The organism is Staphylococcus sp. HMSC036D05, assembly GCF_001836225.1.
Lineage (GTDB): Bacteria > Bacillota > Bacilli > Staphylococcales > Staphylococcaceae > Staphylococcus > Staphylococcus caprae.
This window is the reverse complement of record NZ_KV827781.1, coordinates 851,122-905,090: the sequence shown is the minus strand read 5'-3', so window position 1 is coordinate 905,090 and position 53,969 is coordinate 851,122. Positions and strand designations below refer to the sequence as shown.

Annotated in this window: 46 protein-coding genes; 30 read left to right on the top strand and 16 right to left on the bottom strand. The window is 33.6% G+C overall.

Annotated features, from left to right (window positions below):
* Positions 1–45 precede the first annotated feature (45 nt).
* From mnhG1 to HMPREF2580_RS08800, 8 genes are all read right to left on the bottom strand, one after another.
* The gene (gene mnhG1, locus HMPREF2580_RS08835) at positions 46–402 is read right to left on the bottom strand and encodes a Na+/H+ antiporter Mnh1 subunit G (RefSeq protein ID WP_002441776.1); all 357 of its coding nucleotides are present in this window, start codon (positions 400–402) and stop codon (positions 46–48) included.
* Entirely contained in the window at positions 380–673 is a 294-nt protein-coding gene (mnhF1, locus tag HMPREF2580_RS08830) for a Na+/H+ antiporter Mnh1 subunit F (RefSeq protein WP_070832114.1), read from the bottom strand. The genes mnhG1 and mnhF1 overlap by 23 nt, the downstream gene beginning before the upstream one ends.
* The gene (gene mnhE1, locus HMPREF2580_RS08825) at positions 673–1,152 is read right to left on the bottom strand and encodes a Na+/H+ antiporter Mnh1 subunit E (RefSeq protein ID WP_002441780.1); all 480 of its coding nucleotides are present in this window, start codon (positions 1,150–1,152) and stop codon (positions 673–675) included. Before mnhE1 ends, mnhF1 begins: the two co-directional genes overlap by 1 nt.
* A gap of 1 nt (position 1,153) precedes the next feature.
* Complete coding sequence (gene mnhD1 / locus HMPREF2580_RS08820) at positions 1,154–2,650, bottom strand: Na+/H+ antiporter Mnh1 subunit D (RefSeq protein WP_070832111.1); 1,497 nt, start codon at positions 2,648–2,650, stop codon at positions 1,154–1,156.
* Positions 2,637–2,984: a Na+/H+ antiporter Mnh1 subunit C gene (gene mnhC1 / locus HMPREF2580_RS08815; protein WP_044466322.1), complete on the bottom strand. Its 348-nt coding sequence runs from the start codon at positions 2,982–2,984 to the stop codon at positions 2,637–2,639. The genes mnhD1 and mnhC1 overlap by 14 nt, the downstream gene beginning before the upstream one ends.
* Positions 2,984–3,412, bottom strand: a complete 429-nt coding sequence (gene mnhB1 / locus HMPREF2580_RS08810) for a Na+/H+ antiporter Mnh1 subunit B (protein WP_070832107.1) — start codon at positions 3,410–3,412, stop codon at positions 2,984–2,986. Before mnhB1 ends, mnhC1 begins: the two co-directional genes overlap by 1 nt.
* Positions 3,405–5,810 (bottom strand): Na+/H+ antiporter subunit A, encoded by a 2,406-nt coding sequence (locus tag HMPREF2580_RS08805; protein WP_070832104.1) that lies wholly within the window; start codon positions 5,808–5,810, stop codon positions 3,405–3,407. Before HMPREF2580_RS08805 ends, mnhB1 begins: the two co-directional genes overlap by 8 nt.
* Positions 5,811–5,994: 184 nt before the next feature.
* Positions 5,995–6,375 carry a kinase-associated lipoprotein B gene (locus HMPREF2580_RS08800; RefSeq protein ID WP_070832101.1) on the bottom strand — a complete coding sequence of 127 codons (381 nt, stop codon included), beginning with the start codon at positions 6,373–6,375 and terminating at the stop codon, positions 5,995–5,997.
* A 65-nt stretch (positions 6,376–6,440) separates the two neighbouring features.
* On the opposite strand from HMPREF2580_RS08800, the gene HMPREF2580_RS08795 reads away from it, so the two are divergent.
* The 5 genes from HMPREF2580_RS08795 (at position 6,441) to HMPREF2580_RS08775 (ending at position 11,976) form a co-directional block, all read left to right on the top strand.
* On the top strand, positions 6,441–7,034 hold the full coding sequence (locus HMPREF2580_RS08795; RefSeq protein WP_070832098.1) for a peptidylprolyl isomerase: 594 nt from the start codon (positions 6,441–6,443) through the stop codon (positions 7,032–7,034).
* Positions 7,035–7,260: 226 nt separating this feature from the next.
* The gene (gene ygs, locus HMPREF2580_RS08790) at positions 7,261–7,641 is read left to right on the top strand and encodes a S1 domain-containing post-transcriptional regulator Ygs (protein WP_002441796.1); all 381 of its coding nucleotides are present in this window, start codon (positions 7,261–7,263) and stop codon (positions 7,639–7,641) included.
* Between the two features lie 336 nt (positions 7,642–7,977).
* On the top strand, positions 7,978–9,105 hold the full coding sequence (locus tag HMPREF2580_RS08785) for an NADH-dependent flavin oxidoreductase (protein WP_070832095.1): 1,128 nt from the start codon (positions 7,978–7,980) through the stop codon (positions 9,103–9,105).
* A 326-nt stretch (positions 9,106–9,431) separates the two neighbouring features.
* Complete coding sequence (locus HMPREF2580_RS08780) at positions 9,432–10,622, top strand: ornithine--oxo-acid transaminase (RefSeq protein WP_070832092.1); 1,191 nt, start codon at positions 9,432–9,434, stop codon at positions 10,620–10,622.
* Positions 10,623–10,731: 109 nt separating this feature from the next.
* On the top strand, positions 10,732–11,976 hold the full coding sequence (locus HMPREF2580_RS08775) for a Glu/Leu/Phe/Val family dehydrogenase (RefSeq protein ID WP_002441801.1): 1,245 nt from the start codon (positions 10,732–10,734) through the stop codon (positions 11,974–11,976).
* Between the two features lie 68 nt (positions 11,977–12,044).
* On the opposite strand, the gene HMPREF2580_RS08770 is transcribed toward HMPREF2580_RS08775, so the two are convergent.
* From HMPREF2580_RS08770 to HMPREF2580_RS08760, 3 genes are all read right to left on the bottom strand, one after another.
* On the bottom strand, positions 12,045–13,136 hold the full coding sequence (locus HMPREF2580_RS08770; RefSeq protein WP_070832088.1) for a glycerophosphodiester phosphodiesterase: 1,092 nt from the start codon (positions 13,134–13,136) through the stop codon (positions 12,045–12,047).
* A gap of 178 nt (positions 13,137–13,314) precedes the next feature.
* Entirely contained in the window at positions 13,315–14,697 is a 1,383-nt protein-coding gene (gene argH / locus HMPREF2580_RS08765) for an argininosuccinate lyase (protein ID WP_070832085.1), read from the bottom strand.
* A complete protein-coding gene (locus HMPREF2580_RS08760) occupies positions 14,687–15,892 on the bottom strand; it encodes an argininosuccinate synthase (protein WP_070832082.1) in 1,206 nt (401 codons plus the stop codon). Before HMPREF2580_RS08760 ends, argH begins: the two co-directional genes overlap by 11 nt.
* 347 nt (positions 15,893–16,239) lie before the next feature.
* Here HMPREF2580_RS08760 and HMPREF2580_RS08755 point away from each other — a divergent pair, with 347 nt between their 5' ends.
* The 8 genes from HMPREF2580_RS08755 (at position 16,240) to HMPREF2580_RS08720 (ending at position 28,552) form a co-directional block, all read left to right on the top strand.
* Complete coding sequence (locus HMPREF2580_RS08755) at positions 16,240–17,571, top strand: glucose-6-phosphate isomerase (RefSeq protein ID WP_070832079.1); 1,332 nt, start codon at positions 16,240–16,242, stop codon at positions 17,569–17,571.
* Positions 17,572–17,826: 255 nt separating this feature from the next.
* Complete coding sequence (locus HMPREF2580_RS08750; RefSeq protein WP_037541249.1) at positions 17,827–18,402, top strand: TVP38/TMEM64 family protein; 576 nt, start codon at positions 17,827–17,829, stop codon at positions 18,400–18,402.
* A gap of 4 nt (positions 18,403–18,406) precedes the next feature.
* Positions 18,407–18,925 (top strand): signal peptidase I, encoded by a 519-nt coding sequence (gene lepB, locus HMPREF2580_RS08745; protein WP_002441809.1) that lies wholly within the window; start codon positions 18,407–18,409, stop codon positions 18,923–18,925.
* A 21-nt stretch (positions 18,926–18,946) separates the two neighbouring features.
* The gene (lepB, locus tag HMPREF2580_RS08740) at positions 18,947–19,522 is read left to right on the top strand and encodes a signal peptidase I (RefSeq protein ID WP_070832077.1); all 576 of its coding nucleotides are present in this window, start codon (positions 18,947–18,949) and stop codon (positions 19,520–19,522) included.
* Positions 19,523–19,655: 133 nt separating this feature from the next.
* Positions 19,656–23,123 (top strand): helicase-exonuclease AddAB subunit AddB, encoded by a 3,468-nt coding sequence (addB, locus tag HMPREF2580_RS08735; protein ID WP_070832074.1) that lies wholly within the window; start codon positions 19,656–19,658, stop codon positions 23,121–23,123.
* Entirely contained in the window at positions 23,123–26,779 is a 3,657-nt protein-coding gene (addA, locus tag HMPREF2580_RS08730) for a helicase-exonuclease AddAB subunit AddA (protein WP_070832629.1), read from the top strand. The genes addB and addA overlap by 1 nt, the downstream gene beginning before the upstream one ends.
* Before the next feature lie 200 nt (positions 26,780–26,979).
* Complete coding sequence (locus HMPREF2580_RS08725; protein ID WP_002441813.1) at positions 26,980–27,888, top strand: fumarylacetoacetate hydrolase family protein; 909 nt, start codon at positions 26,980–26,982, stop codon at positions 27,886–27,888.
* 262 nt (positions 27,889–28,150) lie between these two features.
* The gene (locus HMPREF2580_RS08720) at positions 28,151–28,552 is read left to right on the top strand and encodes a YisL family protein (RefSeq protein WP_070832071.1); all 402 of its coding nucleotides are present in this window, start codon (positions 28,151–28,153) and stop codon (positions 28,550–28,552) included.
* Between the two features lie 62 nt (positions 28,553–28,614).
* Here the strand turns inward: HMPREF2580_RS08720 and HMPREF2580_RS08715 are convergent, their stop codons facing one another.
* Entirely contained in the window at positions 28,615–29,931 is a 1,317-nt protein-coding gene (locus tag HMPREF2580_RS08715) for a CoA-disulfide reductase (RefSeq protein WP_070832067.1), read from the bottom strand.
* Between the two features lie 72 nt (positions 29,932–30,003).
* Positions 30,004–30,825, bottom strand: coding sequence for a Cof-type HAD-IIB family hydrolase (locus HMPREF2580_RS08710; RefSeq protein ID WP_044466319.1), 822 nt, complete (start codon positions 30,823–30,825; stop codon positions 30,004–30,006).
* A gap of 111 nt (positions 30,826–30,936) precedes the next feature.
* Here HMPREF2580_RS08710 and HMPREF2580_RS08705 point away from each other — a divergent pair, with 111 nt between their 5' ends.
* The 4 genes from HMPREF2580_RS08705 (at position 30,937) to HMPREF2580_RS08690 (ending at position 37,113) form a co-directional block, all read left to right on the top strand.
* Positions 30,937–31,245, top strand: a complete 309-nt coding sequence (locus tag HMPREF2580_RS08705) for a metal-sulfur cluster assembly factor (protein WP_002433201.1) — start codon at positions 30,937–30,939, stop codon at positions 31,243–31,245.
* A gap of 471 nt (positions 31,246–31,716) precedes the next feature.
* Positions 31,717–33,540 carry an acyltransferase family protein gene (locus HMPREF2580_RS08700; protein ID WP_002441817.1) on the top strand — a complete coding sequence of 608 codons (1,824 nt, stop codon included), beginning with the start codon at positions 31,717–31,719 and terminating at the stop codon, positions 33,538–33,540.
* A 255-nt stretch (positions 33,541–33,795) separates the two neighbouring features.
* A complete protein-coding gene (gene clpB / locus HMPREF2580_RS08695; RefSeq protein WP_070832064.1) occupies positions 33,796–36,408 on the top strand; it encodes an ATP-dependent chaperone ClpB in 2,613 nt (870 codons plus the stop codon).
* 189 nt (positions 36,409–36,597) lie between these two features.
* The gene (locus tag HMPREF2580_RS08690) at positions 36,598–37,113 is read left to right on the top strand and encodes a YbhB/YbcL family Raf kinase inhibitor-like protein (protein ID WP_070832061.1); all 516 of its coding nucleotides are present in this window, start codon (positions 36,598–36,600) and stop codon (positions 37,111–37,113) included.
* A gap of 128 nt (positions 37,114–37,241) precedes the next feature.
* On the opposite strand, the gene HMPREF2580_RS08685 is transcribed toward HMPREF2580_RS08690, so the two are convergent.
* Complete coding sequence (locus HMPREF2580_RS08685; protein ID WP_002441823.1) at positions 37,242–37,436, bottom strand: YjzD family protein; 195 nt, start codon at positions 37,434–37,436, stop codon at positions 37,242–37,244.
* Between the two features lie 309 nt (positions 37,437–37,745).
* Between HMPREF2580_RS08685 and HMPREF2580_RS08680 the strand changes: the two genes are divergently transcribed.
* On the top strand, positions 37,746–38,687 hold the full coding sequence (locus HMPREF2580_RS08680) for a beta-ketoacyl-ACP synthase III (RefSeq protein WP_070832058.1): 942 nt from the start codon (positions 37,746–37,748) through the stop codon (positions 38,685–38,687).
* Between the two features lie 11 nt (positions 38,688–38,698).
* The gene (gene fabF, locus HMPREF2580_RS08675; protein ID WP_070832055.1) at positions 38,699–39,943 is read left to right on the top strand and encodes a beta-ketoacyl-ACP synthase II; all 1,245 of its coding nucleotides are present in this window, start codon (positions 38,699–38,701) and stop codon (positions 39,941–39,943) included.
* A 56-nt stretch (positions 39,944–39,999) separates the two neighbouring features.
* Here fabF and HMPREF2580_RS08670 read toward each other — a convergent pair whose 3' ends face one another.
* The gene (locus tag HMPREF2580_RS08670; protein ID WP_070832052.1) at positions 40,000–40,371 is read right to left on the bottom strand and encodes a DUF3899 domain-containing protein; all 372 of its coding nucleotides are present in this window, start codon (positions 40,369–40,371) and stop codon (positions 40,000–40,002) included.
* Positions 40,372–40,615: 244 nt separating this feature from the next.
* On the opposite strand from HMPREF2580_RS08670, the gene opp3b (HMPREF2580_RS08665) reads away from it, so the two are divergent.
* The 10 genes from opp3b (HMPREF2580_RS08665) (at position 40,616) to HMPREF2580_RS08620 (ending at position 52,152) form a co-directional block, all read left to right on the top strand.
* The gene (opp3b, locus tag HMPREF2580_RS08665) at positions 40,616–41,542 is read left to right on the top strand and encodes an oligopeptide ABC transporter permease (protein ID WP_070832049.1); all 927 of its coding nucleotides are present in this window, start codon (positions 40,616–40,618) and stop codon (positions 41,540–41,542) included.
* On the top strand, positions 41,542–42,612 hold the full coding sequence (gene opp3C / locus HMPREF2580_RS08660; protein ID WP_070832047.1) for an oligopeptide ABC transporter permease: 1,071 nt from the start codon (positions 41,542–41,544) through the stop codon (positions 42,610–42,612). Before opp3b (HMPREF2580_RS08665) ends, opp3C (HMPREF2580_RS08660) begins: the two co-directional genes overlap by 1 nt.
* Positions 42,613–42,626: 14 nt before the next feature.
* Positions 42,627–43,709 (top strand): ABC transporter ATP-binding protein, encoded by a 1,083-nt coding sequence (locus HMPREF2580_RS08655; protein WP_070832044.1) that lies wholly within the window; start codon positions 42,627–42,629, stop codon positions 43,707–43,709.
* Positions 43,699–44,643 carry an ABC transporter ATP-binding protein gene (locus HMPREF2580_RS08650; RefSeq protein ID WP_070832041.1) on the top strand — a complete coding sequence of 315 codons (945 nt, stop codon included), beginning with the start codon at positions 43,699–43,701 and terminating at the stop codon, positions 44,641–44,643. The genes HMPREF2580_RS08655 and HMPREF2580_RS08650 overlap by 11 nt, the downstream gene beginning before the upstream one ends.
* A 25-nt stretch (positions 44,644–44,668) precedes the next feature.
* Positions 44,669–46,318, top strand: coding sequence for a peptide ABC transporter substrate-binding protein (locus HMPREF2580_RS08645; protein ID WP_070832035.1), 1,650 nt, complete (start codon positions 44,669–44,671; stop codon positions 46,316–46,318).
* A 190-nt stretch (positions 46,319–46,508) separates the two neighbouring features.
* Entirely contained in the window at positions 46,509–47,432 is a 924-nt protein-coding gene (gene opp3b / locus HMPREF2580_RS08640) for an oligopeptide ABC transporter permease (RefSeq protein WP_141756872.1), read from the top strand.
* A complete protein-coding gene (gene opp3C, locus HMPREF2580_RS08635) occupies positions 47,433–48,455 on the top strand; it encodes an oligopeptide ABC transporter permease (RefSeq protein ID WP_070832033.1) in 1,023 nt (340 codons plus the stop codon).
* Positions 48,456–48,468: 13 nt separating this feature from the next.
* Positions 48,469–49,551, top strand: a complete 1,083-nt coding sequence (locus HMPREF2580_RS08630; protein WP_070832030.1) for an ABC transporter ATP-binding protein — start codon at positions 48,469–48,471, stop codon at positions 49,549–49,551.
* Positions 49,541–50,479 carry an ABC transporter ATP-binding protein gene (locus tag HMPREF2580_RS08625; RefSeq protein WP_070832027.1) on the top strand — a complete coding sequence of 313 codons (939 nt, stop codon included), beginning with the start codon at positions 49,541–49,543 and terminating at the stop codon, positions 50,477–50,479. The genes HMPREF2580_RS08630 and HMPREF2580_RS08625 overlap by 11 nt, the downstream gene beginning before the upstream one ends.
* A gap of 47 nt (positions 50,480–50,526) precedes the next feature.
* Complete coding sequence (locus HMPREF2580_RS08620) at positions 50,527–52,152, top strand: peptide ABC transporter substrate-binding protein (protein WP_256323985.1); 1,626 nt, start codon at positions 50,527–50,529, stop codon at positions 52,150–52,152.
* A gap of 64 nt (positions 52,153–52,216) precedes the next feature.
* Here HMPREF2580_RS08620 and trpS read toward each other — a convergent pair whose 3' ends face one another.
* On the bottom strand, positions 52,217–53,206 hold the full coding sequence (trpS, locus tag HMPREF2580_RS08615) for a tryptophan--tRNA ligase (protein WP_070832021.1): 990 nt from the start codon (positions 53,204–53,206) through the stop codon (positions 52,217–52,219).
* Positions 53,207–53,497: 291 nt separating this feature from the next.
* On the opposite strand from trpS, the gene spxA reads away from it, so the two are divergent.
* On the top strand, positions 53,498–53,893 hold the full coding sequence (spxA, locus tag HMPREF2580_RS08610; RefSeq protein WP_070832018.1) for a transcriptional regulator SpxA: 396 nt from the start codon (positions 53,498–53,500) through the stop codon (positions 53,891–53,893).
* Positions 53,894–53,969: the final 76 nt, after the last annotated feature.

Here is a 53,969-nt window from a genome sequence, read left to right as displayed (position 1 = left end):
TTTGCTAAATTATATTTCTGTCCCTCTCCCCATATCGCATGAATTCTACAATTTCGTATCCTTCATATCGTCTTTTATTTCATCTACTTTTGTTTCTTTACTATAAGGTGTTTGAATATTATAAGCTGCTTTCATAATCATATGACTTGAAAGGGGACCGGTGATAAAGACAAAGATAATTCCAATAATTAATTGCATATTGACATAACCTTCAGTACCAATGAAATATAAGAAAGAACCGAAGAGTAAGAACATGGCACCAAGTGTGGCCGCTTTACCAGCAGCATGTGCTCTAGAATATACATCTTTTAATCGTAATAAACCTATGGCTGCAAAGGCACTTATTAAAGCACCTAGTACGACAAAGATTATTGCAATACTAGTGACGATCGTTGCTATCATGCTTTATCACCTTACCTTCATCCATAAATTTAGAAAAGACTGCCGTCCCTAAAAAGGCGAGTATACCTACCATTAAAATAACTACAATCATATATTTAATATTTAGTAAAATACTAAATAAGGCAATGACTGCCATCAATTGTAGTCCAATCGCATCTAGTGCAACTACACGATCGGCTAAAGAAGGGCCTATAATGACACGTACGAGCATTGCTAACATTGATAATACGACAATAATGAGTGCAATTATGATAAATATATTATGTGTCATTATTTTTCACCCACCTTTCTTACTACCTTTTCTAGAGATGATTTGATACTTTCTACTTCTTCTTCCTTAGTACTAAAATCAATCGCATGGATATAGATTTTCTTGCGATCATCACTGATACCTAATACTACCGTCCCTGGAGTTAATGTAATGAGATTTGAAAGTAATACGATTTGCCAATCTGTCTTGAGGTCTGTTTCATACACGAAGAATCCTGGCTTATTCGTAATACTTGGTTTTAAAATAATTTTCAGGACATCAAAATTAGCCTTAATCAATTCACTTAAAAATGTGAGCACTAACATAATGATGCGATACACTCTTACCAAGTAGAATCGACCTGGCATGACACGATGTAGGAGGTAGACAAGAACAAGGCCAAAGATGAAGCCCAATACAAAGTTATTTAACGTGTAACTGTCTGTAACGAATAACCAAATCATTGCGACTAATAAGTTTACGATAAATTGTGCGGCCATATTATTTACCTCCTAAAACGCTATGAATATAAATATTTGGATCAGTAAATGTTTCAGCGCCATCTTTAATGATAGGGAACAGTACATCTGCCGATAATCCGAATAGGACTGTAATTACTGTCGATACTACTGCAATTGTAGTCAGGTATTTGACTTTCACTTTCTGCGTTGTATCATAGCCTCTTGCCTCGCCGAAGAAGCCTTTAAGGAAGATTCGAATCACTGAATATAGAACAATTAAGCTAGATAGGAGGACTATGATGCCGCTTAGGTAGAATCCCTTTTCAAATGTTGCCTGAACAATATAAAATTTCCCGTAAAAACCACTTAACGGTGGTATACCAGCAAGACTCAATACAGCGATAAAGAATGTCCATCCTAAAATAGGATATCCTTGAATTAAACCACCAAACTTGCGTAAATCGGTCGATTTCGTAATCTTATACATCACTCCGATGAGTAAGAACAGTGAAGCTTTAACTAACATATCGTGAATCGTATAGTATATTGCGCCCATCATTCCTGCCTCGTTCATCATGGCAACGCCAACTAAGATAACGCCAACCGCTATCATAATATTGTAAAGAATAATCTTCTTCGTATCGTAATAGGCTATTGCGCCTACACATCCGAAAATGATTGTCATTAACGCTAAGAAAAGAATCACATAGTGTGAAAAGCTAACCGTACTATTGAAGAATAAACTCAATGTTCTTGCAATGGCGTATACACCCACTTTGGTAAGTAGTGCACCAAAGAATGTAATAATAGCAACAGGTGGGGCATAATACGCACCTGGTAACCATACATACATAGGGAATACACCAGCTTTAGTGGCAAAGACGAAAATAAATAAGATAAAGACGATATTGACGAGACCACTATCGTGAACAGATAGATTAGATAATCTTTCACTAATATGTGCTAAGTTTAAAGTACCAACTACTGAATAAAGTACCGCGACACCCATAACAAAGAATGATGACGATACGACATTCACTAATATATATTTGATTGTTTCTTGGAGTTGGATTTTCGTGGTACCGATAACTAATAAACAATATGAAGACATTAAAAAGACTTCAAAGAATACAAACATGTTAAAGATATCACCAGTCGTAAATGCACCGATAATACCGATTAACATAAACATGATAGAAAAGTAATAGTAATAGCGTTCTCGATCTATACCAATGGAACGATATGAATATAAAATAATTAAAATCGTAATAATAATACTTGTGATGATAAGTAAAGCACTAAACACATCTAATACAAACACAATGCTGTAAGGTGCTTTCCATGAACCTAATTCTACTTTCAAAGGACCATCGTGTAATACATTTCTTAAATTAATGATCGCCACAATGAGTGTGAGTGCTGAACCAATCAGTGCAACATAACGCTTGATTATCGGGCGCTTTCCAATAAAGATGAGTAAAATTGCAGTTAGAATAGGTATCACAAGGGTTAAAACGAGCAAGTTACTCTCTGTCATCTTCCGGCGCTCCTTTCATACGTTCAACGTTATCTGTACCTAGTTCTTTATAAGTTCTAAAGGCAAGAACTAAGAAAAATGCTGTTGTAGCAAATGCGATAACGATAGCAGTTAAAATTAGTGCTTGTGGGATAGGATCGACATAGCTCGGAGTTCCTTTTTCATAGATAGGAACCGTACCATGTTTCAAACCGCCCATAGTAATTAAAAATAAATTTGCAGCGTGTGTTAGTAGCGTAGTCCCCATAATAATTCGTATCAAACTTTTAGACAAAACGAGATAGACACTAATTGCTGTGAGAATACCACTAACAAATATCATGATAATTTCCACTATTCGTTCTCTCCAATCGAAATAATAATTGTCATTACAGTTCCTACTACTGCACAAAGTACCCCAAAGTCGAAGAACATCGCAGTCGTCATATGCATAGGTTCAAGAAGGGGTAACGGAATGTCAAAAGTGACATGTGTGAAAAAGTTTTTTGACATGAACCAACTGGCAATCGGTGTGCCTACGCAGAATAACAAACCTACACCTATTAGAATTTTAAAATCTAACGGGAAGACTTTACGCATTGTTTTAACATCGAAAGCGATTGTAATGACTAAAAGTGCACTCGCAAATAATAAACCTCCGACGAATCCTCCTCCGGGTGTATAGTGCCCAGCTAGAAATAGTGAGAATCCAAAGATGATGACCATGAAGAAAATGACGATAGCTGCGTATTGAAACATTAAGTTATTCTTTTGTCTATTCATGGTCAGTCACCTCGCTTGATTGATTTTTCTGTTTAAGGCGTAACTTAATCATTGTATATACACCTAAACCGGCGATACCTAAGACAGATGATTCGAATAATGTATCCATGCCACGGAAGTCAACAAGAATAACGTTCACCATATTTTTGCCGTGTGCTAAATCGTAAACATGATCTTGATAATACTTCGTGATAGAACCAAAATGTCTATTTCCATAACCGATTAAACCTAAAATAATGACTACTAAACCTACGCCAATAGAAATCAAAGCATTCGTAACTTTAAATGCAGGCTTTTCATTGTAGCGGTTAAGGTTAGGTAAATGATAAAAGCATAATAAGAATAAAGCTGTTGAGATAGACTCAACTACAAACTGAGTTAAGGCTAAATCCGGTGCTTTAAAGAATATAAATAATACAGATATTGCATAACCGACTGCACTCAACATAATAATGCTAAATAAGCGTGATTTCGCAAATATAATCAAGAATGAGGCAATAAGTAAGAATATCACGATGCCACCTTCAAATATACGAAGCTGACTTACATCTTTAAAGGTAATGTGAAATGGCACACTTAATAAGGTTACGAATGTAAGTAGTATTAAGATGCCAAAAATAATGACTAAATTATTTCTAGAAAAACCTGTAACATAGCTATTTGTCATATTTTCAGAATAGCCTGGAACTACACGACCTGTCGTGTCATACCAATAGTTAAACTTAAGTTGATTAGGTTGTGCTTCGAGTAACCGAACCCAATAACTAAACGTAAGAATAAGTAAAATACCGACCACATAGATGACTAAAGTAGAGATAAATGCCGGCGTAATTCCATGGAAAAGATGGAATTCAGCAGTGATTCCAGTTGTTTGACTTACTGCTTGTGTTGCAGGTTCAATAATTGATTGAGTTAATATGCTTGGGAAAAGTCCAAATACCACCACTAATATAGTTAAAATAATTGGAGATAAAAGCATTAACATCGATGATTCATGTGCAGATTTCGGTAAACTGTCAGGTTTATATTTCCCAAAGAATATATGCATAATAAATTTAATAGAATAAACAAAGGTAAATATACTTCCTACTATCGCAATAATTGGGAAAATAATACCTAATGTGTTTAAGCTCATTAAATCTGCATGAGTAACGTCAATCATAGCCTCTAAAAACTTCTCTTTAGATAAGAAACCATTAAATGGTGGCACACCAGCCATACTTAATGCGGTGATGATAGTCATCGTGAATGAAATTGGCATGATTGTAAGTAATCCACCTAATTTCTTAACGTTACGAGTACCTGTAGCGTGATCTACACCACCAGTAATCATAAACAATGCACCTTTAAATGTAGCATGATTAATTAAATGGAAAATTGCAGCGACAAAACCTGCAACATACAGCTGACTATCAGCACCTTGATAATGGTAACTCACAGCACCAATACCTAACATTGACATAATCATACCGAGTTGAGACACAGTTGAAAACGCTAGGATTCCTTTTAAATCCTGTTGTTTCGTTGCATTCAGCGATGCCCAAAATAGTGTGATTAGTCCTACTAAAGTGATGGTCCACACCCAACCTTCAGAGATTGCAAAGATAGGTGTTATTCTTGCTACTAAATAAAGACCTGCTTTAACCATTGTCGCAGAGTGTAAGTAGGCACTTACTGGGGTAGGTGCTTCCATTGCATCAGGTAACCATATGTAAAATGGGACTTGAGCCGATTTTGTAAATGCGCCAATCATAACAAGTACCATTGCTAAGATAAAGTATGGACTGTTTTGAATCTCGCTCGCTTTTTCAATCATTGTTTGAATGCTGAATGTATCTGCAGCTAAAGATAAGAGGATGATACCTCCTAATAAACTAAGTCCACCTAACACTGTTAAGATAAGTGACTTTTGCGCACCATATATAGAAGCTTTCTTCTCTCTCCAAAATGAAATAAGTAAAAAGCTAGAAAATGAAGTTAACTCCCAAAATAGATATAAAATAATTAAGTTATCAGAGAGTACAACTCCTAACATTGCGCCCATAAATAGTAATAAATAACAATAAAAATTCCCGAGTTGCTCAGATTTACTTAAATAGCCAATAGAATATAAAACAACTAAGCTACCTATACCTGTGATGAGTAAACTAAACAACAGTCCGAGACCGTCCACATACAAATTGAAGTTCATTCCAAAATGTGGCATCCAATTTAAGGTTTTCATTACGGTATTACCTGACATTGTTATTGAAATTAAAGAAATAAAATAAATAAATAAGACAATTGGGACAGGTAATACAAACCATCCTAAGTGTATACGTTTAACGAATCGATATAGGATAGGAATAATGAGTGCAAATATTAACGGTAGGAGTACCGCAATATGTAACCAACTCACTATGTTGTCCTCCTTTAAAATATATTTATGAATAACATTATACATGAATGAACTTCTTCTGAAAAACCTCGTCAACGCTTATAGGCATTGATTTTAAAGGACTGTTAAATAAGAAGAAACACGTCAAAATTTGGGTAAAAATTTTTATAAATTCATGTCTATTGATGTTATTTTAATATGATTTTTAAGTGAATTTTCTTTTATATTGAATTGAATAATCTTCTTTAAGCGCGTTTAAATTTTTAAGTGATAGACGTGCATGTTCAGAATCGTCTTCTTCTAATTGGTGTTCTAAATTTGTAATGGCTTGTTGAAGTGAATCTTCATAGTTCATTTCTTCAACGTTGAATTCTCTCAGTTGTGAACGTTTGGCGTAACGTTTTTCGAAGTGACTTAGTGCTTTGCGTTCATGGAAGAAGACACCTTCAGTTTCATTTGGATTGTGCAAATCACCTTGTTTAGGATGTTTAATCACTTGTTCCACTTGGACTAAGACTTGATCCCCATCATCTTCTTTAATACTCACACCGTAGCTTCCTGTCTTGTAAGCAAATCGATATAACATGCTATATTCCTACCTTTCAAATGTGTTAATATATGCATATATCATAACACGAATGGAGAATTTAAATGACGAACTATCCTCAGTTAAATAAAGAGATTCAAGATAATGAAATTAAAGTTGTCATGCATACGAACAAAGGTGACATGACATTTAAGTTATTCCCAGACATTGCACCTAAAACAGTTGAAAATTTTGTTACACATTCTAAAAATGGATACTATGATGGTGTGACATTCCACAGAGTAATCAATGATTTCATGGTTCAAGGTGGTGACCCAACAGCTACAGGTATGGGCGGTGAAAGTATCTATGGTGGTGCTTTCGAAGACGAATTTTCATTAGAAGCATTCAATTTATATGGGGCACTTTCTATGGCAAACGCTGGACCTAATACAAATGGTTCTCAATTCTTTGTCGTTCAAATGAAAGAAGTTCCTGAAAATATGTTAAATCAATTACTTGACGGTGGCTGGCCACAACCAATTGTGGAAGCTTATGGTGAAAAGGGCGGTACACCTTGGTTAGATCAAAAACATACTGTATTTGGTCAATTAATTGATGGTGAATCTACTTTAGAAGATATTGCGAATACAAAAGTTGGTGCACAAGATAAACCAGTTTATGACGTGGTTATCGAATCAATTGATGTTGAAGAATAAATTTAAAAGATAAACGTTTGAGCTTTAAGTTGTAATGTGTCGATACAAACCATGCGACTTAAAGCTTTTTTATTTTGGTTAATCTTAGAAGTCGAGTAGGGTAGCATTACGTTTCGCACAATAATTTTTAGAATAATTGAAATTTATTATCGTTTTAGTTAGTCCAAAAAAATGATTTATGCTATGATATGTGTGTTAAGAAAAATCGAAATAAGGGGTTATCACGTTGAATAATCACTACAAAGTAGGTCAACATATCAAGGTACGTGTGACTGGTATTCAACCGTATGGCGCATTTGTTGAGACCCCTGACCATACTGAAGGACTTATCCATATCTCTGAAATCATGGATGATTATGTCCATAACTTGAAGAAATTTCTATCTGAAGGGCAAGTTGTTAAAGCTAAAATTTTATCAATCGATGAAGAAGGTAAACTGAACTTGTCTTTAAAGGATAATGATTACTTTAAAAATTATGAACGTAAAAAAGAAAAGCAGTCAGTCTTAGATGAAATAAGAGAGACGGAAAAGTATGGGTTTCAAACACTTGAAGAACGCTTACCGGTCTGGATCAAACAGTCAAAACGTGCGATTCGTAATGACTGAATGACTGTACATTCGTGCCATATGTGATGAAGCTTGCGAAGGGCAAGTAATCACATAATAACGATAATCTTTACGACATTATCTCGTGAAGGTTATCGTTTTTTCTTATATTTAGGGAGATGGGGAGATAACGAAAATCATTTTACGAAATGATATTTCCGTATTTCTCTCATGTCATGCCCGCGACAAAGGGGCTTAACAATAGGAAGTATGCTATTGTAACTCATCTTTTTGTATTGGCTAGTTTTATATGCACGTGCAAGCAAATAATTAGGGTTGTATGAAACTTACATGATATATTCATGACAGCATTAAAATAAGGAGAGTATCAATAACATGAATAGTAAATATGAACCTTTATTCGAACCAGTCGTTTTACCAAATGGCGTAGAGTTACGAAATCGATTTGTTTTAGCTCCGTTAACCCATATTTCATCAAATGATGATGGTACGATTTCTGATGTGGAAGTACCTTATATTGAGAAGCGCTCTAAAGATGTCGGTTTAGCTATCAATGCAGCAAGTAATATTAACGATGTAGGAAAAGCTTTTCCAGGACAGCCATCAGTTGCGCATGATTCAGATATAGAAGGATTAAAAACACTTGCACAAGCAATGAAGAAAAATGGTGCTAAAGCGCTCGTTCAAATTCATCATGGTGGCGCACAATCACTACCTAACTTAACACCTCAAGGTGATGTTGTAGCTCCAAGTCCTATGACACTTAAAAGTTTTGGACAAGAAGAAGCTCATGATGCACGTGAAATGACATCAGATGAAATCGAACAAACTATTAAAGATTTTGGTGAAGCTACACGTAGAGTAATTGAAGCAGGGTTTGATGGTGTGGAAATTCATGGTGCTAACCACTATCTTATTCATCAGTTTGTTTCTCCTTATTATAATAGAAGAAACGATGTATGGGCTGATAACCTCAAATTCCCAATGGCTGTAATTAATGAAGTTGTTAAAGCTAAGAAAGAATACGCTTCTGATGATTTTATTATCGGCTATAGATTATCACCAGAAGAAGTTGAATCACCAGGCATTTCAATGGAAATCACTGAACAATTAATTAACCAAATCGCTAATGAACCACTAGATTATATTCATGTATCCATCATGGATATTGATTCTGAAACACGTGAAGGTAAATATAAAGGAGAAAATCGTCTTAAACTTATCCATCATTGGATTAATGGTCGTATGCCGCTTGTGGGTATAGGTTCAGTATTTACACCTGATGATGCGTTACATGCTGTCAATGACGTGGGTGTAGAATTAGTTGCATTAGGACGAGAAATCTTACTTGACTATGACTTCGTTGGTAAAATTAAAGACGGTCGTGAAGATGAAATTATTAACGAATTCGATCCTAATAGAGAAGATAAGCATCATCTACCACCAAATTTATGGCAACAATTCAATGAAGGATTTTATCCATTACCACGTAAAGACAAATAGGAAATAAGTTTAATCCAAGTTCTACTTTTAACATGTAGGGCTTGGATTATTTTTTATACCAAAATATTGCAAACTGTATTTTAAAAATTGTGAAATTATAGAAAGTTTTGCTTGTAAATTGTAACAGAGTTGTGTCATTATACTTGTAAGGGCTTTCATAAATAAAATATACTTTTTCTAACTCTAAAATATTGTTGTGAAGAATGCCTTTGACACAGTGTTTGTTGGATTTTCATTTTCAATCAAAAATAAGTATGAGAGCCGTAAGAAATAAGTTATGATATTGGTAATACGTTTTCATTATTTTAAAACAAAGGGGAGATATTATGACTAAATCTGAAGAAATTATTGAATTAACAAACCACTATGGGGCACAGAACTACGTACCACTTCCAATTGTTATTTCAGAAGCAGAGGGTGTATGGGTTAAAGACCCAGAAGGCAATCAATATATGGACATGCTTTCAGCTTATTCGGCGGTGAATCAAGGGCATCGTCATCCGAAAATTATACAAGCATTGAAAGATCAAGCAGATAAAGTCACATTAGTATCGCGTGCATTTCACAGTGATAACTTGGGTTTATGGTATGAAAAAATTTGTAAATTAGCAGGCAAAGATAAAGCACTTCCGATGAATACAGGGGCTGAAGCAGTTGAAACTGCACTTAAAGCTGCACGACGTTGGGCATACGATGTTAAGGGCATTGAACCTAACAAAGCAGAGATTATTGCGTTTAATGGTAATTTCCATGGACGTACAATGGCGCCTGTATCATTGTCATCTGAAGCGGAATACCAACGTGGCTATGGCCCATTATTGGATGGCTTCCGTAAAGTTGATTTTGGTGATGTAGATAAACTTAAAGCAGCGATTAATGAGAACACTGCTGCTGTCTTGGTAGAGCCTATTCAAGGTGAAGCAGGCATTAATGTACCACCAGAAGGCTATCTTAAGGCAATTAGAGAATTATGTGATGCGCATAATATTTTATTTATTGCAGATGAGATTCAAGCAGGGTTAGGCCGTTCAGGTAAATTATTCGCTACAGATTGGGACAATGTTAAACCAGACGTTTATATACTAGGTAAAGCATTGGGCGGTGGCGTACTTCCTATTTCAGTTGTCTTAGCTGATAATGAGGTACTAGATGTGTTTACACCTGGGTCTCATGGCTCAACATTTGGTGGAAATCCACTCGCATGTGCCGTTTCAATTGCAGCATTAGATGTCATTGTTGATGAAGATTTACCAGGTCGTTCATTAGAATTAGGGGAGTATTTCAAATCTGAATTACAAAAAATTGAACATCCTTCTATTAAAGAAGTTCGTGGTCGAGGTTTATTCATTGGTATTGAACTTCATGAAAATGCTAGACCATACTGTGAAGCTTTGAAAGAAAAAGGTTTATTGTGTAAAGAAACACATGATACGGTGATTAGATTTGCACCACCATTAGTAATTACTAAAGAGGAATTAGACTTAGCGATAGAGAAGATTAAAAGTGTGTTTGAATAAGTTCAAAAAGTTGTAACATTCGCTTTGTAAACTCTTTAAAAAGCGTATACTTGTGTTACAATAACATTTGAAAGCGAAATCATTAGTTAAAAAAGAGGCGAATAGGATCATGACTGAGAATAATAATTTAGTGACTTCCACACAAGGAATTATTAAAGAGGCATTACACAAATTGGGATTTGACGACGGAATGTACGATCTTATTAAAGAACCATTAAGATTTTTACAAGTTCGCATTCCAGTGCGTATGGATGATGGTACCGTTAAAACATTTACTGGTTACCGTGCGCAACACAATGACGCTGTCGGTCCTACTAAAGGTGGGGTACGTTTCCATCCGGAAGTTGATGAAGAAGATGTTAAAGCATTATCTATGTGGATGACTTTAAAATGCGGTATTGTTGACTTACCATATGGTGGCGGTAAGGGTGGTATCGTTTGTGACCCACGTCAAATGAGTATTCATGAGGTTGAACGTTTATCTCGTGGTTATGTAAGAGCTATTTCTCAATTCGTTGGACCAAATAAAGATATTCCAGCACCTGATGTATTTACTAATTCACAAATTATGGCATGGATGATGGATGAGTACAGTGCACTTGATAAATTCAACTCACCAGGATTCATCACAGGTAAACCTATCGTATTAGGTGGTTCTCAAGGACGCGACCGTTCAACAGCATTAGGTGTTGTTATCGCAATTGAGCAAGCGGCTAAACGTAGAGGTATGAATGTTAAAGATGCTAAAGTAGTGATTCAAGGTTTTGGTAATGCTGGTAGTTTCTTAGCTAAATTTTTATATGACTTAGGTGCCAAAGTTGTTGGCATTAGTGACGCTTATGGTGCATTACATGACCCTAATGGTTTAGATATAGATTACTTATTAGATCGTCGCGATAGCTTCGGTACAGTAACAAACTTATTTGAAGATACAATTTCTAACCAAGAATTATTTGAATTAGATTGTGATATTTTAGTGCCAGCTGCGATCTCTAACCAAATTACAGAAGATAATGCGCATGATATTAAAGCTGACATTGTCGTTGAAGCGGCAAATGGACCAACGACGCCTGAAGCAACACGTATTTTAACTGAGCGTGGCATTTTACTTGTACCTGACGTACTTGCAAGTGCTGGCGGTGTAACAGTTTCTTACTTTGAATGGGTTCAAAATAACCAAGGTTATTATTGGACAGAAGAAGAAGTAAATGAAAAATTACGTGATAAATTAGTTACTGCATTCGATACAATTTATGAATTATCTCAAAATAGAAAAATTGATATGAGACTTGCTGCTTATATTGTTGGTATTAAGCGTACGGCAGAAGCTGCACGTTACCGCGGTTGGGCATAATAAGAATCAATTATAAAAAGACTTTGTGAAGCAATTCAAGCTAATCACAAAGTCTTTTTTTATATTCATTATTGTTGTGTTTTTGAAACTGCTTTATATTGATCCGCATAATTTGTGAAGACACCATCGACGCCATACTGATTTAATCGTCTCATATCATTTACGTCGTTAACTGTATAAGGGTGCACTAAGAATCCTAAATCTTTAAGGTGTCGAGAGTTTTTAATATTTAAATCTGTATATTCTGGACCTACGCCAATCGCATAAGACTTAATTGCTTTTAAATCTTGTTCTGAGGCATTTAATAATTCAAATTTATTCATCAATCTGATGAGTGGGACATGTGAGTTCATTTGATGTAACTTTTGTAAGCTATCTCCAGAAAATGACTGCAACATCACGTGACCATTTTTTAATGAATGATTAGAAAGCATACCATGTTGATTTAAAGTATTAAGTAATTGTTTCTCCATACCTGGATAAACATTAGGTGATTTTGTTTCAATATAGTAGTTCGCATTTTTACCATATCTATTTAAAATTTCATCTAATGTAGGTACTTTTGCATTTTTATATTTTTTATTCGCATATTCAGGATGTGCTTTGTTAAACCAACTTCCGGCATCTAACTTTTTCAATTGTTTCAAAGTATAATGATCTACTCGACCATGACCATTAGTGGTACGGTCTACAGTCTCATCGTGCATGGCGACCAAATGACCGTCCTTTGTTCGCTGTAAATCAATTTCTATGTATGACGCGCCTAATTCGTTATGGCTTTTATCATAGGATTGAAATGTATGTTCAGGGGCATATCCACTTGCACCTCTATGCGCGATGGTAGTGAATTTTTCTCCAGTTAAATTTTTAGCCCATTTTTTGTGCTTATCATTTGTTTTACCACTTACAGAATCAGCTTCTGGTTGTCGTTTAAACTGAGGGTGTTGAGAATTTTGATTTTTGCTGGATTGTGTTGTAGTGTTCGATGTTTGATGTGTTGCTGACTGTTGAGTTTGAGTAGATGTGCTTTTTGAATGGATAGAAGTGTTTTGGTTTCCTTTTAACCCAGTTTCATTGGCAAAAGTTGGTGCACTTACACTAGCTAGACCAATCGATAAAGCAGTCAAACTTGTGAAAATAACTTTTTTAGATTTGAACATAAAAACATCCTTTCAAATTAAAGTGATATCTTAAAATTACAATAATTTGAAAGGATGAAAGGCGATTTTACAATATATTAATTTAAAATTTAGTAACTTCAAAATTTATTAAAGTAATCTCAATAAACTGTATCATTTAGGTGTTTAATATTTACATTTGTGTTCTTATACTTACTAATTATGATTTAGCTAGTAAAGATTTAGCTACCTCTAATTGATGTTTTACAGATTCTTGTCCTGTTGATCCATAACTTTTACGACGTTTTAAGCAATTTTCCGGAGTTAAGTAGTCGTAAATATCTTCTTCTATACTCGAATGATGAGATTTATATTCAGATAAAGGTACATCTAGAAGGTAAATCCCTTGATGAATACAATCTAGAACAATCTTTCCAACGATTTCATGAGCTGTTCTGAAAGGCACATGCTTGCTTACTAAGTAATCTGCAAGTTCTGTTGCATTAGAAAAGTCTTTCTTCACAGTTTCACTAAGTCGATCTGTGTTAACTGTCATTGAAGCAACCATACCTTCAAATATACGTAAAGAACCTTTAATTGTGTGAATTGCATCAAATAGACCTTCTTTATCTTCTTGCATATCTTTGTTATATGCGAGAGGTAGCCCTTTGAGTGTAACCAACATGCTCATTAAGTGACCAGTCGTTCGACCAACTTTACCTCTGATGAGTTCAGCCATGTCTGGGTTTTTCTTTTGAGGCATAATTGATGATCCAGTTGAAAATGAATCTGATAGGGTAATGAATTTTGCTTCATCGGTTGACCAGAAAATGATTTCTTCGGCAAAACGAGAAAGGTGAACCATGGTAAGCGAAATATTATGCAATGTTTCTACGATGTAATCACGGTCGCTTACTGCGTCTAGACTATTTTCATATATATGCGCAAAGCCTAATAAATCTTGAGTTTCATGTCTATCAATCGGATGTGTTGTCCCACTTAAAGCTGCAGCGCCTAATGGGGAAATATCGATACGTTTCAGACTATCTTCAAAACGGCCTTTATCACGCTCTAACATCCAGAAGTAAGTCAATACGTGATGTGCAAATGAAATAGGTTGTGCGCGTTGAAGATGTGTATATCCAGGCATAATCGTCTCAACATGTTGGTCAGCCAGATTGACAATCGTATGCTGGAAGGATTCAATGAGCTCAATAATATGTTGGACTTGTGCTTTCGTGTATAAATGCATATCTGTTGCCACTTGATCATTTCTACTACGTCCGGTGTGCAATTTACCTCCAGCTTCACCGATACGTTGGATTAATTCATGTTCAATATTTAGATGTATATCTTCTAAAGAAGCTTTGAATTCAATATGACCTTCATTGAAATCTTTTTGAATTTCTTTTAACCCTTTAATAATTGCCTCTGCTTCATCTTGTGAAATAATATTTTGATTCGCGAGCATCGTTGCATGTGCAATACTGCCTTGTACATCTTGATTGATTAGATTTTTATCAAAATCTATTGAAGCATTAAAGTCATCAACCCAATCTTCAGGTTGCGCTTCAAATCTACCTCCCCAAGCTTTATTGCTCATTACTATAACCTCCATGTAACATCGCATTGACCTGTGTTGGTAATCCATAGATGTCGATAAAGCCAACAGCTGCTTCTTGATTAAATGCATCTTCTTTAGTGTATGTCGCAAGTTTTTCATCATATAAAGTATATGGAGACTGTCTACCATTAACGATAGCATTGCCTTTAAATAATTTAACTCTCACATCACCTTCAACATACTGCTGTGTGCTATCTATAAAGAGTTTTAGACTATCTGTAAGAGGTGAGAACCATAGCCCGTTATATATTTGCTCTGAAAATTGTTTTTCAATAACAGGTTTAAAATGTGCTACATCTTTCGTTAACGTAATGGTTTCCAATGCTTTATGCGCTTTAAGTAATACTTCCGCGCCTGGTGTTTCATAAATTTCTCTAGATTTAATACCTACCATTCTATTCTCAACATGGTCAATTCTTCCTATACCATGTTTTCCGGCAAGATCATTTAAGTACAAGATAAGGTCATCGAGTTGATAAGCTTTTCCATCGATTTGAACTGGAATACCTTGTTTAAATGAAATGATAATTTCGTCAGCCTCATCTGGTGTCTCTTCAAGAGGTGTTGTTAAGTCAAATGCGTCTTCAGGCGGGGCAGCATAAGGATCTTCTAAAATACCACATTCATTTGCTCTTCCCCATAAATTTTGGTCGATAGAGTAAGGTGAATCGTGATTAATTGATACAGGGATATTGTGTTGAATCGCATAATCAATTTCTTCTTCTCTACTCCAAGCCCATTCACGAACTGGGGCAAAAGCTTTTAAGTTAGGATTTAATGCTTTGATTGCCACTTCAAAGCGTACTTGGTCATTTCCTTTACCTGTACAACCATGTGCAATACCTACAGAATTTGTTTTTTCAGCTATTTCTACTAACTTTTTGGCGATTAATGGACGAGAAAGTGCAGAAACTAATGGATATGCATTTTCATACATTAAATTCCCTTTAATTGCATAGCTCACATAATCATCGCTAAATTCTTGAGTTGCATCGATAATGTGACATTCAATTGCACCCATATCTAACGCTTTTTGGTATACCACGTCTAAGTCTTTTCCTTCTCCCACGTCTAGGCAACATGCAACAACATCGTAACCCTTATCAATAAGCCATTGTACCGCAACGCTTGTATCTAAACCGCCTGAATAGGCTAAAACGATTTTTTCTTTCATAAGTTTACACCTCAAATGATTTTCAGAATTTTAATATGGCTACATCATAGCAGATTGTTAATGAAAATAAAACCATTTTATTACATAAATATTCAAAATTAAAAATCTGGTTGCTTTTCTCTATAATGATTAAAGTTCGATATAATAGTGTTTTTGATATATTTAAAAATTCTGTAAAATGAATAATATATTAATAGAAAGCTAGCGAAAGAACAGATTGTTTAATTATATTTTGTGATAAAAGTCACAGAAAACTCACTTTTCAATAGAAGAGTTAAACTTGTGAATTGAATAGCACATACAAACTTAGTAAAATTAATTTAGTACATAACATAGGAGGCAATAAGATGACTCATATTCAATTAGATTATGGTAAAACTTTAGAATTTTTCGACAAACATGAATTAGAACAACAAAAAGATATCGTTAAAACGATTCATCATACTATCCATAAAGGCACTGGTGCAGGTAACGACTTCTTAGGTTGGTTAGATTTACCAGTTGATTATGATAAAGAAGAATTTTCAAGAATTGTGGAAGCATCTAAACGTATTAAATCAAATTCTGATGTGCTTGTAGTGATTGGAATTGGGGGTTCATATTTAGGGGCACGTGCAGCAATCGAAATGTTAACTTCTTCATTTAGAACAAGTACTGAATATCCTGAAATTGTTTTTGTAGGAAATCATTTATCTTCAAGCTATACACAAGAATTAGTTCACTATTTAGCAGATAAAGATTTCTCAGTAAATGTAATTTCTAAATCTGGTACAACTACAGAACCTGCAGTTGCTTTCAGATTGTTTAAACAATTAGTTGAAGATAAATATGGTAAAGATGAAGCTAAGAAACGTATTTTTGCGACTACTGACAAATCAAAAGGCGCATTGAAACAATTAGCAGATAATGAAGGCTATGAAACATTTATTGTGCCTGATGATGTAGGTGGAAGATATTCTGTATTAACTGCAGTAGGTCTATTACCAATTGCAACAGCAGGTATCAATATTGAGTCCATTATGATTGGTGCAGCTAAAGCTCGTGAAGAATTATCATCAGAAGATTTAGACCAAAACATTGCGTACCAGTATGCAACTATTCGTAATATCTTATATAGCAAAGGCTATACAACTGAAATGTTAATTAACTATGAGCCTTCTATGCAATATTTCAATGAATGGTGGAAACAATTATACGGTGAATCTGAAGGTAAAGATTTCAAAGGTATCTATCCTTCAAGTGCCAATTACACAACAGATTTACATTCATTAGGACAATATGTTCAAGAGGGACGTCGTTTCTTATTCGAAACAGTTGTGAAAGTCAATCATCCGAAACATGATATTACAATTGAAAAGGATAGCGATGATCTAGATGGATTAAATTACTTAGCAGGTAAAACAATTGATGAAGTGAATACGAAAGCCTTCGAAGGTACATTATTAGCACACACTGACGGTGGCGTTCCTAATATTGTAGTTAACATCCCTCAATTAGATGAAGAAACTTTCGGTTATGTTGTTTACTTCTTTGAACTTGCTTGTGCGATGAGCGGCTATCAATTAGGTGTTAACCCATTCAACCAACCTGGTGTTGAAGCGTATAAACAAAACATGTTTGCATTATTAGGTAAACCAGGATATGAAGATAAGAAAAAAGAATTAGAAGACCGTTTATAATATGTAATATGATTAGGTCTCGTTTTACCATATATCATTAAAAATAAATGCCAATGTCTTGAGTTATATACTCGAGGTGTTGGCATTTTTACGTGAATCAATTAAAATATTGAATCACCATATTGCTCAATTTCATTCATAGAGCCTTACAACTAAGGACTGATTTATATTGTTAACAAAATTTTGTTGTTTCAAAAAGCGTAAATTACCACTATAATAATAAAGTAATATTAACCCTAGAAAGGATTTGATGTTTTGTCGTTTCATCAATTAGAAGAATGGTTTGACGTATTTCGGCAATTCGGATATATTCCTGGGTTCATCATGCTCTACCTTAGAGCAATTGTGCCTGTGTTACCTTTGACGCTATATGTTGTACTATTAATGCACGCATATGGTTCAATTCCGGGAATTATCATCAGTTGGTTAGGCATCGTAACTGGTACATTTACAGTATTTCTAGTGTGTAAGAAACTTGTGAATACTGAGAGAATGAAAAGTGTTAAAAGAAGAAAGTCCGTTCAGAGACTTATAAGTTTTGTAGATAGACAAGGTTTAATACCTTTATTTATATTATTATGCTTTCCATTTACACCAAATACGTTGATTAATCTAGTAGCGAGTTTATCTCATATCAAAGTTAAGTATTACTTTATTGTATTAACTATTTCAAAACTAATTTCAATCACTATTTTAGGAGTAATGGGAAGGGAAGTAACTACCATTTTTACTAATCCGATACGCGCGCTTATTATGCTATTATTACTCGTTGCACTTTGGTTTATTAGTAAAAAAGTAGAAAAACATTTCATGGGTTCTACTAAGGAGTGAAAATGTGCGACGTGCGATTAAATATTTGATTTCCTTAATTTTTGCAATTATTATTGTACTATTCATTCAAAGCTTTATTATTATAGGCGCAGTCATACCAGATCAAAGTATGTCCCCAACTTTAAATAAAGATGATAGAGTGATTGTAAATAAAATTAAAGTTACCTTCGATTTACTTGACCATGGTGATATTATTATGTATCGACAAGATGGGCGAGTTCATTTTAGCAGAATCATTGGTAAGCCTGGAGAATCAATTGAAATTAGAAATCATCATTTATACAGAGATGATAGACGTGTAAATGATAAGTATGCCAAACATAGACAAATCAATAACATTGCATTACGTGATATTAAAAATTCGGATGGAGATACAATTCCGCCTGGTTCATATGTCGTATTAAATGATAAAGATAGTGACAAATCAGACTCAAGACGCTATGGTTTGATTGACAAAAAGGATATCATTGGCGATGTAAGTTTAAAATATTACCCATTTAAAGAATTTGCCTATCAATTTTAGAAATTAGAAGAGGTGTAAAAGTTGAAAAAAGAAATTATGGAGTGGATTGTCGCCATTGCCGTAGCGCTTGCACTTATATTTATAATAGGAAAATTTGTAGCTAAGCCATACACAATTAAAGGTGATTCCATGGATCCTACGTTAAAAGATGGTGAACGTGTCATGGTTAACATCATTGGTTATAAAATCGGTGGTGTTGAAAAAGGAAATGTCATTGTCTTCCATGCTAATAAAAATGATGACTATGTCAAACGTGTGATTGGGACGCCAGGCGATAGTGTTCAATATAAAAACGATACATTATATATCAATGGTAAAAAGCAAGAAGAACCATATTTAAACTATAATGAAAAGCGTAAACAAATTGAGTATATTACTGGTACGTTTAAAGTTAAAGACTTACCAAATGCGAATCCTAAATCAAATGTGATACCTAAAGGTAAATATTTAGTATTAGGTGATAACCGTGAAGTAAGTAAAGATAGTCGTTCATTTGGTTTGATAGATAAAGATCAAATCGTAGGTAAAGTTTCATTTAGATTCTGGCCATTTAGCGAATTTAAATCTAATTTCAATCCAGATCACACTAAAAATTAAGCAAAAAACTTAACAGAAGAACATCAATGATGGGGATTTCTATAAATAAATTTTATAGAGATCTCCATTTCTATTTATATTAGAACAAGACTTTGATGTGATAATATTAAAGGTAAAGGAGTGAGGGAATGTCATGGAATTAAATACATATATCGGTAGAGCTGGTACGGGCAAATCAGCATCTATGCTTGATTATATAAAGAACGAAATGAAAAAAGATCCATTAGGTGACCCTATCATTTTAATTGCTCCAACACAAAGTACATTTCAACTTGAACAAGCCTTTGTCAATGATCCTGAACTGAATGGTAGTTTAAGAACAGAAGTCCTTCACTTTGAAAGATTAAGTCATCGTGTTTTTCAAGAAGTGGGCGGGTTTACAGAGCAAAGGTTATCTAAATCCGCAATGGAAATGATGATTTATCACATTGTCCAGCAACATGAGTCAGAACTTAAATTGTACCGTTCGCAATCCAGATATTATGGATTCAGTGAAAAGCTTGCTGAACAAATTCAAGACTTTAAAAAATATAGCGTCACACCTGACCATTTAGAACAATTTATTTCTGAACATCAATTACAAACACGAACGCAACATAAATTAGAAGACATTTCTCTCATATACAGACATTTAGAAGCACGTATGAGTGGAGAATTTATAACGACAGAGGATAGTTTAGAGCAATTTATAGATCAAATGTCGCAATCAGAATGGTTAAAACGTGCCGAAATATTTATTGATGGTTTCCATAACTTTTCAACACTTGAATATAGAATGATTGAAGCCCTTGTTCAACACGCGAAGAAAGTGACAGTACTATTAACCACGGATGGTAATCAAGACCAGTTTAGTTTATTTAGAAAGCCCTCTGAGGTTTTGACTCACTTAGAGGACATTGCCAGTCACTTAAATATTGAGCTGAATAAAACACAATTTAATCATCGTTACCGTTTTGAAAATAAGGACCTCAAACATTTAGAAAGTGACTTTGATGCGTTACAAATGACGCCACAAGGGCATTCAAATGCTATAGAAATACTTGAATCTTCCAGTATGCGAGAAGAAGTGAATGAATTAGCACGAAGAATCTTAAGAGACGTGCGCGATCATCAATTAAGGTTTCAAGATATTGCAATTTTGTATCGTGATGAGTCATATGCCTATTTATTCGACTCTATTTTTCCTTTGTATGATATTCCTTTTAATATAGATACGAAAAAATCAATGTCACATCATCCAATCATGGAAATGATTCGCTCTTTAATAGAAGTGATTCAATCCAATTGGAATATTAATGCCATGCTACGTTTATTCAAGACTGACATACTGACGTCGCAACTTAAGAATAGTAGTTATTTGATAGATTTACTTGAAAATTTTGCCCTAGAACGTGGTGTTTATGGTAAACGCTGGTTAGATGAAGACATTTTTAATGTTGAGCAGTTTAACAAGATGGGGCGTAAATCACATGCTTTAACGCCTGAAGAACGTGAAACATATGAAGAAGTCATTCGTCTGAAGAATCATGTGATCGATAAAGTGCTTTATTTTGAAAAAGCGATGAGCGAAGCAACTACTGTAAGAGATTTTGCGACTGCTTTTTACGAAAGTATGGAATATTTTGAATTACCAAATCAACTGATGACAGAAAGAGATGAATTAGATGTAGCAGGCGCGCATCAACAAGCTGAAGAAATTGACCAAATATGGAATGGTTTCATACAAATATTAGATGACTTAGTTACTGTATTTGATGCACAAGATATGACTTTGAAACAATTTCTTGAGGTGTTCGATATAGGTTTAGAACAACTTGAGTTCGTTATGATACCTCAAACATTGGATCAAGTTAGTATCGGTACAATGGATTTGGCTAAAGTGGATAATAAGCAACACGTTTATATGGTAGGTATGAATGATGGTTCCTTGCCACAGCCAGTATCTTCTTCTAGTTTGATTACTGATGAAGAGAAGAAATATTTCGAACAAAATGCTGATATAGAATTAAGTCCTACTTCAGATATTTTACAAATGGATGAAGCATTTGTTTGTTATATTGCTATGACACGTGCACGCCAGAAGGTGACATTTTCATATAGTTTAATGGGCAATTCTGGTGATGAAAAGGAAATCAGCCCGTTTCTATCACAAATTAAAGACATGTATCATCATTTAGAGATCACTAACATTCATCAAGAACATGAAGAACAACCAATCAGTCTAATGCAACATGTTCATCAAACTAAAATTGAATTATTTGATGCCTTACGTGCGTGGTTGGATCAAGAGGATGTAGATATAAGATGGCTCGATGCGTATCAAGTCATACGAGATGATGAGCGACTCAATCAAGGTCTAGACTATTTAATCACATCACTTACGTACGACAACGAAACAATACAACTTAACGAATCGTTAACGCAAGAATTATATGGAAAAACAATCAATGCAAGTGTGTCTCGTTTTGAAGGTTATCAACAATGTCCGTTTAAACATTATGCTTCACATGGTTTACGTTTAAATGAACGTACTAAGTATGAATTACAAAACTTTGATTTAGGAGATATTTTCCATTCAGTGCTGAAACATATCTCTGATCGCGTTGAAGGAGACTTTAAAAACTTAGATCGCAAGAAAATCAGAGCATTAACAGAAGAAGCGCTGGAAATGATTTTACCTAAAGTTCAATTTAATTTATTAAATTCTTCGGCGTATTATAAGTATTTATCTAGAAGAATAGGTTCAATTGTAGAGACAACATTAAGTGCATTGAAGTATCAAACTGGATTTTCAAAATTTGTACCTCAAAGATTCGAAACAGGTTTCCGCAAATCTCCTAAAAATAAAGAGGAATTGGTAGCACAACCTTTACACACTAAACAAGGTATTCCTATTAATATTCGGGGGCAGATTGACCGTATTGATACGTATACTAAAGGTGATCATAGTTATGTTAATATCATTGACTATAAATCATCAACAAGCAGCGCTACATTAGATTTAACGAAAGTATATTACGGTTTACAAATGCAGATGATGACCTACATGGATATCGTTTTGCAAAATCAAGAAAGATTAGCTCTCACAGATATTGTTAAACCTGGAGGTCTACTTTATTTCCATGTTCATGAACCACGTATTAAATTTGAAAATTGGTCCAAAATTGATGAAGAAAAATTAGATAAAGAATTAATTAAAAGCTTTAAGATGAGTGGTCTTCTAAATAGTGATGAAGAAGTCATTGATGCGATAGATAGTCGTATGGAACCAAGTTTCACTTCAGATATTGTCCCTCTTGGTCTAACAACTAAAGGTGCAATCAGTAAGAATACCAGTCGTGTAGCTGATGAAGACGTTATTCGCCAATTTATTCAACATAACAAGAATAACTTCATCGACACTGCGACACATATTATGGATGGTCACACTGAAGTGGCACCTTTAAAATACAAAAATACATTGCCATGTCAATTTTGTAGTTATCAATCTGTATGTCATGTCGATGGCATGATAGATAGTAAACGTTATCGCACAGTAGATGAAACCATTAAACCTCTGGAATTAATTCAAAAAATGATAGACGAAGGTGGTGACAAATGATGATTCCTACTAAACCGAATGATGTGATTTGGACTGACGCGCAATGGCGCAGTATTTATGCGAAAGGTCAAGACGTGCTTGTTGCTGCTGCAGCAGGATCAGGTAAAACAGCTGTCTTAGTAGAACGTATTATTCAGCGTATCTTAAGAGATAAAATTGATGTTGACCGCTTATTAGTCGTAACATTTACAAATTTAAGTGCACGTGAGATGAAACATCGTGTTGACCAGCGTATTCAAGAAGCTTCAATAGAAGAGCCGAATAATGAACATTTAAAAAATCAACGCATTAAAATCCATCAAGCTCAAATCTCAACGTTACATAGTTTTTGTTTGAAATTAATTCAACAACATTATGACGTATTAGATATTGATCCGAATTTCAGAACAAGTAATGAAGCTGAAAATGTGTTGTTACTCGATCAAACGATTGATGATGTTTTAGAACGCCATTATGATATTTTAGATCCAGATTTTATAGATTTAACCGAACAATTATCATCTGATAGAAATGATGATCAATTTAGAGACATTATTAAACGTATGTACTTCTTTAGTATTGCGAATCCTAATCCTTTCGAATGGTTGAATCAATTATCTCATCCTTATAGAGATGAAGAACAACAAGCTCAATTATTAAAATTATTAAATGATTTGGCTATGATTTTCTTAAAAGCAGCTCATGAAGAAATACAAAAGAGTTTCGATTTATTCTCTATGTTAGAGGATGTGGAGAAACATTTAGAAGTCGTTGAAGATGAGCGTCGATTTGTTTCTAAAGTGATAGAAGGAGAAGTCATTCACACTGACACGCTTGTGTCTCATCAATTTGTAAGTCGTTTTCCTTCTATATCCAAGAAAATTAAAGAAACAAATGAAGGTATGGAAGAGGCATTAAACGACGCTAAGAAACACTATGATCATTATAAAGAACTAGTCACTGAAGTGAAAAATAACTACTTTTCAAGAAGCGCAGAAGATTTGAAGTTAGATATGCAAAAATTGGCACCGAGAGTAGCATATTTAGCTCAAATCGTTAAAGATGTGATTGAGGCGTTTAGCAAGCAAAAACGTAGCCGCAATTTACTGGATTTCGCAGATTATGAACACTTTGCCTTACAAATTCTCACTAATGAGGATGGGACACCTTCTCACATTGCCGAAACGTATCGAGAACACTTTAAAGAAATACTTGTCGATGAGTATCAAGATACAAACCGTGTACAAGAAAAGATTTTGTCATGTATTAAAACGGGTGACGAACATAACGGGAATCTGTTCATGGTAGGTGATGTAAAACAGTCGATTTATAAATTTAGACAGGCTGATCCCAGTCTCTTTATTGAAAAATACAATCGCTTTACAAGTGATGGTCAAGATTCAGGCATGGTTATTGACTTGTCACAAAACTTCCGCTCTAGACAAGAGGTACTCTCTACAACAAATTATTTATTTAAACATATGATGGATGAAAATGTAGGAGAAATCACCTATGATGATGCGGCTCAACTTTATTACGGTGCGCCATATGATCAAGCTGAGAATCCCGTACAACTTCGTGCATTAATTGAAGCGGATAAGGAATCTAGTGATTTAACAGGAAGCGAACAAGAGGCGGACTACATTGTTGAACAAGTAAAAGATATCATCGAAAATAGACAAGTTTACGATATGAAAAATGGGACGTATAGAAATGCGACCTACAAAGATATAGTCATATTAGAGAGAAATACTGATAATGCTCGTAATCTTCAACAAGCGTTTAAAAATAGTGACATTCCTTTTCATGTTAAGAGTAAAAAGGGATACTTTGAACAAACTGAAGTTCGACTCGTATTATCTTTTTTACGAACTGTAGATAATCCTTTGCAAGATATTTATCTTGTTGGTTTAATGCGTTCAGTGATTTATCAATTTACAGAAGATGAATTAGCTGAAATTCGAGTGATAAGTCCTAACGATATCTATTTCTATCAATCAATAGAACATTATATTAATGATGACAACGCAAATGCTCAACTTGTTGATAAGTTAAAACGATTTATCAAAGATATAAAAAAATATCAGATTTATAGTCAAAGTGAACCTGTTTACCAGTTAATTGATAAATTTTATAACGACCACTTTGTTATTCAATATTTTAGTGGTCTTCTCGGTGGCAAGGGTAGAAGAGCTAATCTTTATGGACTCATTAATAAGGCTATAGAATTCGAAAATTCTAGCTTTAGAGGATTGTTCCAATTTATTCGATTTATTGATGAATTAATTGACCGTGGAAGAGACTTCGGTGAGGAAAATATTGTTGGGCCGAACGATAATGTCGTTAGAATGATGACTATTCATAGTAGTAAAGGTTTGGAATTCCCATTCGTCATCTATTCTGGTCTTTCTAAGAAATATAATGAAAGCGATCTTACTAAGCCAGTCATTTTAAATCAACAATATGGTTTAGGTATGGATTATTTCGATACTGAAAAGGAAATGATCTATCCATCTCTATCTTCAGTAGCTTACAGAGCAATTAATAGTAAAGAACATATTTCTGAGGAAATGCGATTAATTTACGTCGCATTAACGCGTGCGAAAGAACAACTCATCTTGATAGGTAGGGTTAAAAAAGAAAAAGAATTAACCGATCTTGAACAATTGGCAATTTCTGGGAATCATATTGCTGTAAATGAGCGTTTAACTGCTAAGAATTCATTTAAATTAATCTATAGTATACTTGCAAAGCATCAAAGTGCGTCATTACCTCATGATCAGAAGTTTGAAAAGGATATTGAAACACTCAATTCTGAAATGAAGCCAAGAGTGTCCATCGTTGTAGATCATTATGAAGATGTATCTGCTGAAGAAGTTACCCCTGAAAATGAACGCCGAACAGTGAGTGATATGGATGACATCAATAGTGGCGATGATGACGTTAAAGCTAAAATTCATCAACAACTGACATATCAATATCCATATCAAGAGGATACTTTGAAACCTTCAAAACAGTCTGTGTCTGAATTGAAGCGTCAGCTTGAAACAGAAGAAAGTGACACGAACTATGACAGAGTCAGACAATATCGTATTGGGGTCGCTACATATGAACGTCCTCAATTTTTAAGTCAAAATAAAAAGCGTAAAGCCAATGAAATCGGTACTTTAATGCATACAGTCATGCAGCATTTACCTTTTAAAGAAGGGCGTATGACTAGAGAAGAGCTAGACCAGTACGTGGATGAATTAATCGAACGTAATATTATTGAAGAAGATGCTAAAGCAGATATCAAATTTGATGAGATGATGAGTTTTATTGAAAGTGATCTGTATATGCAAATCGCACAAGCGGATAAAGTGTATACTGAATTACCATTTGTTGTGAATCAAGCGAAAGTAGATCAATTGCCTGAGTCGGAAGAAGACGTTTCAATTATTCAAGGTATGATTGATTTAATCTTCCAAAAGGATGGCGCATACTATTTCGTTGATTATAAAACAGATGCATTCAATAGAAGAAAAGGTATGACCGATGATGAAATTGGTCAACAACTTAAAGAAAAATATCAAATTCAAATGAAGTATTATCGTAATACGTTAGAGACAATACTTAAACAACCAGTTAAAGGATATCTCTATTTCTTCAAATTTGGTATGTTAGAAATTGATAAATAATCGAACAAATAAAAGATTAAAAAGTTAAAAATTTGCCATGTTTCTCGTAAGCGTATCGCATTCGAGAACATGGCTTTTTTAACAACTAAGAGAAATATGTTCTGTAAGAAATTTCTTAATTTTCTTACTTATATATTTGTTATTTGAACTCAGATATAGTTATAATATGTAATAAGATATAGATGAGGAGTTGATTATGAATGAAATTTCTATCATTCAAACACAATGACAGAACTTCATACGGTGTCAAAGTAAAACGTGAAGATGCTGTTTGGGATTTACCAATGGTCTTTGCAGAATTTGGTGAAGAAGATTTCCATCCTAAAACATTATTACAAGGCTTACAACAAAACCAAACACTAGATTTCCAAGAACAAGTGCGTAAAGCAGTAGTGGCTGCTGAAGATAGTGGAAGAGAAGAAGAATTTAAAATTTCATTTAACGATGTAGAGTTTTTACCACCTGTCACTCCACCTAATAACGTCATCGCGTTTGGACGTAATTACCAAGATCATGCAAGCGAGTTAAATCATGAAGTTGAACGTTTATATGTATTCACTAAAGCTGCATCATCTTTAACAGGTGATGAATCAACAATTCCTAATCACAAAGACATTACTGACCAATTAGATTATGAAGGCGAATTAGGTATCGTCATCGGTAAATCAGGAGAGAAGATTCCTAAAGCTTTAGCCTTAGATTATATTTACGGTTATACAATTATTAATGATATTACTGACCGTACAGCACAAAATGCTCACGACCAAGCTTTCTTATCTAAAAGTTTAACTGGTGCTTGTCCAATGGGGCCATATATCGTAACAAAAGATGAACTTCCTACTCCTGAGAATGTAAACATCGTTACTAAAGTCAACAACGAAATTCGTCAAGATGGTAGTACGGGAGAAATGATTCTTAAAATTGATGAATTAATCGAAGAAATTTCTAAATATGTTGCATTACATCCAGGCGATATTATCGCTACTGGTACACCTGCAGGCGTGGGTGCAGGTATGGAACCACCACAATTCTTACAACCTGGCGATGAAGTTAAAGTTACGATTGATAATATTGGTACGTTAACAACTTATATTTCTGAAGATAAATAATAAATGCTTTTCATTTATGTCTCTGTACTCTAATGAGTTTTAGACATGAATTTTTTAGAAACTACTTTATTATTTAAAGTGCATCCTAAAAGTTGGAGTAAAATTGAACTTTTTAGGGTGCGCTTTTTCTTGGAATAATATCATAAATTTAAAATGATGATTATTTTAATGAAGTTGTGAAATAAAAATAAGAGTGATGCTATCATTAACATTTCCTAAATATGTTATGATAGTTGAGAAAAATATATATGGGGGGACACATATGTTACATGTCCATATTTTAAGTTGGGTTTTAGCAATTATTTTGTTTATCGCGACTTATTTAAACTTTTCAAAAGTTCAAGGTGCAACACCTTACTTTAAACCATTACATATGGCATTGCGTTTATTCATGCTACTCACATTGATTTCCGGTTTCTGGGAATTAATAAAAGAGTTTATTGCTGCTGCACACGGTGGCGGCGGTAACCACATGTTATTAACATTAAAAATGTTATGTGGTTTAGCGGTGATCGCTTTTATGGAAGTATCTATTGCGAAAAGAAAGAAAAAAGAAGAAGGGCATAAATTCTTCTGGATTACAATCGCATTAATTGTTATAACTATGGTCATTGGTATTATTTTACCATGGGGTCCTATAACTAAAATGCTTGGTTTAGGATAGAATTGAATATAAATAATAAGCTGCGTACGTTACCACAACGGTACATACGCAGCTTTTTAATATTATCTTGCTTTGTAACCTATCATATTGATTAAATCTTTTGGATGACTGTAAGGAGGGGCATAAGCGACTTCAAATTCTGTCAATTCATCAACAGTCATTTGATTCATCATTGCCATTGACATAATATCTATTCTTTTGTCTACGCCTTCTTGACCGACTGCCGCAGCACGTAAAAGTTTACGAGAATCCTTTTCAAAGTAGACTCTTAAATGAAGGGGAGTATTTCCTGGGTAATAACCTGCATGCGTGCCTTGTTTCACTTCGACCATTTCATAATTGAAATGATCAAGTTCATTTGGTTTTACGCCAACACTCGCAAGTGTATAATCAAAGAATTTAACAATATTTGAACCTAGATAGCCTTTAAATGAAATAGAAGTATCTCCAACTAATTGTTCGGCAATAATACTTGCACCACGGTGTGCGCCCCATGCAAGTGGAACTTGTGCTTGTAAATCTACGTGACGATAAAACGATGTAATGACATCTCCTAAAGCATAAATATTAGGAATATTAGTTTGAAATTTGTCGTTCACTGGTACAAAACCATGTTCATCTAATTGAACATTTGAAGATTGAATAAACTTAGAGTTTGGATGTGTTCCAACACCTTCAATAATGAGGTCGTAATTTTCAACTTTACCAGAGGTGAAAGTGACTTGATGTTGATCAATTTTACTAATTTCTTCATTGAATCTATAAGAGATATTTCTTTTTTCTAATTCATCAATAATAGGTTGATTCATATCTTGATCCATTAGTTTGTTAATATGATTTGAGCGATGGATCAAAGTCACGTTCAAGCCACGTTCATGTAAATTTTCTAATACTTCTAAAGAAATGTAACCTGCACCTACGACGAGTGCATGCTTTGCATCCGTTTCACTTATAAATTGATCAATCGCTTCAGTATCTTCGAAGTTTCTTAGAGTGAATGCAATATCACTTTCAAACCCTAAAGAATTAGCGCTAGCACCAGGGCTTAATATAAGTGTGTCATATGCTTCTTCAAATGTTTCTCCAGATTGTCGATTGCATACAGTCACAGTTTGTTTATCATCATTAATTTCTATAACTTCATGATATGTTTTGACTTTAATTTGCTTTTTCTGATAAAAAGTTTCAGGTGTACAAGCCAATACGTTATCTCGTTCGTTAACGATTTCGCCGATATAATAAGGTAAAGCACAATTTGCAAAGCTCATGTCTCTGTCCTTTTCAAAAATAACTATCTCGCTTTCTTTATCTAAACGGCGAATTTGACTTGCGCAAGTAGCGCCACCTGCAACCGCACCGACGATAACAATTTTATTCACGATGTTAACTCCTTTATTTGTTTATAGGAAGGAGACTTCTAAGCACGTCTTCCCATTTACGATTTGTATATATTAGTAATAACGTAGATTTAAATCAAAGAAATCATTTAAGTAGCGACCAATGCCATCGTTATTATTACTGTATGTTGTATGATTTGCTACATCTTTTAAGTCTTGCAATCCATTGTCCATGGCAATACCGTATGTAGCATATTTAATCATTTCTATATCATTATCTTCGTCGCCAAATGCAATAATTCGATCGTCTGCGATATTGAGATATTGTTTTGCATATTCAATGCCTCGTGCTTTATTAATACCACGTTTAACGATTTCTATTACTGGAAAAGGTGCGCCCCAACGACGATGTTCAATATTTTCAGCATAAAAATGAGTGAGCATATCTTTAATTTCTGGAATATTATCTTCATCTGCTTCAACGAGTAAAGAAGTTGGAGATTCATTCAATTGCTCTAATAGATTACCTGTTTGTATTTTAGGATTCCCCATTGAAAAGCCTTCAAATAGACGGGGATCATGATTATTAATAAAGACATAATCTTTTACTTCAGCAATGATGTTAGTTACATGTGATTGTTGAAGAGCAGTAATGATATTCTTAGATATTTCAACATCTAAAACTTCATGAATTGTTTCAAAATCTTGAGCTTTTGGATGATGTACATAAGCGCCGTTAAAATTAACGACGGGTGTGTTCATGTTTAATTCATGATAGTAGATTTGACTTGCTCTATAAGGTCGACCAGTAGCAATCATAATGTAATGGCCGCGCTGTTGTAATTCAGTTAAAACTTGTTTTGTATAAGATGAGATTTCTTTGTTGTCGTTTAATAATGTTCCATCTAAGTCTAGACAAATTAAATATGGTTGCATAAATGACTCCTTGTGTTTCGTATTATCATGTATCAGTATCATAGCATTTTATTGGCGTTTTGTCGGATATTTGATATATTAGTATAAAGATAATTTAGAGAGGTGATACTCATGGAGGAAGCTTTAAAAGATAGCATCCTAGGAGCTCTTGAAATGGTTATTGACCCTGAATTGGGCATTGATATTGTCAATTTAGGTTTAGTATATAAAGTTGATGTAGACGACGAAGGTCTATGCACAGTTGAAATGACATTGACTTCTATGGGATGTCCTTTAGGACCACAAATTATAGAACAAATTAAAGGTGTTTTAGCAGAAATTCCTGAGATTTCTGATACAGAAGTTAATATTGTTTGGAACCCACCATGGAATAAAGATATGATGTCTCGTTATGCGAAGATCGCTCTAGGTGTTGGATAAATTTGTGTTTTTAAGGAATAGTTACACATTTTCTTTGTGAAAATGATAGTAGCTATTCTTTTTTGTGTGGAAAATGATAAAAAATATTTATGAAGTGATTATTTAACCTGAAATGGAGTTAAGAAATTTTTAATAAAATCAAACTGCTATTTAAATTGAATTAATGTTACAAATATATTACAATGTTTAACACTTACTACTTTTCGGGGAAAATTAATTCTCACATTAAAATAAATAACTTTATACTTTATTAATAGTATAATTAATAATATTGTGAAGAATTCGACATAAGTTGATAATGAGACACCAAGAATGGAACATAAGGTAATTAGTCAATTTACGGGAAAAATTGAATAAAATGTTTTATTCGAAGAGTGTGATTGAGAAGTTTGTCACTTCAATGAATCATTGTTAGAATCTCAATTTATTTATTTTTAGAAATTTATTATTAATAGGGAATGACTATAAAAAATGGAAAAAGAATTAAAGAAAGGTCATCAACGCGGTAAAAAAATGCGTTATATGCCTGGACTTGATGGTTTGCGCGCAATTGCGGTTCTTGGAATTATTATCTATCACTTAAATAAGAAATGGCTCACTGGCGGTTTCTTAGGAGTAGATACTTTCTTTGTTATCTCAGGTTTTTTGATAACAAGTCTATTATTAAAAGAATATGAAGAAACAGGAATTATTAACCTTAAAAGTTTCTGGATTAGACGTATAAAAAGACTTTTACCTGCGGTGTTAGCCTTATTGATTGTGGTTGGTTTTGCAACACTTGTTCTTGAACCTGATAATATCGTTAGGGTCAAGCATGACATTATTGCCGCAATTTTTTATGTATCTAACTGGTGGTATATAGCTAAAGATGTGAATTACTTTGAACAATTTTCATTTATGCCATTAAAACATCTATGGTCTTTAGCTATTGAAGAACAATTTTATCTGTTCTTCCCAGCAATATTAATTTTATTATTGATGACAATGAAGAAGTATAAAAATGTAGCGCTTGTATTTTGGATTATTTCTTTAATTTCACTTTTATTAATGGTTGTAATTTCTCAACCACATATGAATCATTCACGTGTATATTTTGGCACTGATACAAGACTACAAACATTACTGTTAGGTGTACTTCTTGCATTTATGTGGCCACCATTTAAACTTAAGGCAAATCCACCTAGGGCACTAAAAGCAACTATTGATACTGCCGGAATAGTCGGTTTGTTATTTTTAGTTGTTTTATTCTTTACAGTTAAAGATGAGAGTGACTGGATTTACAATGGCGGGTTTTATCTCATCTCAGCTATGTCTTTACTTATCATAGCGAGTGTCGTTCATCCTGCTACATTGGTATCTAAAGCCTTAGGTAATCCATTGTTTGTCTATATTGGTAAACGGTCATATAGTCTGTACTTGTGGCATTTTCCTATAATTAGTTTCATTCATAGTCATTATATAGACGGGCAAATTCCAGTTTATGTTTATTTCTTAGATATCATATTAACTGTTATGTTTGCCGAATTATCTTATCGATACGTAGAGACACCTTTCAGAAAGCAAGGACTTAAAGCGTTTGCTATTAAGAAGAGATTTAAACCTCAATTTATAAGAACTGTGGTAACAATTATATTAGCATTACCACTTATTCTGATACTTGCAGGTGCATTTGATAAATTAGGTAAAGATAAAATTTCTGATAAAGCACAATCATTTAATACAAATGAAAATGACAAATATCTGATCCATATGTTGCCTATTGATGACATTACGCTTACGAATGATGGAAAAACAAAAGAAGGTAAGAATGAGGATGAAGTGTATTCTGATATTAAACCATTACTAATCGGGGACTCGGTCATGGTCGATATTGGTGAACAGTTTAAATCTAGAGTTCCGAAGGCAAATATTGATGGTAAAGTGGGGCGAAACTTGTATCAAGCACTTCCATTAGTAGATAGCAATTATAAGAATTATAGTAAATCTTCTGACCAAGTTGTTTTAGAATTAGGTACTAATGGGGATTTCTCAAAAGAGCAATTAGATGATCTAATTGATAAATTTGGAAAAGCTCAAGTCTACCTTGTTAATACGAGAGTGCCAAGATCATATGAAGGCCATGTGAATCAGTTAATGGCAAATGCTGCTAAAAGTCACAAGAATGTAAAACTTGTTGATTGGTACAAACGTTCAGAAGGACATACAGAGTACTTTGCCCCAGATGGTATACATCTTGAAAATAGCGGTGTCGAAGCTCTAACAGATGAAATATTGAAAAATATGAAAAAGAAATAGGTTTAATGAGAAACTAGTTTGACGTTAATCAGCTAACGTTGGGCTAGTTTCTTTTTATGTAATTAAAGGTATAAAGAAACTAGATATTGTAGAATTTATTTTCAAAAATTAATAGAGAAAAAAGGTCAAAAAATAAGTGTAAATTGTTGAATATTGATGAAAGAGGGTCTATAATATAATTAAGGTCAAAGAAAGTCAAAGTCAAAAAACATTTGCTTTAGACCTATTTACTCTAAATAAATAGAGGTGAAAAAATTGGATATTAATCAAATGACTTACGCTGTTCAAGGCGCTTTACAAAAAGCAGTCGAAATCAGTAAAAAATATGAATTACAAAATATTGAAAATGAAGCACTTCTAAAAGCAACATTAGAAGAAAGTGAAAGCTTATTCAAAAGTGTATTAGAAAGAGCAAATATTGATGTCGATCAATTAACGAAAGCTTATGAAGATAAATTAAAAAATTATCCATCAGTACAAGGAGATAATGTACAATACGGACAATATATTAGTCCGAAAGCCAATGAATTATTAAATAAAGCAGAAACATATATGAAAGAATATGAAGACGAATTCATTTCTATGGAACATATATTACGCGCGGCTATGGACATTGATCAAACAACGCAACAATTTATTGGTAATAAAGCAGAAGTTATCAAAGAAATTATCACTAAAGTAAGAGGAGGAAATCATGTGACAACTCAAAATCCAGAAGTAAACTACGAAGCTTTAGAAAAATATGGTCGTGACTTAGTAGAAGAAGTTCGACAAGGTAAAATGGACCCTGTGATTGGTAGAGACGAAGAAATTCGTAATACAATTCGAATTTTAAGTCGAAAAACTAAAAACAATCCTGTATTAATCGGAGAACCAGGTGTAGGTAAAACTGCCATCGTAGAAGGTTTAGCACAACGTATCGTTAAAAAGGATGTGCCTGAATCATTACTAGATAAAACGATTTTCGAACTCGATTTAAGTGCTTTAGTCGCTGGTGCTAAATATAGAGGTGAATTTGAAGAACGTCTCAAAGCAGTACTTAAAGAAGTGAAAGAATCAGAAGGTCGTATTATTCTATTTATAGATGAAATTCACATGTTAGTCGGCGCTGGTAAAACTGAGGGCGCAATGGATGCAGGAAACATGTTGAAACCAATGTTAGCACGTGGTGAATTGCATTGTATTGGTGCAACAACGTTAAACGAATATAGAGAATATATTGAAAAAGATTCTGCCTTAGAGCGTCGTTTCCAAAAAGTAGGTGTCAGCGAACCAGATGTTGAAGATACAATTTCAATCTTACGTGGTTTAAAAGAACGTTATGAAGTGTATCATGGTGTTCGTATCCAAGACCGTGCGCTAGTCGCTGCGGCTGAATTATCAGATCGTTATATTACTGATCGATTCTTACCTGATAAAGCGATTGATTTAGTAGACCAAGCTTGTGCGACAATTCGTACTGAAATGGGCTCTAATCCAACTGAATTAGACCAAGTTAATCGTCGTGTAATGCAGTTGGAAATTGAAGAAAGCGCATTGAAAAATGAATCTGATAATGCAAGTAAACAACGACTACAAGAACTACAGGAAGAGCTTTCTAATGAAAAAGAAAAACAAGCATCATTACAATCTCGTGTAGAACAAGAAAAAGAAAAAATAGGTAAATTACAACAAAAACGAGCTGAATTAGATGAAAGTAGAAAAGCCCTCGAAGATGCACAAACAAATAACAACCTTGAGAAAGCTGCAGAATTACAATACGGTAAAATTCCACAATTAGAGAAAGAATTAAGAGAGTTAGAAGATGTCTTCCAAGATGAAACAGGTGAAGACAGCGACAGAATGATTCGTGAGGTTGTATCTGATGAAGAAATTGGCGATATTGTAAGTCAATGGACAGGTATTCCAGTCTCTAAACTTGTAGAAACTGAAAGAGAGAAATTATTGCACCTTGGCGATATACTTCATAAACGTGTCGTTGGTCAAGACAAAGCAGTAGACTTGGTTTCTGATGCCGTAGTTAGAGCACGTGCAGGTATCAAAGATCCAAATAGACCTATTGGTAGCTTCTTATTCTTAGGACCGACAGGTGTAGGTAAAACTGAATTAGCTAAATCACTTGCTGCTTCACTATTTGATTCTGAAAAACACATGATTCGAATTGATATGAGTGAATATATGGAAAAACATGCAGTCTCTCGTTTGATTGGTGCCCCTCCAGGCTATGTTGGTCATGATGAAGGCGGACAATTAACTGAAGCAGTTAGACGAAATCCTTATTCAGTTATTTTATTAGATGAAGTAGAAAAAGCGCACAGCGATGTCTTTAATGTGCTACTTCAAATATTAGATGAAGGTCGACTTACTGACTCTAAAGGACGCAGTGTTGATTTCAAAAATACAATTATCATCATGACAAGTAATATTGGATCACAAGTGTTACTTGAAAACGTTAAAGACGCTGGAGAAATTAGCGAAAGTACTGAGAAAGCGGTAATGGATAGCTTACATGCTTATTTCAAACCTGAAATCTTAAACCGTATGGATGATATTGTATTATTTAAACCATTATCAGTTAGTGATATGAGTATGATTGTCGATAAAATCTTAACTCAATTAAACATTAGATTATTAGAGCAACGTATCTCAATTGAAGTATCTGATAAAGCTAAAAAATGGCTAGGTGAAGAGGCTTATGAACCACAATTTGGTGCTAGACCATTAAAACGTTTTGTTCAAAGACAAATCGAAACACCACTTGCCCGCATGATGATTAAAGAAAGTCTACCTGAAGGTACAACAATTAAAGTAGATTTAAATTCTGACAATGAATTACAATTTGACGTTGAAAAAGCAGAAAATATTTAATGAAATAGAATGAATCAAACAAAGATCCAAGAAAGTGTGTGCAAGTCACTTTCTTGGATTTATTTTTTATTAAAGAATATTAATTTAAACGTCAGGGATTTTGTAGTAGTATATATTTATACTTTTATTTTGTAATAATACACGTATGTATTTATATATATCAATCATTAAATTAAAGGAGAAGTCAACATGAAAATCAACACTAATTTTAACAACAACATTATACCTTATGACTATGCTGCAGGTGCACAACCGATTGACTTAATTAACAATAATCCTATTAAATCATTTCCATTTAATATAGTAGATTTGCCACCAGGTACGCAATATATTGCTTGCACTTTAATTGATTATGATGCCGTTCCAGTATGTGGTTTCCCATGGATTCACTGGGTCGTGGCTAACGTGAGTGTCAATAGCGATACAATCGATATTGTTGAAGACTTTTCTAGAAATAAAGGTAACTTTGTACAAGGTAAGAACAGCTTTGCAACAGGTTTATTGGATGAAGATTTTTCAGAGATTGAAAATCATTATGTAGGACCTACGCCTCCAGATAAAGATCATTACTATGAACTTGTAGTTTATGCTTTAAGTGACAAGCTTAACTTGAAAAATGCTTTCTATTTAAATGAATTATTGCATCAAGTAGATTCTAAATTATTAGATAAAGCAAGAATTAATTTAGTAGGAAGAAAAGTTTAATGAAGCATCAATATTAGTTACTTTATGAATGATTTAATAAGCTGTATTTATTAAAAATAAAATAGAGTAAAAAAAGACGAGGTACGTTTGACACTGATGTCAACGTATCTCGTCTTTTATTCATGATGTTATGATTCGTATTGATCTGAACCTTTACTTGGTTTCATGATAGCACCAAAAATTGCTACAAAAATTGTAAACACAACAGCCATAATAATAGGGTTAATTACATTTAATGCTGGACCACTGTTTAGACTGTTTAATACAAAGTTTACCATTTCTAGCAATAATACTGCCCATATAAATGTCATGAGGTATTTCATTTGATTTGACCTCCGCTTTTATAATCGATATCTCTATTTTAAGTGAAATATTTAAATTTGTATAGTGTAAATCAATGCTTAACACATACATTGTAGCAATTTTGATTTGACTGATGTTTTTAAAATGATTGCGTGTTGCATAGGCATTTTAAAAATTAAAATTGAAATAATATTGAAGCGGATTCTTTATTAAGTGGATAAATATAGGCCTTTAACCAACGAGGAAAAGTGAATCTACTTGAGTTTAAAAACAAGTATGTGTTAAATTAATACCTGGTATTAAAAATTTATTTAAGAAGGTGTACGACCATGAACGTGGGTATTAAAGGTTTCGGCGCATACGCTCCGGAAAACATTGTAGACAATGCCTATTTTGAGCAATTTTTAGAAACATCCGATGAATGGATTTCTAAAATGACTGGTATTAAAGAAAGACATTGGGCAGATGAAGATCAAGACACATCTGACTTAGCATATAACGCAAGTATTAAAGCAATTGAAGATGCAGGAATTCAGCCTGAAGATATTGATATGATTATCGTAGCTACAGCTACAGGCGATATGCCATTCCCAAGTGTGGCTAATATTTTACAAGAGAGATTAGGCACTGGAAAGGTAGCCACAATGGATCAACTCGCTGCATGTTCAGGATTTATGTATTCAATGATTACAGCTAAACAATATATCCAATCTGGTGATTATAAAAATATTTTGGTTGTTGGTGCTGACAAATTATCTAAAATTACTGATCTCAATGACCGTTCAACAGCTGTGTTATTCGGTGATGGTGCCGGTGCAGTCGTGATGGGCGAGGTTTCTGAAGGTCGAGGTATCATCAGTTATGAAATGGGTTCTGATGGTAGCGGTGGAAAATACTTATATTTAGATAAAGAAACTGGTAAATTAAAAATGAATGGTAGAGAAGTATTTAAATTTGCTGTAAGAATAATGGGCGATGCCTCAACACGTGTTGTTGACAAAGCTGGTTTAACTTCAGATGATATCGATTTATTTATACCTCACCAAGCAAATATTCGAATTATGGAATCTGCAAGAGAAAGATTGGGTATAGAAAAAGAAAAGATGAGTGTTTCTGTTAATAAATATGGTAATACTTCAGCAGCTTCTATACCATTAAGTATTAACCAAGAATTACAAAACGGAAAAATCAAAGATGACGATAATTTAGTCTTAGTTGGCTTCGGCGGTGGCTTAACTTGGGGCGCAATCGTTATCAAATGGGGAAAATAGGAGGATAACGTATGAATGAAAAAAACAGAGTTGTTATAACGGGTATCGGAGCCTTATCTCCTATCGGTAACGATGCTAAAACAACATGGGAAAATGCTTTAAATGGAGTTAATGGTATCGATAGAATTACACGTATTGATACTGATAATTATAACGTGCATTTAGCAGGTGAATTAAAAGACTTTAATATTGAAGATCATATTGATAAGAAAGAAGCGCGTCGTATGGACCGTTTTACACAATATGCAGTTGTTGCAGCAAGAGAAGCGGTACAAGATGCAAAATTAGATATCAATGATGATACAGCTGATCGTATTGGTGTATGGATTGGCTCAGGTATTGGTGGTATGGAAACATTTGAAACGGCACATACAACACTTGTCGAAAGAGGACCTCGTCGTGTGAGTCCATTTTTCGTACCAATGTTAATCCCTGATATGGCTACTGGACAAGTATCTATTGATTTAGGTGCTAAAGGGCCTAACGGTTCAACTGTTACAGCATGTGCGACAGGTACGAACTCAATCGGTGAAGCATTTAAAGTCATCCAACGTGGTGACGCTGATGCGATGATAACTGGTGGTACAGAAGCGCCAATTACAGACATGGCAATTGCTGGATTTAGTGCAAGTCGTGCTTTATCTACAAATGATGATAAAGAAACCGCATGTCGTCCATTCCAAGAAGGTCGTGATGGCTTTGTTATGGGTGAAGGTGCAGGAATCGTTGTCCTTGAATCATTAGAATCAGCTAAAGCACGTGGTGCAGAAATTTATGCGGAAATAGTAGGTTATGGTTCAACTGGAGATGCTTATCATATTACTGCACCAGCGCCAGAAGGTGAAGGCGGTTCAAGAGCAATGCAAGCTGCTTTAGATGATGCAGGAATCGAAGCGAAAGATGTTCAATACTTAAATGCACACGGCACAAGTACGCCAGTAGGTGACTTATATGAAGTTAAAGCAATCCAAAATACATTTGGAGACGCTGCTAAAACATTAAAAGTAAGTTCAACTAAATCAATGACTGGTCACTTACTAGGTGCAACGGGTGGAATTGAGGCTATCTTCTCAGCCTTATCTATCAGAGACTCTAAAGTAGCACCTACAATTCATGCTGTGACACCAGATGAAGAATGTAATTTAGATTTCGTTCCTAATAAAGCTGAAGATTTAGAAATTACTTATGCGATGAGTAACAGCTTAGGCTTTGGTGGACACAACGCAGTGTTAGTATTTAAGAAATTTGAAGACTAATTGAATATAAATAAAAATCTTCAAGTGGGTTTATAAATGACGCACTTGAAGATTTTTTATATTGAAAATGAAATAACAATAGCTAAAACGAAATAAAAAAGATTAATGAGTAATATAGGGATCACCCATGATGAAATCATGTAGTGGTCCTTTTTAATATGTTTAGGGTTAAAAAATTCATCATCTTCTATGGTTTGTTTTTTCTTAGTTGAAGAAAGTTGATATTTTAAACGACGAAAACCATAACTTGTTGCATCGAAAATACCTTCTTGAACGATGAGTAAAGCAAAAACAATGATAAAAAAAGTTAAAGATACATAAAATAGTATATTAATGAAATTCAGTAATTCATGTGCAGTCAATAGCCAAATGATAAATGATAAGAAGGGCGTCAGTCCAGTGCCAATTAGTATAGATTTAAAACGCATAGGTGTACACCTCCGTTAACAATATTATACATATTTTACCTCATTACTATGATTACGAAAATATTGTAATGGAGTTTATTGCTACAATACATATTACATTGTTAATTTATTATTTACTATATTACTTTAAAGTAAAACTATATTGCAATTGTATGAAAACTGTATATATAATATGTATAAATATTTCTGAAAATTGCGAAGGGAATGTTAATTTTGAAAATTTAATATTATAGGGGGAGATTAAATGACGAGGTATATTCTTAAGCGATTAGGTTATATGTTTGTATCATTATTTATTATTATTACGATTACATTTTTCTTAATGAAATTGATGCCAGGTTCACCATTTAATGATGCAAAGTTGAATCCACAACAAAAAGAGATACTTAATGAAAAATATGGTTTGAACGATCCAGTGGCTGTTCAATATTTTCATTACATCAAAAATGTGGTCACAGGAGATTTTGGGAATTCATTCCAATATCATAATATGCCAGTTTGGGACTTAGTGAAGCCAAGGCTGATACCATCTATGGAAATGGGTATTACAGCAATGATTATCGGGGTGATTGTGGGGCTCATATTAGGAGTTGCTGCTACTACAAAGCAGAATACATGGGTGGATTATACAACTACTGTTATCTCAGTTATTGCAGTTTCAGTTCCTTCATTTGTTTTAGCTGTACTACTACAGTATGTATTTGCAGTTAAATTAAGATGGTTTCCAGTTGCGGGGTGGGAAGGCTTTTCAACTGCAGTTCTACCTTCACTTGCGTTATCTGCAACTGTATTAGCAACTGTAGCAAGATACATAAGGGCAGAAATGATTGAAGTACTAAGTTCAGATTATATTCTTTTGGCGCGAGCTAAAGGTAATTCTACGTTAAGGGTCTTATTTGGGCACGCCTTAAGAAATGCGCTCATACCTATCATTACAATTATCGTTCCAATGTTAGCCAGTATTTTAACAGGTACATTGACGATTGAGAATATATTTGGCGTACCAGGATTAGGGGACCAGTTCGTCAGATCGATTACAACAAATGATTTCTCGGTCATCATGGCTACAACAATACTTTTCAGCACTTTATTTATTGTGTCTATCTTCATTGTAGATATTCTTTACGGCATCATTGATCCAAGAATTCGTGTACAAGGAGGTAAGAAATAATGAGTGATATGAAAAGACCTATTAAATTAAACGATGATGTATCTAACGCGGCAATGACACATACTTCAGAGGGAATATCTAATTCAGATTTTGTTATCCGAGAGTTAGATTTAAATCAAGAACCTGAAATGCAGCGTGAAAGTAAAAACTTTTGGCAAGATGCATGGAGTCAACTTAGAAGAAATAAATTAGCTGTAGTTGGAATGATTGGTTTACTAATTATTATCATTTTGGCGTTTGTCGGACCATTGATGAATAAACATGACTACGCTGAACAACACGTAGAATACCGTAATTTACCGGCAAAGGTTCCTGTATTAGATAAAGTTCCATTTTTACCATTTAATGGGGAAGGTGCAGATGGAAAGGATGCTTATAAAGAAGCAGGTGCTAAAGAAAATTATTGGTTTGGTACCGACCAACTTGGACGTGATTTATGGACACGAACTTGGAAAGGGGCACAGATTTCATTATATATCGGTATCGTTGCTGCACTTTTAGATATTTTTATTGGAGTTGTGTATGGTGCAATTTCAGGATTTTTTGGGGGTAGAGTGGACGATATAATGCAAAGAATTCTTGAAATTATTGCCTCTATTCCAAATTTAATTGTCGTTATCTTATTTGTATTAATCTTTGAACCTTCAATTTGGACAATCATATTAGCGATGTCCATTACTGGTTGGCTCGGAATGAGCAGAGTTGTACGTGGGGAATTTTTAAAATTAAAAAACCAAGAGTTTGTAATGGCTTCTCGAACACTAGGTGCTTCTAAATGGAAATTAATATTTAAACATATTTTACCAAATACTTTAGGTGCGATTGTTGTTACTTCAATGTTTACTGTGCCTAGCGCGATATTCTTTGAAGCATTTCTAAGCTTTATAGGGATAGGAGTACCGGCACCACAAACGTCGCTAGGTTCACTCGTAAATGATGGACGTGCAATGTTACTCATTCATCCACACGAATTATTTATACCAGCAATCATTTTAAGTTTGTTAATTTTATTTTTCTATCTATTTAGCGATGGGTTACGTGATGCATTTGACCCTAAGATGCGTAAGTAAAGGAGGCAAAAGTTATGACAGAGAGAATTTTAGAAGTCAATGACTTGCATGTGTCCTTTGATATTACTGCAGGGGAAGTGCAAGCTGTTAGAGGTGTAGATTTTTATTTAAACAAAGGGGAAACGTTAGCTATTGTAGGTGAGTCTGGTTCAGGAAAATCTGTAACAACAAAAGCTATTACGAAACTTTTCCAAGGGGATGCTGGAAGAATTAAAAAAGGAGAAATTTTATTTTTAGGTGAAGATTTGGCCCAAAAATCTGAAAAAGAATTAATTCAATTAAGAGGTAGAGATATTTCAATGATTTTCCAAGACCCTATGACATCATTAAATCCAACGATGCAAATTGGTAAACAAGTCATGGAACCCTTAATTAAGCATAGAAATTATAGTAAATCACAAGCGAAGCAACGTGCGCTAGAAATTTTAAACTTAGTAGGTTTACCACATGCGGAAAAGAGATTTAAAGCATATCCACATCAATTCTCTGGCGGTCAGCGTCAAAGAATTGTTATCGCAACAGCATTAGCATGTGAACCCAAAGTACTTATTGCAGATGAGCCAACAACGGCTTTAGATGTGACAATGCAAGCTCAAATACTCGATTTGATGAAAAAGCTTCAAGATAAAATCGAGACATCTATTATTTTTATTACACACGATTTAGGCGTTGTAGCAAATATTGCGGATAAAGTGGCAGTGATGTATGGGGGACAGATGATTGAGACAGGAGATGTAAATGAAATTTTTTATGATCCTAAACATCCTTATACGTGGGGGTTGCTTTCTTCAATGCCTGATTTAACTACAAGTAATGATACTGACTTAATTGCAATTCCAGGGACACCACCTGATTTACTTCATCCTCCTAAAGGTGATGCCTTTGCACGTCGTAGTCGATATGCTTTGGATATTGATTTTAAAGAAGAGCCACCATGGTTCAGGATTTCACCAACACACTTTGTCAAATCTTGGTTATTAGACGAACGTGCGCCTCAAGTGACACCACCTGAAATGGTTCAACGACGATTAAGACATATGCCTAATAACTACGAGCAACCACAAAAAGTAGAGAGGGTGTCGTTTAATGGAAAATAGCGAAAAGGTTCTATTAGAAATAAAAAATTTAAAACAATATTTTAATCAAGGTAAGAAAAATGAAGTCAGAGCGATTGATAATATAAGTTTTAATATCTATAAAGGGGAAACTTTAGGCTTAGTTGGAGAGTCTGGTTGCGGAAAATCAACTACTGGTAAAGCAATCATTAAATTAAACGACATTACAAGTGGTGCAATAGAGTATGAAGGTATTGATATTCAAAAAATTCGAAAACGTAAAGATTTATTGAAGTTTAATAAGAAAATACAGATGATATTCCAAGACCCGTATGCGTCGCTCAATCCACGTCTTAAAGTGATGGATATTGTAGGAGAAGGTATTGATATCCATAAACTTGCTAGTAGTAAGCGGGATCGAAAGAAACGTGTATATGACTTGTTAGAAACGGTTGGTTTAGGTAAAGAACATGCAAATCGTTATCCTCATGAATTTTCAGGAGGGCAAAGACAACGTATTGGTATTGCACGCGCATTGGCTGTGGAACCAGAGTTTATTATCGCTGATGAACCGATTTCTGCTTTAGACGTATCAATTCAAGCTCAAGTAGTCAATTTATTGCTTCGTCTACAACGAGAGCGTGGGATAACATTTTTATTTATCGCGCATGATTTATCTATGGTTAAATATATTTCCGATAGAATTGCAGTGATGCATTTTGGAAAAATAGTAGAGCTTGGTCCTGCAGATGAAATTTATAATCACCCTTTACATGACTATACGAAATCTCTATTAAGTGCTATTCCACAACCTGACCCTGAGAGTGAAAGAACACGTCAACGTGTGTCTTATGAAGAAGATGCTTCTCTTAACAATTATCGACATTTGAATGAAATTAGACCAAATCATTACGTTTTTACAACGAAGGAAGAAGCGGAAAAATTAAGTGAAGCTTACGCTACTCAAAATATATAACTTAAAGGGAAGGGGGAAATGAGAGATGAATAAATTTAAATTCTTAATGTTTATATTGAGTTTAATCATTGTTTTATCCGCTTGTAGTAATAAAAAAAGTTTATACTCAGACGAAGGACAAGTTTTCAGAAAGGTTATTCCTCAAGATATGACAACATTGGATACAGCCTTAATCACTGATGCTGTATCTGGAGATATCGTTGCTCAAGCTTTTGAAGGTTTATACTCTATTAATAAAAAAGACAAAGCAGAACCAGCGATTGCTAAATCCTTTCCAAAAAAGAGCAATGGTGGTAAAACATTGACGATTAATTTGAGAAAAAATGCAAAATGGTCTAACGGCGATCCAGTCACAGCACAAGATTTCGTCTTTGCGTGGCGTAAAGTAGTCGATCCAAAGACAGCATCAGAATTTGCTTACATCATGTCAGATATTAAGAATGCTGATGCTATTAATTCAGGTAAAAAGCCTGTAAAAGACTTAGGAATTAAAGCATTAGGAAAATATAAATTACAAATTGATTTAGAACGACCAGTGCCATATATTAATGAACTTTTAGCACTAAACACATTTAATCCTCAGGATGAAAAAATTGCCCGAAAATATGGTGAACAGTATGGTACAACTGCAGATAAAGCAGTATATAATGGACCTTTTAAAGTAACCAATTGGCAAGTAGAAGATAAAATTCAAATGGTGAAAAATGATAAGTATTGGGATAAGAAGCATGTCAAGCTCGATAGAGTGAACTTTAAAGTATTAAAAGATGGTCAAGCTGGTGCTTCACTCTACGATACGGGGTCTGTTGATGATACAACAATTTCATCTGAACAAGTTGATAAATATAAAGGGAATAAAGCGCTTAACTATAGGTTAACAGCAGGAACTTTCTTCATTAAAATGAATGAAAAACAAATACCTGAGTTTAAAAATAAATATTTAAGATTAGCAATTGCTCAATCTATTAATAAAAAAGGATATGTTGATTCAGTTCTTAATAATGGTTCATTACCATCGAATAACTTTACGGCTATTGGAACTGCTAAAATACCGGAGGGAAAAGATTTTGCAAGTACAATAAAATCTCCATTAACTTATAATGATAAAAAAGCACGCACGAATTGGCATAAAGCTCAAAAACAATTAGGTAAGAAGAAATTTGAGTTTACAATGAATACGGAAGATACACCAGCTCAGAAAATTTCAGCAGAGTATATTAAATCCCAAGTTGAAAAGAACTTACCAGGCGTTACATTAAAGATTAAACAAATGCCATTTAAACAGAAAACGACATCAGAACTATCTGGTAATTTTGAAACAAGTTATTCTGGTTGGGTACCTGATTATCCAGATCCAACTGCATTTTTACAAACTATGACTAAAGGTAATGCTCAAAATAATACGGATTGGAGCAACAAGGAATACGATCAGTTATTGAAAGATGCAAATGGCAAACTTTTAAGAAAAACAGATGAGCGCAATGCTGCATTACAAAAAGCAGAAAATATTTTGTTAAATGATGCACCAGTCGCCCCTATTTATCAAAAAGGCGAAGCACATTTAACTAATCCACAAGTAAAAGGACTTGTTTATCATAAGGTTGGACCAGATACTACATTGAAAGATGTGTATATCGATAAATCTATTGATAGAAAAACAGGCAAGAAAAAATAAAATAATCTAAAGTAGAAGCGGTACTGGATAGTTGAATCCAGTGCCGCTTTTGTGGTTTATAGAGCTTATCTAAGTTTTGTTAAAAATACATAAGATTTTCAAATATTAAAATATATATCAAAAACATATTGCGCATAACATATGTTGCTATTTATAATATACATAATATTCTGAAAAAGGAGTGATAATATTGAAATCATATTTTTTAAAACGCTTGGGATATATGTTTGTTTCTTTATTCATAATTATCAGCATAACTTTTTTCTTAATGAAATTGATGCCTGGTTCACCTTTCAATGATGCAAAATTATCTCCTGAACAAAAGCAAATATTATCGGAAAAATATGGATTAAACGACCCTGTCGGTGTTCAATATCTAAACTATTTAAAAAATGTTATAAGTGGAGACTTTGGGAATTCTTTTCAATATCACAATCAGCCAGTTTGGGATTTAATAAGCCCTAGGTTAATTCCATCATTAGAAATGGGATTGATTGCAGTAATGATTGGTATTGTACTAGGTTTATTTCTTGGAGTAATAGCAGCAGTAAAACAAAATACATGGATAGATTATATGGCGACTACTGTTTCAGTAATAGCTGTCTCAGTTCCATCATTTGTTTTAGCAGTACTTTTGCAAAACGTTTTTTCAGTTCAATTAAGATGGTTTCCAGTTGCTGGGTGGGAAGGACTACCTACAATAGTTTTACCATCTTTGTCTCTATCAGCTATCGTTATGGCTACTGTTTCAAGGTATATCAGATCTGAAATGATTGAAATACTTAATTCTGATTATATTCTTTTAGCTTACGCTAAAGGAGTGCCACAATATAAAATTATATTTGTACATGCTTTGAGAAATGCGTTAATACCGGTTATTACTGTCATAGTTCCTATGACTGCCAGCATAATGACTGGAACATTAACAATTGAAAATATTTTTGGTGTACCAGGATTAGGCGACCAATTTGTAAGATCTATAGCTACAAATGATTTCTCTTTAATTATGGCAATTACTATATTATTTAGTTCATTCTTCATAGTATCTATATTTGTAGTTGATATTTTATACGGAATAATTGATCCAAGGATTAGAGTTAAAGGAGGTAAATAGATGAGTAACAGTAATTTAATAAATGAATTTAGTGATAAAGATTTTACCTTCAAAGATAAAAAAACAGTAGAAGATAATATAATAACTAGAAAATCTAAAAATTTTTGGCAAGATGCTTGGACACAAATGAAAAGAAATAAACTAGCTATAGTAGGATTAGTAGGACTTATAATAATTATTATTTTAGCTTTGATAGGTCCTTCAATAAGTAAGTATGATTATGCAGATCAAAATATTCAATATAGAAATCTTCCAGCTAAGATGCCGGTTTTAGATAAAGTGAAATTTCTTCCATTCGATGGTGTTGATTTTAATGGGGACAATACATATAAAAAAGAAAATGTTAATGAAAATTTTTGGTTCGGTACTGATCAATTAGGAAGAGATTTATGGGCTCGCACTTGGAAAGGTACTCAAGTATCTTTATTTATTGGTATAGTAGCAGCAATTTTAGATATATGTGTTGGTGTTATGTATGGTGCTATATCAGGTTATTTTGGTGGCAAGATAGATGTAGTTATGCAAAGAATCATTGAGATTTTAGCTTCGATCCCTACTTTGATAATAGTGATATTGTTTGTATTAATATTTGAACCTTCTATTTGGACTATTATTTTAGCAATGACCGTTACTGGTTGGTTAGGTATGAGTAGGGTAGTTCGTGGAGAATTTATAAAGTTAAGAAATCAAGAGTACGTATTAGCATCAAAAACATTGGGTGCTTCAAATTTAAGGATTATTTTTAAACATATATTACCGAATACTCTTGGAGCAATAATAGTTACCTCTATGTTTACCATTCCAAATGCAATATTTTTTGAAGCTTTTTTGAGTTTTATTGGAATAGGTGTGCCAGCACCCAAAACTTCCCTTGGTTCACTAGTAAATGATGGTAGAGCAATGTTACTAATTCACCCACATGAACTATTTATACCTGCAACAATACTGAGTTTATTAATTTTATTCTTTTATTTATTTAGTGATGGATTGCGTGATGCATTTGATCCAAAAATGCGTAAGTAGGAGGTATGAGTTGATGGTTAACAAAATACTAGATATTAAAAATTTACAAGTCTCTTTTTTTATTGAAGATGGAGAAATACAAGCAGTTAGAAATGTAGATTTTCATGTTTTAGAGGGAGAAACCTTGGCCATTGTAGGAGAGTCAGGTTCTGGAAAGTCAGTAGTTACTAAGGCAATTACAAAATTATTTGATACTAATATAGGGAAAATAAAAAATGGAGAAATTTTATTTTTAGGAGATAATTTAGCTGTTAAAAATAATAAGGAATTGAGTAAAATACGAGGGAAAGAAATCTCAATGATTTTTCAAGATCCTATGACTTCACTTAATCCTACTATGAAAATAGGAAAACAAATAATGGAGCCTCTAATATACCATAAAAACCTAAATAAAAATGAGGCGAAGAATAGGGCAATGGAGTTATTAGATTTAGTAGGAATAGATAAAAGCGAAGAAAAATTTAATTCATATCCACATCAGTTTTCTGGTGGTCAACGACAAAGAATTGTTATCGCTATTGCTTTAGCATGTGAACCAAAATTATTGATTGCTGACGAACCAACTACAGCCCTTGATGTTACTACTCAAATTCAGATTCTAGATTTGATGAAGGAAATACAAAAGAAAGTTAATACGTCTATTATATTTATAACGCATGATTTAGGTGTTGTAGCAAACATAGCAGATAGAGTAGCTGTAATGTATGCAGGTGAAATTATAGAAACTGGCAGTGTTGAGGAAATATTTTATGATTCAAGACACCCATATACTTGGGGATTATTGTCATCAATGCCGGATTTAGATACAAAAGATAATGAAACTTTAATTTCTATAGCTGGCACACCTCCTGATTTACTTAATCCTCCTAAAGGAGACGCTTTTTCAAGACGTAGTGATTATGCTTTGGAGATAGATTTTAAAAAGGAACCGCCTTTATATGCTATATCTCCAACACATATTGTTAAATCTTGGTTGTTAGATGAAAGAGTATCTGTGGTAGACCCTCCTAATATTGTTAAAAATAAAAGAAGAAAGATGCCACTAAATTATAAAATGCCACTGTTATTAAGTGAGGTGTCAGCTAGTGGAGAGTAAAAATAGAGTTCTTTGTGAAGTTAAAAATATAAGTAAAACTTATAATTTAAAAAGAATTAATGAAAAGAAAGCTTTAAATAATGTATCATTTAAAATCCTTAAAGGAGAAACATTTGGAATAGTAGGGGAATCAGGATGCGGGAAATCTACATTAGGAAAAATCATAATAAATCTAATCAATAATGATAAAGGTGAAATCATATTTGATAATCAAGAAATACATAATTTAAAAAGAAAAAAAGATATTTTGAAATTAAATAAACGTATTCAAATGATATTTCAAGATCCTTATGCTTCACTTAATCCAAGGATGAAAATTATGGATATAGTGGCTGAGGGCATAGATATTCACAAATTAGCTAAAAATAAAAGTGAAAGAGAACAAAAAGTATATGAATTATTGGCTAAAGTAGGATTAAATAAAGAGCATGCTAATAGATATCCGCACGAATTTTCAGGGGGTCAGAGACAAAGGATAGGCATTGCTAGAGCTTTAGCGGTTGAACCAGAATTTATAATTGCTGATGAACCCATATCTGCATTAGATGTTTCTATCCAAGCACAAATAATAAATTTACTTTTACATTTACAAGAACAAGAAGGTTTAACGATTTTATTTATCGCACATGATTTATCTATGGTTAAGTATATCTCCGATAGGGTTGCAGTAATGCATAAAGGTGAAATTGTTGAAATTGGTTCTTGTGAGGAAATATTCATGAATCCATTGCACGAGTATACTAAATCATTATTTAATTCAATACCTAAATTAGATCCTAATTATGAAAAAACACGTATCAATAAAACTTATAAAGATATTAATCAGGATATTGATAGATCTTTATATGAGATAAACTCGCAGCATTTCGTACTTACTACTGAAAAGCGAGCAAAAGAAATAAAGGCATCTAAGTTAAAAGTGAAGTAGATTAGGAGAGGCTGATAGAAGTGAGTAAATATTTTAGAACAACGATTATGTTAATTATATCAATTTTGATTTTAAGTTCATGTTCTCAAAATAAGGGTATGTATTCTGATGAAGGACAAGTCTTTAGAAAAGTTATACCACAAGATATGACAACTCTTGATACAGCAATGATTACGGATATGGTATCTAATGATATTGCAGAGCAAACCTTTGAAGGGTTGTTCTCATTAGATAAAAATGATAAAGCTACTTTAGCACTTGCAAAAAACATGCCTAAAAAATCAAAAGATGGTAAGACATTAACCTTTGATTTAAAAGAAGATGCTAAATGGAGCAATGGCGATGAGGTAACCGCAAATGATTTTGTTTATGCTTGGAGAAAAGTTGTCAATCCTAAAACAGGTTCCGAGTATGCATATATTATGACGGATATTAAAAATGCTGACGAAATCAATGCAGGTAAAAAGCCGGTTGATTCTTTAGGAATAAAAGCTATTAATAAACATAAATTAGAAATACAATTAAATCGACCTATTCCTTACATAAATGAACTTCTGACTTTAAGTACCTTTTATCCACAAAATGAAAAAGTTTCAAAAAGATATGGAGAAAAATATGGAACTAAGGTGGAAAATACAGTTTTCAATGGTCCATTTAAAGTAGATAAATGGAAACATGAAGATAAAATTTTACTATCAAAAAACAATGAATATTGGGATAAGAAAAATGTTAAGTTGGAAAAAGTTAACTATAAAGTACTTAAAGACAAGCAAGTTGGGGCTTCTTTGTATGAAACTGGTTCTGTAGATGACACTTTGATAACTGCTGATCAAGTCAGTAAATATAAAGATTCAAAAGCTTTAAAAAAGAGGATAACTTCTGGAAACTTCTATATCAAATTTAATCAAAAAAAGGTTAAGGAATTTAATAATAAGAATTTACGTTTAGCTATTGCACAATCTATAAATAAACAAGGTTATGTTGATGCGGTTAAAAATGACGGTTCTTTACCTTCGAATACATTAACTGCAAAAGGAGTGGCTAAAGTTGAAGGAGATAAAGATTATGCTTCAACTATTAATTCTCCTCTAGAATATAATCCTAAACTAGCTAAAGAAAACTGGGAAAAAGCAAAAAGAGAATTGAAATTAAAAACATTTACTTTTACGATGAATACTGAAGATACTCCTGATGCAAAGATATCTGCAGAGTATATAAAATCTCAAGTAGAAAAAAATCTTCCTGGCATCACATTAAAAATAAAGCAATTACCTTTTAAACAAAGAATAGCGTTAGAAACAAAGATGAATTATGAAGCATCATTAAGTGGTTGGGGAGCAGATTATTCAGATCCAACCTCATATTTAGGAACAATGACTAAAGATAATCCTCAAAATAACACTGGGTGGAATGATTCCTCTTATGATACTTCATTTAATGATGTGAATGATAAATTACTAAAAAATATAAAGAAAAGAAACGCGTCTATGAAAGGTATGGAGGAATTATTACTTCATGATGCACCAATTGCCCCAATTTATCAAAAGGGAGAGGCGCATCTAACTAACCCTCAAGTAAAAGGTTTAATTTATCATGTAGTTGGTCCTGACACTACACTTAAAAATGTCTATATTGATAAATCTATTGATAGAGATACAGGCAAGAAAAAGTAAGATGATTTAAAACAATAGCGGTCCTGGATAATTAGTCCAGAACCGCTATTGTTTTACTTTTATATTATCTTTTACGTCCTAATCCCATTGCTTTTTCCATTTTTTTCAATGTTTTAAATGAAGCTTTATGCGCTTTGTCTCTACCTTTATCTAAGATGTCGTCTAATTCATCTGAATTATAAAAGCTTTCATATTTTTCTTGGAAATTAATAAGGAATTCTTTAACGATTTCAGCTAAGTCGCCTTTAAACTTACCATAGCCTTCGCCTTCGTATCTTGCTTCAATATCTTTAATAGGTTCATCAGTTAAACCAGAATAAATTGATAATAAATTAGAAACGCCAGGTTTATTATCTCGGTCGAATTTAATAACCCCGTCAGAGTCTGTTACAGCACTTTTGATTTTTTTAGCAGCCACATTTGGCTCATCTAAAAGTGAAATAAAGTTTTTCTGATTATCATCACTTTTACTCATTTTCTTAGTAGGGTCTTGTAAACTCATTACGCGCCCGCCAACCTTAGGCATACGGATTTCTGGTTTTACTAAAACATCATTATAACGACTGTTAAAACGATCTACTAAGTTACGTGTAAGTTCCATATGTTGTTTTTGGTCGTCTCCTACTGGAACGATATTTGTATTATAAATAACGATATCGGCTGCCATTAAAGGAGGATAAGTTAATAAACCTGCTGGTACGCCATCGACACGTTTTTGAGCTTTATCTTTAAACTGTGTCATACGTTCAAGTTCACCTATTGAAGCAATTGTTGTAAGCATCCAACCAGCTTGCACGTGCGCAGGAACTTCAGATTGAATAAAGAGTGTTGATTTATCTGAATCAATTCCTGTTGCTAAATAAATTGCTGCTAATTGTCGAATTTGTTTACGTAATTTCAAACGATCTTGTGGTACTGTAATGGCGTGTTGATCAACGATACAGAAAAAACAATCATAGTCATCTTGTACATCTACGAATTGTTTTAGTGCACCTATATAATTGCCAATAGTAGGAATACCACTCGGTTGAATTCCTGAAAATAAAGTTTCCATATTAGATGCCTACTTTCTAATTAATATTGTTTAGATAACATTATAACAGTATTTCGTTAAATTGTAAGTTGTGTTAGAATATTAGTATATTTGGGTATACACAATATACAAATTAATTATTTGATGAATTTCAAGATTTCTCAGAAAAATTAGGATTTTCTCATTTAATTTTAATCTTAGGTGGTTATACTATTAAGTGTAAGATTAAGAAAGCTTAAAAATTCAATTTCTTAAATCGATAATTATATTAAAAATAATGAATTTAATTCATTCAATAGGAGAGTGAGATGTATGGTAACATTATTTACTTCACCAAGTTGCACATCTTGCCGTAAAGCGAAAGCATGGTTACAAGAACATGACATTCTATATACGGAGCGTAACATTTTTTCTGAACATTTAACAATTGATGAAATTAAACAAATTTTAAAAATGACTGAAGACGGAACTGATGAAATTATTTCAACTCGTTCTAAAACATATCAAAAATTGAATGTAGACATTGATTCTTTACCTTTACAAGATTTATATTCTATCATTCAAGATAACCCAGGTTTATTACGTCGTCCTATTATTTTAGATGACAAACGTTTACAAGTTGGATACAACGAGGATGAAATTAGACGTTTCTTACCAAGAAAAGTTCGTACGTTCCAATTACAAGAAGCTCAACGTTTGGTTGACTAATAACCAATATAACTATGTGATTTAATCACTTTACTAAAAGATTCAAGGGAGAGGGACAGAAATATAATTTAGCAAA

Bases quoted from the DNA above. Each gene is read 5' to 3' on its own strand.
- mnhG1 (WP_002441776.1), bottom strand. From the start codon at position 402: ATGATAGCAACGATCGTCACTAGTATTGCAATAATCTTTGTCGTACTA.
- mnhF1 (WP_070832114.1), bottom strand. From the start codon at position 673: ATGACACATAATATATTTATCATAATTGCACTCATTATTGTCGTATTA.
- mnhE1 (WP_002441780.1), bottom strand. From the start codon at position 1,152: ATGGCCGCACAATTTATCGTAAACTTATTAGTCGCAATGATTTGGTTA.
- mnhD1 (WP_070832111.1), bottom strand. From the start codon at position 2,650: ATGACAGAGAGTAACTTGCTCGTTTTAACCCTTGTGATACCTATTCTA.
- mnhB1 (WP_070832107.1), bottom strand. From the start codon at position 3,412: ATGAATAGACAAAAGAATAACTTAATGTTTCAATACGCAGCTATCGTC.
- HMPREF2580_RS08800 (WP_070832101.1), bottom strand. From the start codon at position 6,375: ATGTTATATCGATTTGCTTACAAGACAGGAAGCTACGGTGTGAGTATT.
- HMPREF2580_RS08795 (WP_070832098.1), top strand. From the start codon at position 6,441: ATGACGAACTATCCTCAGTTAAATAAAGAGATTCAAGATAATGAAATT.
- HMPREF2580_RS08785 (WP_070832095.1), top strand. From the start codon at position 7,978: ATGAATAGTAAATATGAACCTTTATTCGAACCAGTCGTTTTACCAAAT.
- HMPREF2580_RS08780 (WP_070832092.1), top strand. From the start codon at position 9,432: ATGACTAAATCTGAAGAAATTATTGAATTAACAAACCACTATGGGGCA.
- HMPREF2580_RS08775 (WP_002441801.1), top strand. From the start codon at position 10,732: ATGACTGAGAATAATAATTTAGTGACTTCCACACAAGGAATTATTAAA.
- HMPREF2580_RS08770 (WP_070832088.1), bottom strand. From the start codon at position 13,136: ATGTTCAAATCTAAAAAAGTTATTTTCACAAGTTTGACTGCTTTATCG.
- argH (WP_070832085.1), bottom strand. From the start codon at position 14,697: ATGAGCAATAAAGCTTGGGGAGGTAGATTTGAAGCGCAACCTGAAGAT.
- HMPREF2580_RS08760 (WP_070832082.1), bottom strand. From the start codon at position 15,892: ATGAAAGAAAAAATCGTTTTAGCCTATTCAGGCGGTTTAGATACAAGC.
- HMPREF2580_RS08755 (WP_070832079.1), top strand. From the start codon at position 16,240: ATGACTCATATTCAATTAGATTATGGTAAAACTTTAGAATTTTTCGAC.
- addB (WP_070832074.1), top strand. From the start codon at position 19,656: ATGGAATTAAATACATATATCGGTAGAGCTGGTACGGGCAAATCAGCA.
- addA (WP_070832629.1), top strand. From the start codon at position 23,123: ATGATTCCTACTAAACCGAATGATGTGATTTGGACTGACGCGCAATGG.
- HMPREF2580_RS08725 (WP_002441813.1), top strand. From the start codon at position 26,980: ATGAAATTTCTATCATTCAAACACAATGACAGAACTTCATACGGTGTC.
- HMPREF2580_RS08720 (WP_070832071.1), top strand. From the start codon at position 28,151: ATGTTACATGTCCATATTTTAAGTTGGGTTTTAGCAATTATTTTGTTT.
- HMPREF2580_RS08710 (WP_044466319.1), bottom strand. From the start codon at position 30,825: ATGCAACCATATTTAATTTGTCTAGACTTAGATGGAACATTATTAAAC.
- HMPREF2580_RS08705 (WP_002433201.1), top strand. From the start codon at position 30,937: ATGGAGGAAGCTTTAAAAGATAGCATCCTAGGAGCTCTTGAAATGGTT.
- HMPREF2580_RS08700 (WP_002441817.1), top strand. From the start codon at position 31,717: ATGGAAAAAGAATTAAAGAAAGGTCATCAACGCGGTAAAAAAATGCGT.
- HMPREF2580_RS08690 (WP_070832061.1), top strand. From the start codon at position 36,598: ATGAAAATCAACACTAATTTTAACAACAACATTATACCTTATGACTAT.
- HMPREF2580_RS08685 (WP_002441823.1), bottom strand. From the start codon at position 37,436: ATGAAATACCTCATGACATTTATATGGGCAGTATTATTGCTAGAAATG.
- HMPREF2580_RS08680 (WP_070832058.1), top strand. From the start codon at position 37,746: ATGAACGTGGGTATTAAAGGTTTCGGCGCATACGCTCCGGAAAACATT.
- fabF (WP_070832055.1), top strand. From the start codon at position 38,699: ATGAATGAAAAAAACAGAGTTGTTATAACGGGTATCGGAGCCTTATCT.
- HMPREF2580_RS08670 (WP_070832052.1), bottom strand. From the start codon at position 40,371: ATGCGTTTTAAATCTATACTAATTGGCACTGGACTGACGCCCTTCTTA.
- opp3b (WP_070832049.1), top strand. From the start codon at position 40,616: ATGACGAGGTATATTCTTAAGCGATTAGGTTATATGTTTGTATCATTA.
- opp3C (WP_070832047.1), top strand. From the start codon at position 41,542: ATGAGTGATATGAAAAGACCTATTAAATTAAACGATGATGTATCTAAC.
- HMPREF2580_RS08655 (WP_070832044.1), top strand. From the start codon at position 42,627: ATGACAGAGAGAATTTTAGAAGTCAATGACTTGCATGTGTCCTTTGAT.
- HMPREF2580_RS08650 (WP_070832041.1), top strand. From the start codon at position 43,699: ATGGAAAATAGCGAAAAGGTTCTATTAGAAATAAAAAATTTAAAACAA.
- HMPREF2580_RS08645 (WP_070832035.1), top strand. From the start codon at position 44,669: ATGAATAAATTTAAATTCTTAATGTTTATATTGAGTTTAATCATTGTT.
- opp3C (WP_070832033.1), top strand. From the start codon at position 47,433: ATGAGTAACAGTAATTTAATAAATGAATTTAGTGATAAAGATTTTACC.
- HMPREF2580_RS08630 (WP_070832030.1), top strand. From the start codon at position 48,469: ATGGTTAACAAAATACTAGATATTAAAAATTTACAAGTCTCTTTTTTT.
- HMPREF2580_RS08620 (WP_256323985.1), top strand. From the start codon at position 50,527: ATGTTAATTATATCAATTTTGATTTTAAGTTCATGTTCTCAAAATAAG.
- trpS (WP_070832021.1), bottom strand. From the start codon at position 53,206: ATGGAAACTTTATTTTCAGGAATTCAACCGAGTGGTATTCCTACTATT.
- spxA (WP_070832018.1), top strand. From the start codon at position 53,498: ATGGTAACATTATTTACTTCACCAAGTTGCACATCTTGCCGTAAAGCG.